Here is a 57671-nt window from a genome sequence, read left to right on the forward strand (position 1 = left end):
CGCGCCCCGCGCCCGCGCCGTACGCCCCCCCTCCGCCTGGCGCCCGCGCCCCGCGCCCCCCCCGTACGCCCCGCCTCCGCCTGGCGCCCGCGCCCCGCGCCCGCGCCGTACGCCCCGCCTCCGCCTGGCGCCCGCGCCGTGCCCCGCCCCCGTCTGGCGCCCGCGCCGTGCGCCCCGCGCCCGCCTGGCACCCGCGCCGTGCGCCCCGCGCCCTCGCGGGCACCCGCGCGCCCCGCCGATCTCCCGCTCACCCCCGCCTGCGGCGGCTTACGTGCCGAGTGTGCGGAGTGTGTCGCCGGAAACCGATTACCGACGCCCCGGTCCTCACACTCGCCGGGCAACTCCTCCCACTCGCACGATGGCTTCGGTCGCGGCGGTCCCACTCGCACGGTGGCTTCAGTCGCGCTTGCAAGGTGGCTTCGGTCGCGGCGGCACTGGGTAGCCCGGTTGTTCCTGAGGTCGTTTCAGCGGATATCCGCTCAAACTGACCCTTCTCCCCTCGAAATTTCAGGGGAGAAGGGTGCATTTGAACGGATCTCCGGTCAAATGCGTGGGGAGGGGGCGGGGAGGGGCGGGCGGACGTCAGGGGGCGGGTGGGGTGGTTAGGCGGGGCCGGTTTCGGCTGGGGTGGGGGTGGTGGGGGTTGCTGGGCGGCGTAGGCGGCGGCGGAGCCAGAGGGCTGGTATGGCGAGGAGTGCTAGGAGGATGGCGAAGGGGAGTACTGCGCCTACTGCGGTTGCCAGGGCGGAGAAGGTGGCGGTGAATGCGTGCCAGCCGCTCTTGAGGCCGCCGACGAAGCCGCGGTCGGGGTCGGTGGTGACCGGCGGGGTGTCTTTGGTGATCAGCGTCAGGTTGAGGGTGGCTAGCTCGGTTTGGAGGGCTAGGTTCTTTTGCTTGGCGAGCAGGGACTCTAGGTCCGCCTCGCGGCGGGTCAGTTCGGACTCGACGGAGACGATTTCGCCGATTGTGTTCGCCTTGGCTAGCAGGGCGCGCATGCGGTCGAGGCTGGCGCGCTGGGTGCGGATCCTGCTGTCCACATCGACGACCTGTTCGGTCACGTCGGTGGACTCTTGGTGGATCTGCAACCGCTTGCCGAGCTTCGAGAGGCCGTCGATGGCGGCGTCGTACGACGTACTCGGGACCTTCAGGACGAGATTCGCCCGGGAGATGTTGCCTTTGTCGTCGTCGCCGGTGTTCTCGGAGGCGACCTGGCCTTTGAGGCCGGTGATTACCGCGATCGCCTCTTGCCGACGCTTGTTGACGTCGTCGGCTTCGACCGTGAGCGAACCGGTCCTGATGATCGCCCGTGTGACGGGCGGTTGATCCGCGACCGGAGCCTTCGGCTGGGCCTGGCCGCCGATCGCCTTACCGCCGCCGTCGCTCGCCGCGCTCTCGGGCTGCTGCGCGGAATTACCCCTGCTGTCGCTGGCGGCCCCGGACGTGCTCTCACCGCCCGACGCGCCACAACCTGCCAGCAGTATCAGACCAACCGCGGCCAGCACAGCTGTCCCACCCTTGCGCCTCATCACCCAGCCCCTCTCGTGTGGATATGTCCTGGGGACGCTCCACGAGGGGCTGGGTGTTGCAGCGAGAAATTACAGCTTGGTCACTTCACCGACGAGCGGTCTTCTTGGCCACAGCCTTGGCCGGAGCCTTCTTAGCCACGGCCTTGGCCGGCGCCTTCTTGGCCACCGTCTTCTTGGCCGCAACCTTCTTGGCCGCAACCTTCTTGGCCGGAGCCGCCTTCTTCACCGGCGCTGCCTTCTTCGCGACGGCCTTGGCGGGTGCCTTCTTGGCAACGGCCTTAGCCGGCGCCTTCTTGGCGACTACCTTGGCGGGCGGCTTCTTCGCGACAGCTTTCTTCGCGGGCGCGACCTTCTTGGCGGCGGCCTTCTTGACCGGCACCGCCTTCTTGGCAACAGCCTTGGCAGGTGCCGCCTTCTTGGCCGTGACCGCCTTCTTCGCAGGCGCGACCTTCTTGGCCGGTGCAGCAGCCTTGCTGGCAGCCACCTTCTTGACCGGCACCGCCTTCTTGGCAACAGCCTTCGCAGGAGCAGCCTTCTTGGCGGGCGCGGCCTTCACGGGCGCAGCCTTCTTGGCAACGGCTTTCTTCGCCGGCGCTGCCTTCTTAGCAACCGCCTTGGCAGGAGCAGCCTTCTTGACCGGGGCAGCCTTCTTGGCGACCGCCTTGGTCGGCGTGGCCTTCTTGACGGGTGCGGCCTTCTTGGCAACGGCCTTCGCAGGTGCCGCCTTCTTCGCGACCGCCTTAGCCGGAGTCGCCTTCTTCGCGACTGCCTTGGCCGGAGTCGCCTTCTTCACCGGAGCCGCCTTCTTGGCGACTGCCTTGGCGGGCGCTGCCTTCTTCGCAACGGCCTTGGCGGGCGCCTTCTTCGCCGGTGCCGCGGTCTTGGTCGCAACCGCCTTCGCGGGCGCAGCCTTCTTGACCGGGGCAGCCTTCTTGGCGACCGCCTTGGTCGGCGTGGCCTTCTTAACGGGCGCGGTCTTCTTGGCCGGCGCCGGTGCAGCTGCAGTCTTCTTGGCTGCCGCCTTCTTGACCGGTGCCGGAGCGGCAGCAGCCTTCTTGGCAGGAGCCTCGGCCGCAACCGCCTTCGCCGGAGCCTTCCGAGCCACAGTCTTCTGAGCCGGTGCCTGCTGTGCAGGTGCCTTCTCGACCGGTGCCTTCTGAGTCGGTGCCTGCTGTGCAGGTGCCTTCTCGACCGGTGCCTTCTGAGTCGGTGCCTGCTGTGCAGGTGCCTTCTCAGCCGGCGCCTTCTGAGCGGGAGCCTGCTGGGCAGGCGCCTTCTCGACCGGTGCCTTCTCGACCGGTGCCTTCTCGGCGGGGGTCTGCTGGGTCGGGGCCTCGAAGAGGGGGGCCTTCTTGGCTGGGGCCTCGGCGACCGGGGCAGCCTGGGCTCCACCGGACGACCGGCGCGAACGCTGACGCCGCGACGGCCGCTCACTCGCACCATCCACCGCAGGCCGCTCGGCCGAACCGTCCACCGCAGGGCGGTCCGAAGCGACGACCGCCGGGGCGCTCGTCTCGACCGGAGCAGCAGCCGGAGCAGGCGTCGTACCAGCTTCGGTGGTTACTGCGCCCTCGACCGGACGATCCCCGCGGCGCTTGCGGTTGCGGTTGCGCTTCCGCTTGCGTTCACGCGGCGCCTCGACCGAGGTGGTCTCGACTGCAGCGGTCTCGACTGCAGCGGTCTCGGCCTCGACGGCAGGCGGGACGAGGGTCTTGGTGGTGACGTCGGCGTTCTCCTCGACCGGCTGGCCCTGGCGGGTGCGCTTGCGAGTGCGGTTCCGCTTGCGGTCGCGGCCGTGTCCATGCCCGTGGCCGGACTCGGCCCGGTCGTCGGTACGGCGGTGCTTGTCGCGACCCGGCCGACCCGAGCGCTCAGCACGCTCCGGGCGCTCCTCGCGGTCGGCGGCGGGCTTGATCCGGCCCTTCGCCTCGGTCGGGATGCCGAGGTCGTGGTACAGCTCGGGTGACGTGGAGTAGATCTCCTGCGGGTCCTCGTACGGCAGGTCGAGGGCCTTGTTGATCGTCTTCCAGCGGACCAGGTCCGCCCAGTCGACGAAGGTCACCGCGATCCCGCTCGCACCGGCGCGGCCGGTCCGGCCGATCCGGTGCACGTAGGCCTTCTCGTCCTCGGGGCAGGTGTTGTTGATGACGTGCGTGACGCCCTCGACATCGATACCCCGGGCGGCCACGTCGGTGCAGATCAGTACGTCGATCTTGTCGCCGCGGAACCGGGTCAGCGCCCGCTCGCGGGCCTGCTGGTTCAGGTCGCCGTGGATCGCGGCGGCCTTGAAGCCGCGGTCGATCAGGTCGTCGGTGAGCCGGGACGCCTCGCGCTTGGTCCGGCAGAAGATCATCACCCGGCCGCGGTCGTCGGCCTGCAGGATCCGGGCGACCACCTCGGGCTTGTCCAGATCGTGTGCCCGGTAGACGAACTGGGCCGTCGTCGGGACCATCTGGGAGTCCTCGTGGGACTCGGCCCGGATGTTCAGCGGGTGCCGCATGTGGGTGCGGGCCAGGCCGATCACGGCCGACGGCATCGTTGCCGAGAACAACATTGTCTGCCGCAGCTCAGGTGTCTTGCGCAGAATGCGTTCCACGTCGGGCAGGAAGCCGAGGTCGAGCATCTCGTCGGCCTCGTCCAGCACCAGAACCTTGATGTGGCTGAGGTCGAGGACGCCGCGGTTGGCCAGGTCCAGCAGCCGGCCGGGGGTGCCGACGACGACGTCGACGCCGGTCTTCAGCGCGTCCAGCTGCGGCTCGTACGCGACGCCGCCGTAGATGGTCAGGATCCGCACGGTGCGGACGGTGGACGCGGTGACGAGGTCCTTGGCGACCTGGATCGTCAGCTCGCGGGTCGGGGTGACGACCAGGGCCTGCGGCTTGCCCGGGGCGGCGAGTTCGGTGTAGTCGGCCTCGCCGGGGGAGATCGTGCGCTGCAGCAACGGAATACCGAAGCCGAGCGTCTTGCCGGTCCCGGTCCGGGCCTGGCCGATCAGGTCGGTGCCCAGCAGGGCGACGGGGAGCGTCATTTCCTGGATCGGGAAGGGCTCCACGATGTTGACGCGGTCGAGCGCGTCGCAGATCTCGGGCAGCACGCCGAGCTCTCGGAAGGTGGTCAGGCTGATCGCCTCTCACATGCTTGAACGGACAGTGGCCGGGCGCCAGAGGCGGGTGAAGCCTCGTCAGAAGAGGCGCGGGGACACTGTGCAAGCACCTCGCACCAGCGTGCCCATGTGGGCGCGTCACCGGCGAATCGCTCACCAGTGTAACCGCAACTTGCGTCAACGCCGTTCCGTGTGGTTCGTGCCACGACACGCATCGGCAACCATGGACTAGTTCTGGCAGCCCTCGAAGCCGGATAAGGTGCCGGGCATGGAACAGACGGCCTTCGACGATCCCGCCTACCGGGCCGCGGCGGTGGACCTGCTGGGAGTTCTCGCGTACGGCGAGCTGACCGCCTTCGAGCGGATGGCCGAGGACGCCAAGCTGGCCCCGACCCTGAACGACAAGGCGGAGCTCGCTGCCCTGGCGACCACCGAGTTCGGGCACTTCCAGCAACTCCGCGACCGGCTCGTCACGCTCGGGGTGGACCCGATGGAGGCGATGCAGCCGTTCGTCACCCCGCTGGACGCCTTCCACGACCACACCGCGCCGTCGGACTGGCTGGAAGGTCTGGTGAAGGCGTACGTCGGGGACGGCCTGGCCAACGACTTCTACCGCGAGATCGCGTCGTTCGTGGACGCGGGGACCCGGGCCCTGGTGCTCGAGGTGTTCGCCGACTCCGGGCAGGCCGAGTTCATCGTGGACCGGGTCCGGGCCGCGATCGAGGACGACCCGAAGCTCGGCGGCCGCCTGGCGCTGTGGGGACGCCGGCTGGTCGGTGAGGCGCTCAGCCAGGCGCAGCGGATCGCCGCCGACCGGGACTCGCTGACTGCGCTGCTGGCCGGCAGCGTCGACCGCCCCGGGCTGGATCTGGCCGCCATCGGCCGGATGTTCACCCGGCTGACCGAGGCCCACACCGCACGGATGACAGCGCTGGGTCTGCAGGCCTGAGGTCGTCAGTTGGCCGGATGTTCACCAGTACCTACGGCAAGCGTGACTGCGATTTGCCTGCGTTCCTGGTTGCATGACTCCGTTCGTTGTTGACGGGGGTCGACGCCGGAGAGCCTGCCTGCATGACACTGCCTTACCGCCCGGTCCGCCTGGGCATCTACTCCGACACCCTGGTGCCACGGGCCGATGGTGTGGCCGTCTCGCTGGAGGCTGCCGGGCGAGCGCTGTGTGAGCTCGGTGTCCAGCTCGAGGTGGTCGCGCCGTACCGCGCCAACAGCCACGAGAGCAGGCTGCCGATCCGGTCGGTGCCGGGCACCGAGACCTGGGGCCGCGACTACCGCCTCGGCACACTCCGCCCGACCAGGAACAAGCCGGAGTACGACGTGGTGCACGTCCACACGCTTGGTCCGATCGGGGTGTCCGGCCTGTACGCCGCGTGGCGCAAGCAGCTCCCGGTTGTCCTGACCTGGCACACGGATCTCGAGATCTACCGCCAGCACTACGCGGAGATCCGGCTGGCGATGTGGCTGGCGGGCAAGGCCTGGCGGGTCGGCCTCGGAGCGCCGCGTGGCTACCAGCGCGAGTGCACGGAGGTGCAGAACCTGTTGCGGGCCGTCGACCTGGTCGTCGCACCGACCGCCAAGGTGCAGCAGCAGTTGGACGACCTGGGCTGTGAGGCGCCGACTGTGGTCCTGCCGAGCCCGACGCTCCCGATGCCCGCTCCGTCGCTGTCGGCCGCGGAGATCCGGCAGCAGCTCGCTCTCGGGGCACAGGATCCGATCGTGCTGTCGGTCGGCCGGTTGAGCGGCGAGAAGAACGACGAGTTGCTGCTGCGCTCGTTCGCCGAGCTGCTGCGGATCCGGCCGGATGCCTGCCTGGTCATGGTCGGCGGGTACGGCGACCGGCGGCGCGTCACCGACCTGATCGACCGGCTCGGGATCAGCGCTCAGGTGCGGATGCCCGGCGTACTGCCGCGGGCCGAGCTGGCGGGGTACTACCTCGCTGCGGACGCTGTGGTGATCGCCTCGATCTCGGAGACCCAGTCGCTGGTTGCGCACGAGGCCGAGGCGGCCGGCTGCCCGCTGGTGGTTGTCGACCCGTGGCTGTACCGCGGTCACGAGCGCACCCGGACGTTCGCCCCGGCCGAACCGGCGCAGCTGGCGGCCGTCGTCGGCCAGGCCCTCCGTACGCCGGAAACCCAGCGACTGTGGGCGCCGCGGTACCGGCCGGCGCCGCGTGAGCACGCCGAGAAGCTGCTGGCGCTCTACGAAGGGCTGGCATCACAACGGCCGCCTGCCCCAGGTGGGGTGGCGGCCGTCGGGTGACGCTTGCTCAGGTCAGGTTGCCCGGGGCTTGCGGGCGGCGATGATCGCGATGACCACCGCGGCACAGACGATCTGGATCAGGTACTGGATCCAGTCCGGCCCGTCGGTGTCCTTGATGTCGAGGAAGTAGGCGATCAGACCACCGATGAAGGCGCCGATACCGCCGCCGAGGATGGTCCAGCCGAGGCTGATGTTCTGTTTGCCGGGGAGTACGAGCCGCGCGAGTGGCCCGAAGATGACGCCGGCCAGCAGGCTCACGATGATCATCCAGATCCAGTAACCCACGGTTCCTCCTTCAGAGGGGGTGACGGACCTGCGTCTGGGCGGCGCCCCGTAGCTACCAGACCACTACGACGCAGGTCTCACCGCACATGGTGCCCACCGAACCGGATTCCGGAACCCGGACACGCAGGACCGTGTCCGGAACGCGATCAGATCGCGCCGAACCCGACCTTCCGGATCGAGACCTCACCGATCTCGACGTACGCGAGCCGGTCGGCCGGTACCAGCACCCGGCGGCCCTTGTCGTCGGTCAGCTGCAGCAGATTGCTCTTCCCGCTGAGCGCATCCGAAACCTGCGCCTGTACCTCGTCCGGGCTCTGCTCGCTCTCGAGCACCAACTCGCGATTGACGTGTTGCACGCCGATCTTGACCTCCACGAAACCCTCCGGGCACGTTCCGACCGGCGGCTCTCGCCGGTGACGGTTCGAGCCTATCCGCTGCCGGCCCCGGTCTCTCACCCGTCCGCCCAAAGCAGAACCCGCACCGGTACGGCGTGGGGTCGCGCGTCGGCCGTCAGTGCGCGGACTGTGTCAGCCGTCGGTGCGCGGGAAGCCCCGAATACCGCGCCAGGCGAGTGACGCGACCAAGTCGGCAGCGTGCTCCTGCGGCAGCGAGCTCTGGTCGGACGCGGCCAGCCAGTAGCGGGCGCTCACCTGGGCTTGACCGACCAGGCTGACGGCCAGCACCATCGACTGCTCCCGGTTCAGGCCGGCGTCCGCGCTGATCACCTCGGAGACCGCCTCCGCGCACGCGATGGTGACGCGGTCGACGCGCTCCCGGACCGCCGGCTCGTTGGTCAGGTCGGACTCGAAGACCAGCCGGAAGGCGCCCTGTGCGTTCGCGACGTAGTCGTAGAACGCGTGCACGGTGGCCGCGACCCGCTGCTTGTTGTCGTCGGTCGACTTCAGTGCTTCGTGCACCGAGGCAACGATGGCTTCGCAGGAGGTGTCCAGCAGCGCCAGGTAGAGCTCCAGCTTGCCGGGGAAGTGCTGGTACAGGACCGGCTTGGACACCCCCGCGCGGTCGGCGATGTCGTCCATCGCGGCGGCGTGGTACCCGTTCGCGACGAAGACCTCCTGAGCCGCCTCGAGCAGTTGCGCGCGGCGGGCCAGCCGGGGCAGGCGGCTGCCGCGTTTCGGTGCGGTCTCCGGTGTCGTCGACACGTCGGCTCCTTCGGTGGTGCGGCACCGGCGGCAGGACGCGCCCCGGGTCGTAGGCAGAATCCTACCCACCGGTCCTCCCGGTCAGTAGCTTCCCCGCCGGATGGGCCCGTCAGGAAGGCAGTGGCCGCGGGTCGTCGTACAGCTCGGCCAGGACGTCGCCGTACTCCTCGATCCGGGCGAGCACCTCGTGCGGGAGGAACTTGAGCTCCTCCGGAGTGGTGGTCGCGGCCACCTCGTCCCAGTCGATCGGTGTGGACACCCGGGGCTCGTCGGAACCACGCAGCGAGTACGGCGCCAGTGTCGTCTTCGCACTGGCGTTCTGGCTCCAGTCGATGAAGACCTTGTTCGGCCGAAGGGCCTTGGTCATGTTCGCGGTGACGTCCTCGGGCAGGGCCTCAGCCAACTGCTCAGCGAGCTGTTTGGCGAACGCACTGGTCCGTTTGGACGACGCTGGCTCGATCGGCACGTACAGGTGCATGCCCTTGTTGCCGGACGTCTTCGGCCAACCCTCCAGCCCGTAGTGCCCGAGCAACTCACGCAGGGCCAGTGCGACATCGCAGCACTCCACGATGGTCGCGCCCGGACCCGGGTCGAGGTCGAAGACGATCAGGTCGGCTTGCGGGTCACTCCCGTGCTCCGACAGACCGATCCGCCATTGCGGCACATGCAGTTCGAGAGCTGCGAGATTCGCCAGCCACACCACAGTCTGCACGTCGTCCGCGACCACAAAGTCGGCTTCGTCGCGGCCGGTCGAGCTACCGGGGGTGGGCAGGGTTTCGGTCCGCACCCAGGCCGGCGTACCGCGGGGTGCGTTCTTCTCGAAGAAGTACGACGCATCGGTGCCGTCCGGCCACCGCTTCCGGGTGAGTGGCCGGTCGGACAGGTGTGGCAGCAACAAGGTGGCGACCTGGTGGTAGTAGTCGATCACCTCTGCCTTGGTGAAGCCGGTCTGCGGATACAGGACCTTGCCGAGGTTCGTGAGCTTCAGAGTCTGCCCGTCGACCTCGGTCGTCACCTGCTGCGACGCTGCCATGTGTCCCAGTCTCCACCTACGGCTGGTACATGCAGTGCACGCTGAGCCCGCTCATTGCGGAGTCCTTGCTCTCGACGAGCTTTCCGTCCATCCAGATCTCGCACCTGACCGAGCCGCGGTCCTCGAGCTGCTGGAGCGCGCTGACGGACAGCAGCTGCGTGCTGCCCTTGGTCTCGAGCTTCTGGCTCTCCCACGGCAGTGCGGCGTACTTCACGTCCACGGACTCCCGCTGGCCGTCGCGGACGTAGCTGACGTCCGGCTGCTCCGCCGTACCGCTGACCTTGTAGACGACCTCGTGCTTCTCCTGGCTCGCGACGAGCATCCGGACGCCGGTGTAGCCGAGCAGGAACAGCTGGAACGCCGGATAGGCGAGGAGCACGACGAGCAGCACGATCAGTAGCGGTTTGGGGACTCTGCGCTTCATGAGTCGCAAGTGTTCCGGTCGACGGGGTCCTACCATGGGATCCGTGGAGAGTTACGGGGCAGTAACCGGCGCTGATGCGCCGTTGGCGACACAGGAATGGCCGGCCCGCCAGGTGCCGGTCGCAGGCGTGGACCTACTGGTCAGAGACGTGCCGGACGCGGCGGCGGAGTTACCGCCCGCGCTCTACGTGCACGGCCTCGGCGGCTCGTCGTTGAACTGGACCGCGCTCGGACTGCTGCTCAACGACACCGTGCGGGGGATCGCCCCTGACCTGCCCGGCTTCGGACGTACGCCGTTGTCCGGTCCGACCGGCATCTCCGAGCAGGCCGACGTACTGGTGAAGCTGTTGGAGAGCGAGTACGACCAGCCGGCGCATGTCTTCGGCAACTCGATGGGCGGGGCCTCTGCGGTCGCTCTGGCGGCACAGCGGCCGGATCTGGTGGCGTCACTCACGTTGGTCTCTCCGGCGCTACCGCATCCGCGGGTGTCGGCCAGTGCGCTGTGGTTCGCGGCACTGGCGACGCCAAGGCTCGGACCGGTGGTGCTGGAGCGCGCACAGCGGTTGCCGTTCGATCGCCGGTTCCAGGCGTCGCTCGCGATGGTCTTCGGCGACCCGCGGGCGCTACCGCCCGAGGTGCGCGCCAACTACGAGGCCGAGCTGCACCGGCGGGACACCGACCCGTGGAACATGCAGGCGACCACCGACGCCGCCAAGAGCATCCTGCGCTCGTCACTGGCACCGCCACGCCGGTCGCTCTGGGCGGACGCTGCCAGCGTCAAGTGCCCGGTCCTACTCGTGTACGGCGGCCGCGACCGGCTGGTCGACGCGCGCATCCGGACCAAGGCGCAACGGACCTTTCCGGACGCGCGGCTGCTGTACCTGCCCAAGTCCGGTCACGTCGCTCAGATGGAACACCCGGAGCAGGTCGCGGCCGCGTTCCGGGACCTCATCGCGTAACTGAGCGGATTTTGGAATCTGAACGCGTGCGGTAAATAACCCAACCTTTCGGTCGCACGGGCTATCTCATGGAGAGCTGTCCGTCGACGAGAGGAAAACCGTGCGCGTTCTGGGCACAATCACGCTGGGCATGGCCGCAGCACTGGCGATCGGGCCGGTTGTGGCGTCCGCGGCGCCACCGCCGTCGCCCGTTGTGGAGGGCAACAGCTGGGTGGTGCAGCAGGTGCCGGCGGGGTACAGGGTCACACTGCGGCTGGACAAGCCCGTGGCGATGCGTGCGGCCCGGCCGCTGCTGGCCGTGAACGGGAAACCGGTCGGAGTGGCCCGCCAATCCGCTGACGGCCGGACGCTGACGCTGGTCACGACGGACAAGGTGGCCGCGCACGCGCACGACGTACAGCTCACCTGGCCCGGCGACCAGCGCATGAGCGTCCGTGCCCTTGCCGGTGGACCGACGGACGCGTACTGGCTGAACGCGCGGAAGGGGCCACTGCTCAAGGACGACCCGGGCAAGCCCGGCAAGTACAAGGTCGAGACGGCGGAGTACAACCTGGGTGACGAAGCAGTCCTGCTGCCCGGACTCGGCCAGAAGTCCGAGGTGGTCGGCAAGGTCTACGCACCGGTCGGAGCTGCGGGCAAGCGTCCGCTGGTCGTCTTCCTGCACGGCCGGCACGAGTCCTGCTACGGCGACGAGTCGGCTCCCAGCGACAAGCCCTGGCCCTGCCCGAAGGGCACCAAGTCGGTCCCCAGCTATCGCGGCTACGACGGCCCTGCGAAGGCACTCGCGAGCAGCGGCTATCAGGTCGTCTCGATCAGTGCGAATGCAGTCAACGCCTTCGACTTCGACGCGTACGACGGCGGTGCGCAGGCCCGGGCGGAGTTGGTACTCGACCACCTGAAGCGGTGGCGGCAGTGGTCGACTATCGGCGGCGGTCCGTTCGGCTCCAAGTACATCGGCAAGATCGACCTGCAGAACGTCGGTCTGATGGGTCACTCACGCGGTGGCGAGGGTGTCGCGCGAGCCGCGGTGGTGAACGCCGACCGCGGTGGCCAGTTCGGCATCCGCGCCGTACTGCCGCTCGCGCCGGTCGACTTCGCGCGGTCTACCGTGCCAGGTGTCGCCATGAGCGTCCTGCTTCCGTACTGCGACGGTGACGTGTCCGACCTGCAGGGACAGAAGTTCTACGACGACACCAGGAACTCCATCACCGGTGATGGGGCAGCTCGCTCCACAGTCACCGTGCTGGGCGCGAACCACAACTTCTTCAACACCGAGTGGACGCCCGGTCAGTCAGTAGCACCGTCCTTCGACGACTGGGGTGGCGAGGGCACCAAGGCGCCCTGCGACGCCAAGTACGCAGGGCGGTTGAAGGCGAAGGAACAGCAGGCGGTGGGTACGGCGTACGTGGCTGGGTTCTTCCGGCTGCAGCTCGGACACGAGAAGCAGTTCCTGCCGCTGTTCGACGGCTCTGACTCTCGCACTGCGTCCGCAGGCAAGGCTGTCGTGCGGGTGGTCGCGCAGGCGCCGTTGGCATCGCGGCGTGATGTGACTGCGTTCGACAAGGCACTGCCGAAGGGTGCGTTGAGTGGCAAGGCCACAGCGGTGGTCTGTGCTGGTGAGACGGGCAAGAGCGCGTGTCTGACCACCACTGGTGCAGGGGACGCGCCGCACTGGGACCCAGCCGCTTTTGCCTCGCACGCACCGACCCTTGCGGTCACCAAGCTGTCCTGGACCGACAAGACCGGAGTACTGCGACTCAATCTGCCGACTGTGCAGCGTGACGTCCGCAAGTACGCCGCACTGTCCTTCCGGGCCGCTCCGGACCCCACGAGTACGCCGAAGGCCGACCTGACCGTCCGTGTCGTCGACGGTCGTGGCCGGGCCGCGTCCGTACCGGTGTCCACAGTCAGCGACGCGCTGGTGCGGATGCCGGGCAACCAGACGGCGGGGTTGCCGAAGAACCTGCTGCGCACCGTGCGGATCCCCCTGTCGTCGCTCAAGGGAGTCGACCTGCGGGACGTCCGTGCGATCGAGCTGCGGACCGATCGGGTCGCGAAAGGTTCGGCGTACCTGAGTGATCTGTCGTTCTCGTCGCCCGGTATCGGAGTCTCGGCTCCGACCGTGAAGGCGCCGAAGGTGACGGTGTCGGACGTCACCACGAAGGAGGGCGACAAGGGAACGACGTACGCGGACTTCGTGGTGCGGCTGTCGAGGCCGACCACCCGCCCGGTCGTCGTGTACGCCGAGACCAGCCTTCCGTTCGCAGAGGTGATGCCAGTGGGTGATGTGGCGAAGGCAGTGGTCTTCAAACCCGGCCAGGTCCGGCAGACGGTGCGAGTGCCGATCAAGGCGAACACTCGCGACAGTTACGACGTGAAGTTCGACCTGGCGTTGGCTGCGCCACGTGAGGCGTTGCTGGCCAAGTCTTTCGGGCACGGTCTGGTTCTCGACGACGACCCGTCGCCGAAATTCACCGTCGGCAAGCTGGTCACCACCGAGGGCAAAGGCGAGGTCAGGTTCCCGGTGAAGCTGTCGGCGCCCAGCGACAAGCACATCGGTTTCGGCGGTCTGTGGAAGGACGGTGCGGCCGTCCTCGGCAAGGACTACCGCGGGCAGTACGACCCGCCGGAGCACACCCTCACCGGCGGCATCGAGGTCGCGAAGCTCGAGGGTGAGCTGACCGTCACGGTGACCGACGACAAGGTCAAGGAACCGACCGAGACGTTCACGGCGTTCCTCGACACCGTCGACGGGATCGACGGCCTCCAGCTGCCGATCGCCGCGACCGGGACGATCCTCGACAACGACTGAGTCGAATCTGTCGCAGGACTGAGACGAGATCGAGCGGCTGATCAGGTCAACTTTCCTCTCGCCCACGAAGTCGTTCTTTGTGGTCTGTTTCGTCGATTCGAGAGGACAACTGTGCGAGAGATCGGCAGATTGAGGCACCTGTCGCTGGGGATGGTCGCACTATTAGGGGTGGGGTTGACCACGGCGCCGTTCGCGGCCGCCGCGCCGCCACCGGCGCCAACCATTGCTCAAGGCAACAATTGGGACGTGAAGCCGGTCGCGGCCGGCTACCAGATCACGCTGCGGCTCGGAGCGCCGGCGCCGATGCGCGCGTCGCTCCCGCTGCTGGCGGTGGACGGCGAGCCGATCGGGGTGGCCAAGCAGTCCACCGACCAGCGGACGCTGACGCTGGTCAGCACCGATCCGGCGGTACTGAAGGCCAAGGACGTCAAGCTGGTGTGGGCGGGGGACCTCGGCAAGGACGACCGGAAGGCCGAGAGCCGCGGTGCGGCCGTTGGCGGTCCGAACGACGCCTACTGGCTGAAGCCCAAGCTGGGGGCACTGCTCAAGGACGACCCGGCCAAGCCGGGCAAGTTCAAGGTCGAGACGTCGGAGTACAACCTCGGTGACGAGGCGGTCTTCCTGCCCGGGCTGGGCCAGAAGTCCGAGGTCGTCGGCAAGGTCTACACACCGGTCGGTGCGACCGGCAAGCGGCCGTTCGTGCTGTTCCTGCACGGCCGGCACTCGTACTGCTACGGGGGCACGAACGAGCAGCCGGAGAAGCCGTGGCCGTGCACGGACGGCGCCAAGCCGGTGCCGAGCTACCGCGGGTACGACGGCGCTGCGAAGGCGCTGGCCAGTAGCGGCTACCAGGTGGTGTCGATCAGTTCCAACGCGGTCAACGCGTACGACGGCGGTGTGTACGACGCCGGTGCGCAGGCGCGGGCCGAGCTGATCCTCGACCACCTCAAGCTGTGGAAGCAGTGGTCGACCGCCGGCGGTGGACCGTTCGGCAACAAGTACGTCGGCAAGATCGACCTGCAGAACATCGGTCTGATGGGCCACTCGCGTGGCGGTGAGGGCGTCGCCCGCGCAGCCGTCGTGAACGCCGACCGTGGCGGCGAGTTCGGGATCCGCGCGGTCCTGCCGCTGGCTCCGGTGGACTTCGCCCGCTCGACGGTGCCGGGGGTCGCGATGAGCGTCATCCTCCCGTACTGCGACGGCGACGTCTCCGACCTGCAGGGCCAGAAGTTCTACGACGACACCCGCTACTCGGTCACCGGTGATGCGGCGACGCGTTCGACGGTGACGGTGCTCGGTGCCAACCACAACTTCTTCAACACCGAGTGGACTCCGGGCCAGTCCGAGGCGCCGTCCAACGACGACTGGGGTGGCGAGGGCAAGGCGGCTCCGTGTGACGCCAAGTACGCCGGGCGACTGAAGGCGAAGGAGCAGCAGGCCGTCGGGACGGCGTACCTGTCTGGCTTCTTCCGGCTGCACCTGGGCAACGAGAAGCAGTTCCTGCCGCTGTTCGACGGCTCTGACGCCCGTGCGGCGTCTGCTGGTCGTGCGGTGGTGCGAGTGGTCTCGCAGGCCCCGCTGGCGACCCGTCGGGACGTGAACCGTTTCGACTCGGCGCTGCCGAAGGGCGCACTCACCGGCAAGGCCTCTGCTGTGCTCTGTTCCGGTGCCACGCTGAAGGACGCACGCGCTGCCACTCCGACCTGTCTGACAACGGATGGCTCGGGTGACTCACCCCACTGGGATTCCGCGTGGTTCGCAGCCCGTACGCCGACCATGGCGGCGACCCGGCTGTCATGGCGCGACAAGACCGGCGTACTGCGGGTGAACCTGCCGGCTGCACAGCGCGACGTACGGAAGTTCGCTGCACTGTCGTTCCGGACCGCTCCGGACCCGGCTGGTGCTGCGAAGACCGATCTGTCGGTCCGCGTGGTCGACGGCAAGGGCCGGGCGGTCTCGGTGCCGGTGTCGAAGGTCAGTGACGCACTCACGCGACTGCCCGGCCCGAAGACGTTCGGTCTGCCGAAGAACCTGCTGCGGAGCGTCCGGATCCCGGTGTCCTCGCTGAAGGGCATCGACCTGAAGGACGTGCGTGCGATCGAGCTGCGGACCGACAAGGTCGCCAAGGGCACGGTGTACCTCAGCGACCTGGCCTTCTCGTCGGCCGGCGTCGGTGTCTCGGCCCCGGCGGTGAAGCTGCCGCGGGTGTCGGCGTCGGACGTCAAGGTCAAGGAAGGCGACAAGGGCACGCAGACCGTCGACTTCTACGTGCGGCTGAACCGCGCGAGCACCCGGCCGGTCAAGGTGTACGCCGAGACCAACGGTGACCTTGGGTCGACTGTGGGTGACGTGGTGCGCACGCTGGTCTTCAAGCCGGGACAGGTCAAGCAGAAGATCAGCCTGCCGGTGAAGTCGAACACCCGCGACAGCTACGACATCCAGTTCAGTCTGGTGCTGTCGGTGCCGCACGAGGCGCTGCTCGACAAGTCGTTCGGGCACGGCGAGGTCATCGACGACGACCCGACCCCGAAGCTCACCCTGGGCAACCTGACCACGGTCGAGAAGACCGGCGAGGTGGGGTTCCCGATGACGCTGTCGGCGCCGAGTGACAAGTACGTCGGCGTCAACGGACAGCTGAAGGACGGCACCGCGGTGCTCAAGCAGGACTACCTCGGCTACTACGACGAGGGCGATCCGGGCTCGCGGACCATCGACGGCTACGTCGAGTCCGGCCAGACCAAGGGCCTGATGCTGGTGAAGATCGTCGACGACAAGGTGAAGGAGCCGACCGAGACGTTCACGGCCGTGGTGGACCAGGCCGACGGAGCCGACATCAAGGTTCCGCAGACCCTGACCGCGACCATCACCGACAACGACTGACAGCAACCAACGACCGTGCCGGGCGTCCTGGGGGCGCCCGGCCCGGTGCTGTCCGGAGGGCGAGACGTCGGTCCCGGGATGCGGACCAGGGCTGGAGTGCCGGGAATTGTGCGGGAACATGGAGGACAGGCCGATGGTTGAAACCCTGACAGCCTGACTCGCACCCAATCGAGGAGCCGACACGTGTCACTGCCACCGCTGGTCGAACCGGCCGCCGAGCTGACCATCGACGAGGTCCGCCGGTATTCGCGGCACCTGATCATTCCCGAGGTCGGGATGGCCGGCCAGAAGCGGCTGAAGAACGCCAAGGTCTTGGTCATCGGGGCCGGCGGTCTGGGCAGCCCGGCGCTGCTCTACCTGGCCGCGGCCGGCGTCGGCACCCTCGGCATCGTCGAGTTCGACACCGTCGACGAGTCGAACCTGCAGCGCCAGATCATCCACGGCCAGTCCGACGTCGGGAAGTCCAAGGCCCAGTCGGCCCGTGACTCGATCCTGGAGACGAACCCGAACACGAACGTCGTCCTGCACGAGGTGCGCCTCGACAACGACAACGTGTTCGAGATCTTCGAGCAGTACGACCTGATCGTCGACGGCACCGACAACTTCGCCACCCGGTACCTGGTGAACGACGCCGCTGTGCTGCTCGGCAAGCCGTACGTCTGGGGCTCGATCTTCCGCTTCGACGGCCAGGTCAGCGTGTTCTGGGCCGAGCACGGCCCCTGCTACCGCTGCCTCTACCCGGAGCCGCCGCCTCCTGGCATGGTCCCGTCGTGCGCCGAGGGTGGCGTGCTGGGCGTGCTGTGCGCCTCCGTCGGCGCGGCCCAGGTCACCGAGGCGATCAAGTTGCTGACGGGGATCGGCGACCCGTCGCTCGGCCGGCTGAACATCTACGAGGCCCTCGACCTGAACTGGCGCGCCCTGAAGGTTCGCAAGGACCCGAACTGCGCGATCTGCGGTGAGAACCCGACCGTCACCGAGCTGATCGACTACGAGAGCTTCTGCGGCGCGATCACCGAGGAAGCGGCCGACGCGGCCGTCGGCTCGACGATCTCGGTCAAGCAGCTGAGCGAGTGGATCAAGCTCAAGGACAACGGCGAGAAGGACTTCCAGCTGATCGACGTCCGCGAGCCGAACGAGTACGAGATCAACCGGATCCCGGGCTCGGTGCTGATCCCGAAGGCCGACTTCCAGACCGGTGTCGCCCTCGAGAAGCTGCCGCAGGACAAGCAACTGGTCTTCCACTGCAAGTCCGGTGTCCGCTCGGCCGAGGTGCTGGCCATCGTCAAGGGCGCGGGCTTCGCCGACGCGGTCCACGTCGGTGGCGGCGTCGTCGCGTGGGTCGACCAGATCGACCCGAGCCAGCCGGCGTACTGACGCGGAGAGGGCCGGCCAACCCCGGCCCTCTCGCACACCTCCGCCCCCGCCCAGCTCCCGGCTGCAGCTCAGAACGGCATGCGGCAGGTGGCGACTGCTTCGACGGCTGCGGAGTCGCCGGAGACGAGAGGTTCGTCGTCTCTGCCCGACAGCGTCCGCATGTAGCCGACGGCGTCGACGGCGGCGTGACCGACCGGCTCGCCCCTCCCCAGTCGGTAGGTCCCACCTCCCTGGCCGGTGAGCTCCACGTCGACCGCGGGACGATCGCCCCAGAACGGTCCGTCGATCACGTCGCGCATCACCTGCGCGATCATTTCCTCGCCGTACCGGCCGGCGTCGAACGGGCGGCCGAGTGCCTGGCAGATGTCGTCGCGGTGCATCCACAGGTCCCGGGAGAGCAGGATGTCCTGCACGTAGCCGAGATCCAGTGAGAAGCCCGGGTACTCGTCCACCGAGAAGCTCATCCGGCGAACCAGTCCGGGGTTCCGCAGGATCTTCCGGGTCGCCTTGGCCCAGACCTGGTCGAACGTACTGCGCAGTTCGTCCGGTGGTGTTCCGCGGTGCTCGTCGGCCTGCACCATCATGTGCCGGTCGAACTTCGGCTTGGTCGGGTACGCCCGCTTGGCCTTACGCATTCGGCGCGGGAACGACCAGGGGATGTTCACGTCCTCGGCCTGGCCGATCATGTGGCCCGCGATGTCGGCCACGTCCCACTCGTCGCAGACGGTACGGCGTTGCCACTCGCTCCCGTTGATGGACGCCAGCAGGTCGTGCCACGCCTCGAGTTCTGCGGCCCGGTGTTCCGCGCACTGCGGCCGGTCGGCCCGGCTGATGTCTGTTGCGAGTACTGCGGTCATGTCTTCTTCCCCCTGGATGGTGCGTAGTACTGGTAGAACATGTCGAGCGCGGTCGGCAGCAGCCGGACGAAGCGGCCGTCCTCGAAGGACGCATGCGGCTCGTTCGCCAACTGCTGCGAGACCAGACCGGACGTGATCGAGGTGTAGAGGGCGAGGCCCTCCTCGGTCGCGGCTTCCGGCCGTAGGTGTCCCTGATCGACGCCGGCCTGCAGATGCTGCCGCAGGTCCTCCAGCGTTTCTTGTGCCGGTGCGAACGCCTCCGGGCTCGGCTCGAAGCCCGGAACGGTCCGCCAGAACAGCAACTGCGAGTAGACGGGGTTCTCCATGCACCAGCGGCTGAACGCCGTCACCGCAATGATGTCGAGCTCGCGGATGTCGTCCGTGTCCGCCGCTGCGTTCGCCTCCAGCCGGGCCTCGCGGAAGAACTCGGCCCCGCGCTGGAAGAGCGCGTCGTAGATCGCCATCTTCGACGGGAAATACTGGTAGAGCGATGGTGGTTGCATGCCCAGCTGCCGGGCCACCGCGGACAGACTGAGGGAGGCGACCCCTTCGGCCTCCATCAGCTCGATGGCCGCCGTCAGGATCTCCTCGATCGTTTCCTGACGACGCCGGGTCCTGCGGTCCAGTCCAGCGCTGCTCATACCCTGAGGATTCTCTAATACCATTAGGGAAGTCAATGCCCTGTAGGGCACAGGTTCTGTCCCTGCGGACACGTACTGTCGGAGCATGTGCCGAAACATCACTGTGCTCCGGGGACTGGAGCCCGCCGCGACCTCCGAGGAGATCTACGCGGCCGCGCTGCAATACGTACGCAAGGTGACCGGCGTCGGATCGCTCAGCGCGACCACGCGGGAGCCGATCGAGCGCGCCGCGGCCGAGGTCGCGCGCATCACCGAGCAGCTCCTGGCCGAGATGCCGGATCGTCGCGTCCCACCGCAGACCGTGCCGCCCTTGCGCCGGCCCGAGGTGCGGGCACGCCTCGGTCTGGACTAGTTGGCCAGCTGCGGCAGGAAGGCCGCTATCGCGCTGACCGCCAGCGGTGCGAGGACGCTGAAGATCGTCAGCGGGTTGCGCAGTACGCCGATGTCCAGGTGCAGCAGGTGCTCGATCCGCTTGCGTTCCTCGAGCCATTCCGCGGTCGGTCGTGCGTCGGGTGGCATCGGGCAGATCCGTTCGGCGAGTTGCTGCGCGCGATTGCGCCAGGCCACAGCCAGCGGTACGCCGATGACCGCGAGGCCGACGGCGAACGTGGCGCCGTACAGGAGCACGTTCGCGGGCGGGAACTCGTCGGCGCGGTCGGGATGCGCGGCGACGAACGCACCGCGTAGTGCGCCGGCTGATGCGACGGCCGCGACCACGCCGATGGTGAAGGCGCCGACGCAGACCAGCAGGAGCTGCCACAGTCGCTCGAGCCGACGGATCGCCGGTGGGAAGAGTGCCGGGTTGTCGCTGCGATCCTCGAGCGCGTCCGCATAGTCGTTGACGTGCTGGCCGCCGGGCGGGCGGTCCTCACGGATCGACAGCTCGCGGCACTCGGAATGCGCCAGCCAGACGATCGTCAGCCACGGCGCTGTGGCGATGAGGCTCGCGATGAAAGGCACCAGTGTCCGGAAGTCCAGCTCGCGCACCGGCAGGTCGGGGAGCGCGCCGGACAACTGGAGTCGGTAGACAGACGCGATGAGACAACCGGCGATCGCGCACACCAGATAGCCGAGGATGCGCCGCCGTGGCGGATAGAAACCCCATCGGTAGGGGTGCTGGAGGACCCGCACCGCCTGGACGGTGAGCACGACGAACAAGGCCATCGCCGCGCCGGTCACCGCCAGCCAGACGTTCCAGGGAACGCCCCGCACAAACGCTTTGCTGTCCGCGGTCCCGTCCGACCCGGCAGCTCCGAGCAGGCCCGTGAACAAGAAGGCCAGCCCCAACACGATCATGCTGAGCAACGGCGGTGGCAGCTTCTCCCAGAACCTGTCCTCCGCCAGTTCCCGCGGCAGTTCCCCCAGCACCCCGGCCTCTTTTCGTTGTTCCTGCTCCCAGTGTCGCGGGGCCTGTCAGCTGGCTGCGACACCCATCGGCGCGCCGTTGTACTGTCGCCGGGGAAGCGTTTGCTTGTTTGACTGGAGGCCGGAATGCGATTCGCTGTCAAGACCAGGCCGGAACACACCACGTGGCAGCAGATGCGTGATGTGTGGGTCGCCGCGGACCAGTTGGAGATCTTCGAGTCCGCGTGGCACTGGGACCACTTCTATCCGCTCAGCGGCGACATGGCCGGGCCGAACCTGGAGGCCTGGACGACGCTGGCCGCACTCGCGCAGGCGACGTCGCGGATCCGGGTCGGCTGCCAGGTCAACGGAATGATCTACCGGCACCCGGCGGTCACCGCGAACATGGCGGCGACGACCGACATCATCTCGGGCGGCCGGCTCGAGCTCGGCCTGGGCGCAGGCTGGAACGAGATGGAGACCGCCGCCTACGGCATCCCGCTCTACCCGCTGAAGGAGCGTTTCGACCGCTTCGACGAGGGTGTCCAGGCGATCATCGCGCTGCTCACCGAGAAGTCCGCGAACTTCGACGGCAAGCACATCAAGCTCACCGACGCGTACTGCGAGCCGAAGGCCGTGCAGACCCCGCACCCGCCGATCGCCATCGGTGGCAAGGGTCCGAAGCGGACTCTGCGCGCGGTGGCCAAGTGGGCGCAGCACTGGAACGTCATTGTGGCGAGTCCGGAGGAGTGGAAGCCGCTCAAGGACATCCTCGTGCAGCACTGTGCGGACGTCGGGCGGGATGTCTCCGAGATCACGTGCTCGGTGAACATCCGGATCGATCCGGACCAGCCGCTCGACGTCGCGGTCGCCGCAGCAGCGGCGTACGGCGAAGCTGGCGTCGACCTCGCGGTGATGAACCTGCCGCTCGACGCGCCGCCGTCGGTGCTCGAGCCGCTGGCCAAGGCGCTGGCCCCACTGGCTTAAGTTGGATCTGTGGACAGGGACGAATACGTCGAGGCGGTGCTGCGGGCGGTGGAGTCGATCCCGCCGGGCAGCGTCGCGACGTACGGAGACATCGCCGAGTACGTCGGTCAGGGCGGGCCGCGGCAGGTCGGCGCGATCATGCGCGAGTACGGCGGCGGTGTGCCGTGGTGGCGGGTGATTCGGGCGTCCGGCGTACCGGCTGATGAGGTCGGCGACGAGCAGTTGCACAACCTGCGGTCCGACGGGGTGCGGGTGACCAACGGTCGGGTGAACCTGCGCGAGGTGCGCTGGGACCCGACGGACTAGGTCAAGGAACACCGGCGACGGTCGGCTCCGCCCCGAGCCTTGCGCCGCCGGTGCCGGGCGGCCGAGCCAGTCGTTGGGGTAACCGGCCCGGCCGCGCACGTGGTCGCCGTCCGACGGCGATTCACCCTTGTCGACAAGGATGATGCGACCGTAACCCGAAAAGTTGGGGTGTCCGTTTTTCGGGGCACCAACGGGATTGCCGGGGTGCCCGAACGGGATTGTCGGTGGGGTCTGGTGGGATGGGGCGATGGTCAGCAGACAGGGTTCCCGGTATCGGCTCGTTCGGGCCGAGGGACGGCCTGCGCAGACGCCGGTTCTGGATGCGGACCAGCAGGCTGTCGTCGATCATCCGGGTGGGCCGCTGCTGGTGCTCGCCGGGCCGGGGACCGGGAAGACGACCACGTTGGTGGAGGCTGTCGTCGACCGGGTGCGGAATCGTGGCCTCAGTCCGGACGAGGTGCTCGTGCTGACCTTCGGGCGGAAGGCGGCCACCGAGCTCCGGGACCGGATCACCGGGCGGCTCGGGAAGACGACTCGCGTGATGCCGTCGATGACGTTCCATTCCTTCTGCTACGCGTTGCTGCGACGGTTCACGCCGGCCGACGCGTTCGACGTACCGCTGCGGTTGCCGTCGGGTCCGGAGCAGTCGCTTCGGTTGAGCGAGGCGCTGTCCGGCAGCCGTGAGGTCGGTGCGGTGCATTGGCCGCGCAGCCTGCATCCGGCGTTGAAGACCCGCGGGTTCACCGACGAGGTGCAGGCCGTGATCGGCAAGGCGCGGCAGCTCGGGCTCGACCCGGAGGACCTGACCGCGATCGGGCGGTCGGCCGAGCGGGCCGAGTGGGTCGCGGTCGGTGACTTCTTCGAGGAGTACCTGCAGATCCTCGACCACGAGCAGGTGCTGGACTACTCCGAGCTGATCCATCGCGCGGTGATTTTGGCGCAGCAGCCGGCGGTGCAGGACAAGCTGCGGGCGGAGTTCAAGGCCGTCTTCGTGGATGAGTATCAGGACACTGATCCTGGTCAGACGATGTTGCTGCAGGCGATCGCGGGGGATGGGCGCGACCTGGTCGTGGTCGGCGATCCGGATCAGTCGATCTACACGTTCCGTGGTGCTGATGTGCGCGGGCTGCTGCGGTTCACCGAGGAGTTTCCGACGGTGTCGGGTGCGCCGGCGGAGCAGATTGCTCTGGCGACCACCCGCCGATTCGGTACGACGTTGCAGCGGGTCTCGCGCAATGTCGTGAACCGGCTCGGGGTGCCGGGGACACTGGATCGCGACACGTTCGACCGCTTCCGGAACCCGGATGCTTCGTCGTGTGTTTACGGTGCCGGGAAGGTCGAGGCGAATCTGTACTCGACCAGTGGTGCGGAGCTGGAGCACATCGCCGATCTGCTGCGGCGAGCGCATGTGCAGGACGGTGTCGGGTGGCACGAGATGGCGGTGCTGGTCCGGTCCGGGAGTCGGTCGATCCCGCCGCTGCGAAGGGCGCTTGCTGCTGCCGGGATCCCGGTTGATGTCGCTGGTGACGAGCTTCCGCTGTCGCGCGAGCCCGCCGTACGGCCGATGTTGTTGGCGCTGCGGGCGGTGGCGGATCCGGTCACGCTGACGGTTGATGTCGTGCGGGCGCTGGCGTTGTCGCCGTTGGGGGCGATGGATGCGGGGCAGTTGCGGCGGTTGGCGCGGGTGCTGCGGAAGCGCGATCGGGAGGCGGCTGATGGGCAGCGGCTGCCTAAGTCGTCGGATGAGCTGCTGCGGGATGCGTTGCTGAACCCGTTGCTGCTGGATGAGCAGGCCTCCCCGGCCGAGGCGCGGTTCGCGGCGCTGGGGGAGAGGTTGCTCAAGGCAAGGAATATCGTGAACGCCGGCGCGGCGCCGGACGAGGTGATGTGGTCGCTGTGGTCGGAGTCGCCGTGGTTGCGGCGGCTGCGCGGCCAGGCGCACTCCGGCGGTGAGACAGCGCGGGCGGCGAACCGGGATCTGGATTCGCTGTGTGCGTTGTTCGATGCGGCCGGTCGGGCCGAGGAGCAGATCGGGTTCAAGGGTGTTTCGGCGTTCCTGAGTGAGCTCGAGTCGCTGGACATCGCGGGGGACAACCGGTTCGACGGGACGTATCGCGAGGCCGGTGTGCAGTTGATGACCGCGCACCGGTCGAAGGGTCTGCAGTGGCGGCTCGTCGTGGTGGCCGGTGTGCAGGAGGGGCAGTGGCCGGACCTGCGGCGGCGTGGGTCGCTGCTGGAGCCGGATCGGCTCGGGCGAGATGGATTGGTGGATCCGCTGTCGGCTGGTGCGTTGCTGGCCGAGGAGCGGCGGTTGTTCTATGTCGCGATCACGCGGGCGCGTGAGCGGTTGATTGTGACTGCGGTGCAAGCGCCGGAGGCGGATGGGGATCAGCCGTCGCGGTTCCTGGGTGAGTTGGACATTCCTTTGAAGCTGGTGGCCGGGCGGCCGCGGCGACCGTTGTCGCTGCCTGGGCTCGTTGCGGATCTGCGGTGCGTGCTGGCTGATCCCGCGTCCTCGCCTGCCTTGAAGCGGGTTGCCGCCGACCGGCTCGCGCAGTTGGCCGATGCGGTCGACGACCGCGAGCAGGCGCTAGTGCCGACCGCGGATCCGGGGCGCTGGTGGGGTGTGCGCGAGCGGACCAAGTCGGAGCGCCCGATCGCGGACCCGGACCTGCCGGTGCCGTTGTCGGGGAGTGCATTGACAACGATCGTGGACTGCCCGCTGCGCTGGTTCCTGACCCGCCGCGCGGGTGGTGAAACCCCGAGTACGTCGGCAATCGGCTTCGGGCAGGTGTTGCACACGCTCGCCGACGCCGTAGCCACCGGCACGCTGCCCCCATCGGCCGACGAACTGAACGGCTGGCTCGACAAGGTCTGGACCCAACTCGACTTCGAATCCGCATGGATCTCCGACCGCGAACGCGTAGAAGCCGAACAAGCCCTCCGCCGCTTCGTCGCCTGGCACCAGGGCCGCCCCGAACGCACGCTGGTCGGGACCGAGGTCGAGTTCGACGTACTGCTTCCTGATGCCGACCAACCCGCCGTACGGGTCAAAGGCCGGATGGACCGCGTCGAAACCGACGGCGAAGGCACCATCCGCGTCGTCGACCTCAAGACCGGCCGCAACCTCCCCACCAAACCCGCCCTGGCCCGCCACGTCCAACTAGCCATCTACCAACGAGCCATCGCCTCCCGCCAAGTAGCCGCCGCCGGCCCCGAAGCAGTAGCCGGCGGAGCCGAACTAGTCCAACTCCGCCACGACGACAGCGGCTTCCCCAAAGTCCAACACCAAGCTCCGTTGGAACCCGATGAAGACGGCAAGACCTGGCTCGACGAAGCCGTAGAAGACGCCGAACAAATGGTCCGCACCGAACACTTCACCGCCCAACGCAACGACGGCTGCAACCGCTGCGAAGCCAAACCCCTCTGCCCCATCCAGCCAGAGGGAAGAGAAGTCGTCTAATGCCCCCACCCAACAGCCGCCCCGCCAACCACCACATGCCCCCGGCAATCCACCCCACCCACCACATGTGTCTCGCCAACCGCCACGCCCGATCTGCCAACCACCACACTCACCGCGCGCCCCGCCACGTGCACTCCGCCAACCACCACACCCACCGCGCGCCCCGCCACGTGCATTCCGCCGACCACCTCACCCGCCCCGGCAGCACCCACGCCCGCCCCGCCCACCACCGCACCCGCGCCGCCGACCAACACGTGTTTGTCTCCTCCGCTGCGCTGCACCCCACCGGTTGCGGCTGCCTATGCGGAGCCCCCTCTCGAACCACACTCTCCGCTCACCTCCTCTCGATTTCTCGCACCGCCTTCCCATTCACCACCTCAGCCGACGACGGGAGTTGTTGTTGATGACCGCCGTGAAACTGCAGACGACTGCTGAGTTGTGCGATCTACTCGGGATTCCGTTTAGTGATCAGCAGTTGGCGGCGATCACCGCGCCACTCGCACCGGGGGTGATTGTGGCGGGGGCCGGGTCGGGGAAGACGACGGCTATGGCGGCTCGGGTGGTTTGGTTGATCTGCACCGGGCAGGTGAAGCCGGAAGAAGTGCTGGGGCTGACGTTCACGAAGAAGGCTGCGAACGAGCTGGATGTGCGGATCCGCGAGGACCTGACGAAGGCCGGCGTACTGGGCTCGACCCTGCCACCGGATCAGCATCCGATTCTGGCCGCCCACCTCCGGAGCAACGTGCCCAACTGGGAGCCTGAGGAACCAGGCGAGCCGGTCGTGTCGACGTACCACGCCTTCGCGGGCACGTTGATTGCTGAGCACGGGTTGCGGCTTGGGCTGGAGCCGGATGCTCGGGTGCTGGCTGACGCGACCAGGTTCCAGCTGGCGGGTCGGGTGGTACGGCGTTCCTCCGGACCAATCAGGTTTGCATCGCATCACGTGCCCACGCTGGTCAACAGCCTGCTGTCGCTCGACGGTGAGCTCGCGGACCACCTGCTGCGGGCGGACGCCGTACGCGATCATGACGAGGCGGTTCGGCAGGAGGTTGCCGCGGCGCGGAAGCAGACGGTTGAGGTCAAGAAGCTGGCCGAGACTGCGTTGAAGCGTGGCGAGATCCTGCAGTTGGTTGAGGAGTACCAGGCCTACAAGGGCGAGCGCGGTGTCGTCGACTTCGCCGACCAGATGGCGTTGGGTGCGCGACTGGCCGAGGAGTGTCCGGAGGTCGCGGTCGCCGAACGCGCGCGGTACAAGGTCGTGCTGCTCGACGAGTACCAGGACACGTCGGTCTCGCAGCGCCGGATGCTCACCGCACTCTTCGCCGGCCCCGACGGTCGCGGTCATCCCGTCACCGCGGTCGGTGACCCCTGTCAGGCGATCTACGGCTGGCGTGGCGCCTCGGTGGCCAACCTCGACGAGTTCCCCGAACACTTCCCGAACGGCGACGGCACCCCGGCCCACCGCTATGTGCTCAGCGTCAACCGCCGCTGCGGCAGCCGCATCCTCGCCGCCGCCAACCAGCACGCCGCCGAGCTGTACGAGCAGCACCCCGGCGTGATCCCGCTCGAAGCGCCCGCCGATGCGCCGGAGGGCGCGATCACCGTCGGCCTGTTCGAGACACGTTCGCAGGAGATCGAGTGGGTCGCCGACGCGATCGTCGCCGCGCACCGGACGCCGAACCGGCGCTGGAAGGACATCGGCATCCTGATGCGGACCAACGTCGACCTGAGCGCGGTCCACGAGGCCCTGATCGCGCGCAAGGTCCCGGTCGAGGTGGTCGGTCTCGGCGGGCTGCTCGCGCTGCCCGAGGTCGTCGACGTGGTCGCCACCCTGCAGGCCGTCAACGACCTCACCGCGAACGCCGCCATGCTCCGCATCCTCACCGGACCGCGGTACCGGATCGGCCACCGCGACCTTGCCTTGCTGGCGAATCGCTCCCGCTCCCTCGCCGACACCGGCGCCCGCCCGACCGCCGACGACCTCGTCGCCGCCCTCGATGCCGCCGTCGCTGGGATGGACTCGACCGAGGTCATCTCGCTGGCCGAAGCGGTCGACGATCCGGGCTCAGAAGCCTGGGGCTACTCGGCCGAGGCGCTGATCCGGTTCAAGGAACTGTCCACTGAGCTCCGCGAGTTGCGGGCCCACGCCGGTGAGCCGCTCCTCGACTTGGTACGACGAGTGATCGCCACCATCGGCCTCGATGTCGAGCTGACCGCCACTCCGGATCATCTCGACTCCGGCCGCCGAGACCACCTGGCCGCGTTCCTCGATGCCGTCGGCAACTTTGTCTCCACCGAGTCGGACGGTTCACTCGACGGCCTGCTCGCCTACCTCGCGGCCGAGGAGGAATACGCCGCCGGCCTGGACCTCGCCGTACCGAGCGAGGCGGACTCGGTGAAGCTGCTCACCACGCACCGGTCCAAAGGTCTGGAGTGGCCGATCGTCTTCGTACCGACCCTGGTGCAGAAGGTGTTCCCGTCTGATCGCGGCCGCGACAAGTGGACGACCAACGCGAAGGTCCTGCCGTGGCCGCTGCGCGGTGACGCCGCCACGCTGCCCGACTTCCACGACCTGTCGAACGCGGGCCTGAAGGCGTTCGCCGACGAGTGCAAGGAGGTCAACTCCCTCGAGGAGCGCCGCCTCGGGTACGTCGCCTTCACCCGCGCGAAGGAGATCCTGGTAGCCACCGGCCACTGGTGGGGTCCCACGCAGAAGCGCCCGCGCGGCCCGTCGTCGTACCTGGAGACACTGAAGAAGCACGCCGGCGAGCGAGTGATCGCCTGGGCTTCGCAGCCCGACCTCGATCAGGAGAACCCGGAGCTCGCCGAGGCAACCACGGCCCCCTGGCCGGCGCCGTACGACGCCGATGCCTACCGACTGCGGTTGGAGGCGGCCGGCCTGGTGCAGCAGTCGCGCTCCGAGGGTCCTTCGACCGACGCCGAGGAGTCGCTGCTGCTCGACGAGCAAGCGCTGGTCGCCCGCTGGGACTCCGAGATCGAGAGATTGTTGTCAGAGGCAAGGGAGAGCCGAAGCCGCAAGGCGTACGACGTGACGCTCCCGACCGCCCTGTCCGCCACCCAGGTGATGCGCCTGGCCAAGGACCCCGACGGTCTCGCCTCCGAACTCGCCCGCCCGATGCCCCGCAAACCCAACCGCGCCGCCCGTTTCGGTACCCGCTTCCACGCCTGGGTCGAGTCCTACTTCGGCCAGCAACTCCTGATCGACCCCGACGACCTCCCCGGCGCAGCCGACGAAGACATCGTCGACGACACCGACCTCACCGACCTGATGGAAGCCTTCCGCACCGGCCCCTACGGCGAAACCTCCCCCTACGAAATCGAAGCCCCCTTCGCCCTGGCCCTCGGCGGCCGCACCATCCGAGGCCGCATCGACGCCGTCTACCAAGTAGTCCGCCCCGACGGCTCCCGCGGCTACGACGTAGTCGACTGGAAAACCAGCCGCTCCGAATCCGCCGACCCCCTCCAGCTAGCCATCTACCGAGTCGCCTGGTCCGAACTGATGAACATCCCCCTCCCCTCAGTAGGAGCAGCCTTCTACTACGTCCGAACCGCCGACATCATCCGCCCGGAGAGCCTCCCCAACAAACAACAACTCACCGAACTACTGAACGGCTAGTACTCGAGCAGCTCAGCCGGCACGATCCGTACGGGGTAAGGAAGCTCGGCTTCGAACACCTCGTCGTCCTTGAACACCCGGTCCACGAACTGCCCGTTCTTCAGCTCAAGCACCACCAGGACAGCGTCTTCCGGCTCGAAGATCCAGTAGGACTGGACGCCGTGCGCCTCGTACAGGAGACGCTTCCGCATCACATCCTGGTGTCGCGTCGACGGCGAGGCTACCTCGACTGCCAGGAGCAACGGGCGTTGAACGCCCTGCGGTCCGACATCCTGGCGATGGCAGACCAGCACGTCCGGTTGAAGCGAGGTAGGGCCGCCGGGGCGGTAGTCGAAGGGTGCGAAGTAGACCAGCAGCTCTGGTGTGCGAGCTGCGCGGAGCAACGTGTAGAGGTTGCCCGCCGCCGTCTGATGGATGGGACGTGGAGCGGGATTCACCAGGACCCGCCCGTCCAGCAGTTCGCGCCACTCCCCGTCGTCGGGCAGTGCGTCGAACTCGGCCAGTGTGAGCCTCGGCTCGATGGTCTCCACGGACACAATGGTGCCTCCTTCTCGGTCACAGAACCAGCATGTTGGGTTCAGACGAGTGCACGCCCCGCTCCAGCTGGTTCAGCTCGGCTGGGACGATCTGGACCGGGAACGGCCGCGTTGCGTCGAACACCTCGTCGTCCCTGAACGTCCGCTCCGTGTACAGCCCGTTCTGTAGCTCCAGCACCGTCAGCACGCGGTCCTCCGGCTCGAAGATCCAGTACGACGGCAGGCCGGCCTCCTGGTAGACCTGCCGCTTCAGATGCCGGTCGATCAGCCCGGTGTGCGGCGAGATGATCTCGACCACCAGCAGGGGATCTTGCGTGTATGCCTGGTTCGTGTCGTCGGGTGAGAGCACGAACAGGTCAGGTTGGAGCGATCGCACCGCGGTTGGGCTGTAGTCGTACGGTCCTGGAAGGACCTCCGGCCCCGGCGGGCAAGCCTTTGTGAGGGTGAGCATCAGATTTCTCAGTGCACGTTGATGATTGACGCTTGGTGCCGGGGTAACGAACAGCACTCCGTCGATGATTTCGTGTCGTTTGCCGTTGTCCGGGGTGGTGTCCAGGTACGCAAGCGTGTACGGGTCTGAGCCGTACGGCGCTGTCGGTGTTTCAGGCATACGACCAGCATGCCGGTGGGCGCGGGGTGCTTTGGGCCGTTTCGGCTATCTGCCCCTGGAAACCCCTGGAAACCCCGTGATCTGCCCCGGATGACCCGCGGGATGTCGTGAGGGATTCCCTCGAATGCCCCGGTTGGTGGTTAGGCGAAGGCGGGGAACGGGGGTGGGGTGGGGGAGTTGGCGATGTAGGTGGGGGAGGTGGTGAGGAGGGTGAAGGCGTCCCAGAGGGCTAGGCCCTCTTCGGGGGTTACGGGGGCGGCGAGGATGGCGCCTTGGAGGAGGATTTGGTCGCCTTGCAGGAGGACGGGGACTGAGGCGCCGGGGGTGGTGGGGCGGAGGGCGTCGAGTTGGTCCATCTGGTGGGTGATGGGGGTGTCCCACGAGGGGGAGTCGGCGTGGGGGAGCCAGGAGGCGTCCAGGCCGGCGGCTGTTAGGGACTCGGCCAGTACGGCGGGGGTCGGGGCCTGCGGCGGTCCCGGGGTGAAGACGCGGGACGCCCATTCGACGTACAGGCGCGAGATGTCGGCGTACCGGTCCTCGGCGGCGAGGGCCATGAAGACGCGCATCACGCGGAGGGACTGCTGGCTGGTCTCGTTGGCGATGGCGGCGATGAAGTCGGGGAGGCCGGCGGACTGGGTTTCGCCGTTGCGGAGCCAGAGGCTGTAGGGCTGGAGGCGGAGGGTGAGGCCGCGCTCGGGGGCGACGGCGGTGAGCCAGCGGACGGTGAGCCAGCTCCAAGGGCAGGCCGGGTCGGCGGCGAGTACCAAGTTGTTCATCAGATGACCTCTCTATTCGTCATAGTAGGACTATGATCAACAGAGTGCTAGATTCCTTCCGTGGCTGTCAAGGAGGAATCGCATCGGGCCCGGCAGGCGCAGGAGACGAAGGCGCAGGTGGCGCGGGCCGCGCGGGAGCTGTTCGCCGAGCAGGGGTACGTCGTGACGACGGTCGCGGCGATCTCGGAGGCGGCCCGGATTCCGGCGCAGACGATCTACTCGGCGTTCGGGAACAAGCCGGCGATCCTGGGTGAGATCGCGAAGATGTGGATCGCCGAGGCGGACACCCGCCGACTGGCGACGGAGTCGCTGGCGATCGACGACCCGGCTGAGCGGTTGCGCAGCGCGGCGCATTGGCAGACACGGCAGTTCGAGACCGGTATCGACGTGATCCGGATCTACCAGGAGGCCGCGCGGGCCGACGCCCGGATGGCCACGGAGATGCAGCGCGTCTGGGCGTCTCGGGAGCACGAGCTCGAGCTGTTCCTGCAGTCCTTCGGCGACCAGCTCGTCGACCGCGCGCTGGACCTCTTCCTGGCCTGTACGGCGACCGAGATCTACCAACTGCTCGTCCTCGACCGCCACTGGCCGGTCGCGGACTACGAGAACTGGCTGGGCGAGACCCTGATCGCGCAGCTGCTCACCTGACAGGCGGATCTGGCGGGTAGCCCGCGCGGCGGATGTGCGGCAACCGACGGGTTACTTACGTTAAGGGCATGCTGATTGCCGAGGACCTGCTGCTTCTGCTGTACGACGACGAGACCGGGAAGCCGATCGTCGGGTCGCCGAAACTGGAATACGCCCTCGGTGGTGCGCTGCTGATCGAGCTGACCACGCTCGGGAAGATGGACATCACCGCCAAGGGTGATGGGGAGCGCCCGGGACGGTTGAAGGTGCTGGACACCTCGTCGACCGGTGACGCGATCCTGGACGACCGGCTCGCCTACGCGGTCAGCAAGGCTGGGAAGAAGCCGAAGGACATCCTGAGTGGCCTCTCGAAGAAGGTGCGCGACCAGTTGCTGGCTCGGCTGGCCGAGCGCGGCATTCTGGAGGCTGACGAGGGCAAGGTGCTCGGACTGTTTCCGGTCACCCGCTGGCCGGCTAAGGACGCGCAGCACGAGGGTGAGGTGCGGGCCGCGCTGGGGAGCGTGCTGAAGGTCGGCACGATGCCTGACGAGCGGACCGGCGCTCTGATCGCGCTGCTGAGCGCACTGGACGTCGTACCGAAGGTGATCACGGACTCGGTCGACAAGCGGCAGCTTCGCGCTCGTGCCAAGGTGATCGCCGACTCCGACTGGGCTGCGGCTGCGGTCAAGAAGGCGGTTGCTGAGATGCAGAGTGCGATCACGGCAGCCATCGTGGTGTCGGCGACCGCCGGTAGTGCTGGGAGCAGCTAGCGGAGCCGGGCTTTGATCTCCGGCTTGAGGACCTTGCCGACCTTGGAGCGCGGCAGGTCCGCCCAGACCAGCACCTCCTTGGGCGCCTTGACGCTGCCGATCCGTGCCTTCGCGAACGCGATCAGCTCGGCCGGATCGGCGGCGGCGCCCGCGTGAAGCTGGACGACGGCCACGACGCGTTCGCCCCACTTCTCGTCCGGGCGGCCGATGACTGCACAATCCTGTACTGCGTCATGACTCATCAATACTTGCTCAACTTCAGTCGAGTACACATTGAATCCACCAGTGATGATCATGTCCTTGGCTCGATCAACAATGTACAAGTAGTTGTCCGCGTCGAGATACCCGATGTCCCCGGTGTGGTGCCACCCGTACGCCGATGCTGTCGCCGTCGCTTCGGCATCGCGGTAGTACCCGCGCATCACGAGTGAGCCCCGAACCACGATCTCGCCGCGCTCACCGGTTGGGAGCAACTGTCCGTCCGGCGACATGATCGCCGTGGTGACCAATGCTGACGGCCGCCCCGCCGACGCCAGCCGCTCGCGCGCAATGTTGCCTGCGGCATCGAAGTGGTCGGCCGGCGGCAGGATCGAGATCATCATCGGCGCCTCGGTCTGACCGAACAGCTGGGCCATCACCGGACCGATCCGCCGCAACGCCTCCTCCAGTCGGGCCACCGACATCGGTGCGGCGCCGTACCAGAAGCAGCGCAGTGACGAGAGGTCTGTGCTGTCCAGCTCCTCCGCTGCGAGCACCATGTAAATCAACGTGGGCGGGAGGAAGGTGTGCGTCACTCCGCGCTCGGGGATGAGCTTGAGAAACGCATGGACGTCCGGTGTGCGCATGATGACGATCTCGCCGCCAGATGCGAGCACCGGGAAGCAGAGCACGCCGGCTGCGTGGGTGAGCGGCGCAAGCGCCAGGTAGACCGGCCGGACGCCAAAGGGATAGCCCATCAGTGTCAGAGCTGTCATGGTCTCGAGATTGGTGGTTGTGAGCATGACGCCCTTGGGCTGTCCAGTGGTGCCACCAGTGCCGACGATCAGTGCCAGTTGCTCTGGCTCGTGCAGGTCCGGCTGGGACACGCCCCCGCAGAACGCGTCCCAGCCGGAGTTCGGATCGGCATCCAGGCACACGAAGGTGTGGACCTTCGGTAGCGCATCCCGGATCCGATCCACCAGTGGCGCGAACGCCGACTGGTAGATCAGCACTTCACAGTCGAACCGGTCGAGCAGTTCCCGGTTCTCGGCGGCCTCGTTGCGTGGATTGATCGGGCACCAGACGGCGCCGGCCCGGCTGATCCCGAACACGCAACTGAACGCGATCGGGTCGTTGGCGGACAGGATCGCCACCTTGCCGCCGGGCCGGACACCGCGTGCCGCCAGTCCACTTGCGATCCGGTACGACAGGTCCTGGACATCGGCATACGTGAGCGTCTCGCCGTCGGTGGTCAGGCAGGGCCTGTCCGCTCCGAGTGAGGCGCCCTTGTCCAGGTAGTCGACCAGTCGCATGGCGGTCTCTTAACTCACCACGGTCAGCTGCGGCTCCGCGACCAGCCCGAAGCTGCGCAGTACGCCGAGCAGTTCGCGGTGACCGAAGGCCTGACAGCCACTGGCGAAGCCGACGCGTTTCGGCGGCGTCTGCAGCAGTGAGTACGCCGCATAGGCCTGTAGCAAGCCGGTCTGCTGGTAGTTGCTGTTGCCGTGGATCACACAGTGCGCCCGCCCGAGCGGACCGGAGGCGTGCACCGAGTCGAGGGACTTGTTGACGCGCGGGTTCTCCCTTGGCGGCATCTGGTCCATCACTTGGCGTGCGGTCGCGGTCAGTGCGACATCGCGGTCTTCCGGAGTCATGTCCTTCGTGGCTTCCAGTGCGGCTGCCACGATCTGCGGTACGCCGTTCATCAGCGCAGCGTTGAAGACACCACCCTGGGCTTTCACGTTGGCGACCCGGGGGTCCCGCTTGAACCAGACCGGGTGCGACGTGCCACCCCACGGCAGTGACAGCGCCAACTCATGCTGACCCGGTACGACGAGTGGAACGAGCCCCTGCTCGGGGAATTCGACGTACGCGTTCTGCTCGAGGAAGTGTGCCTTCGACGTCGCAGCGTTCACCAGAATCGTGCGTGTCGAGGCGATGGTCGGGCTGCCGCCCCAGAACACCGCGATGTCCAGGGTGTCGAGTCCCGGCTGCTCAAGACAGAGCTGTGCGGCGATTTCACCGGTCGTGTACATCTGAGCGATACCAGGGGCCAGCAACAGACCTGCCTCGGCGAAGCGTGCGCCGTACACGTCGTCGCAGGTGATCAGCCAGTCCTGCTCACCTGTTGTGTCGGTGTAGTGCGCACCTGCCGCGAGTGCTGCCTCGACGGCTGCAGGGCCGAGCTCACTGAACGGTCCGACCGTATTGAGTACTACCGACGCGCCTTTGAACAGATCGGTGAGTGCTGACACCTCATGGTCGACAGTGGCGATCTCGTAGTCGGCTGTCTCGATGCCGGCCACATTCGACGCCATCGACGATGTGAGCTTCTCCTCGCTGCGGCCGGCGGCCACGAACGGGACGTGGTACTGGCGGAGGTACTCGCACACCAGGCGGCCGGTGTAACCGGAAGCGCCGTACACAACGACAGGTCGCATGGGTCACATCCCCATTCCGCCGTCGACCGGCAGACCGATGCCGGTGATGAACCGGGCCTCGTTCGACGCCAGGAAGACGACTGCGTCAGCCATGTCGGACACCTCACCGAGCCGGCCGGCCGGGGTCAGTCCGATGACCGCACCGACCGCCTCCTCCGGGGAGCCGAACAGTCCGAGTTCGGCGACGTCGTTCGCCAGACCGGCACCCATCGCGGTCGGGACGAGTCCGGGGTAGATGCAGTTCACGCGGACGCCGTACCCGAGCTTGCCGGACTCCATCGCCGCGACGCGGGTGAGGCGGTCGACCGCGGACTTGGTGGCCGAGTAGACCGCGATGCCGGGGAAGGCGATGGTGGCGGCGACCGAAGCGATGTTGATGATCGCACCGCCCTGGCCGGCCAGGCCGTCCGGACGCATCGTGCGCAGACCGCACTTGATCCCCAGCGTGGTCCCGAGAATGTTCACGTCGAGCATCCGGCGGATCTGGTCCGCGGTGACCTCGGTGAGCAGGCTGGTGATCTCGATCCCGGCGTTGTTCACCAGGATGTCCAGACCGCCGAGTACGTCGTTGGCTGCGACGACCGCGTTCTCCCAGCTGCCCTCGTCGGTCACGTCGTGCGCGACGAACCCGTTGCCGGCGCCGTACTCGCTGTCGAGGGCGTCGGCGACCGCCGCGCCCGCGTCCTTCTGCAGGTCGGCGACGACAACCTTGGCGCCGGCCGCGGCCAGTGCCTTGGCCATACCTTCGCCCAGTCCCTGGGCCCCGCCGGTGACGAGGGCCTTCCGGCCGGAGAGATCGAGTCCGCCCATCGGTGACTCCTTTGCTCGAGTGGCTGCGGAGGGTGATTGGTGCCCAACTCTGGACCGTCCTTTGACAGTCGTCAAGACTTTGCTTGACACTTGTCAAGAAACCGAGCCGGGTAGGCTGACGCAACCATCCGCGACGACAGGAGGGGCGATGAGCTCAGCAGCAGACGTCACCCCAACGGGCCGGCCTGTCCGGATACCCGGGATCGACAAGATCGAGCGCCGCCGGATCGCACTGGCCGAGTCCGCGCTGAAGACCCTGGGCGAGCTCGGCTACGCCCGCACCAGCCTGCGCGAGATCGCCAACAACTCCGAGTTCACGCATGGCGTCGTGCACTACTACTTCCGCGACAAGATCGACCTGATCAGCTACTGCGTGCGCTACTACAAGACCAAGTGCGCCCGGCGGTACGACGAGGTCGTGGAGACTGCCACCACCGCCGACGAGCTCGGTGCGGGGTTCCTGGCCAAGCTGACGCAGACTCTGGTCGAAGAGACACCCATGCATCGTCTCTGGTACGACCTGCGCGCCCAGAGCATGTTCGAGGATCAGCTGCGCGCAGATGTGGTCGCGATCGACCAGCTGCTGGAAGAGATGATCTGGCGGATCCTGAGCCGGTACGCCGAACTGGTCGGAGGCGAACCGTCGGTCGACGCAGCAACGGCGTACGCGCTGATGGACGGTCTGTTCGAGCAGGCGGTGGTCGGCTACGCGGATGACCCGGCCGGTGCGCCGGAGCGCTTGGTCCACCGCGTCAGCCAGATTCTGCCGAAGCTCATCACGACCTGAGGACGCTCTAGGCTGCGTGCCGTGATTGTGAAGCGGGTGCGGTCGGAGCCGGGCGGTCTGGTCGATCTGGAGTTCACCGCGGAGGGGTGGACGGCTACGCCGATTTTCGGCCGCCGGATGGACCCCTCGCTGTGGTGCGTGGTCGTGATGGCCGGTGCGCTCGTGCTGGCGTGGCTGGTCGGTAAGGCCGGTCTCAGCGGGCTGCGTACGGCGTTCCTGGTCGTGGCGGCGTTAGGGCTGATCGCTGCGGTGATCCTGGTGGCAGCGGATCGGGTGGGTGACCTGCTCGGCGTCGCCTCGATGACGACGCGGGCGCTGGCCCGGCGGCGGCTTCGCCGAGAGGCCAAGGGGATCACCGACGACCTGATGGAGATCGTCCCGTGGCCTGAGTTCGTTCCGGCGGCTCGGGTGCAGCAGGCGCGAGTGATTCGGGAGGTGCGCGGAACCGCCGTCGAGTTGATGCTCGACGACGGTTCCATCAGACGCTACCTACGCAGGCGAGCCGGGCTGGTCGAGCCCTTCCAGCAGCTGCTGGGGGAGCGGATGAGTCATTCCGCCTGACAGGCGGTCTTGCACAGCTTGTCGGTCACCGTCAGGTGCACACCGGGCTCCTCGGTGTCCGCTTCGGCCGCGTAGTTCACCAGCCAGTCGCCTGCGGTCATCTCCGCGGTCGACTTGCCCTTCTGCGCGCCGAACCAGGAGGTGATGTCCTGCGGCTGGCTGATGTGAGCTACCTCGAGCACCTTCGGCAGGACCTTGGCGATCTCAGCAGCTGCCGTGTCGGCCGGCCCACTGGCGTTCACGGACACCACGGGTGGCCGCGGGTGGTCGCCGTTCAGGATTGAGACCGATGCGGCGCCCGACGTACAGAGGGCGTACGCCTCGTCGGTGCCGCACTTGAAGCCGGCGCTGGTCAGCCCAGCGACCACTGCGGTCGCTTTGACCGGCGTCAGTGCCTCAGGGGCCTGCGTAGGCGTGGACGACGAGGGTGCGGACGACGGAGTCCCGGGGTTCGCGGCGGGCTCGTTCGAGGAGCAGGCGGTGAGCAGCAGGAGGGCGGCGATGGCGGTGGCCGCGCTCCTGGTCCGGCTCAGACCGGCACCTCGATCGCAGCATCGAGGGCGATCGTGATCATCTCGGAGAACGTCGTCTGCCGCTCCTCGGCCGACGTGACCTCCTTGGTGATCAGGTGGTCCGACACCGTCATGATGCCGAGCGCGCGGCGGCCGAACTTGGCGGCCAGCGTGTAGAGCGCCGCGGCTTCCATCTCGATCCCCAGTACGCCGTACTCCGCGGTCCGCGAGACCAGGTCCGGGCGGTCGTTGTAGAACAGGTCACCGGAGAACACCTGGCCGACGTGCACGTTCAGCCCGGCCGCCTCGGCGGCGTCCACCGCGGCGCGCAGCAGCTGGTAGTCGGCGGTCGGCGCGTAGTCGATGCCGTGGAAGCGCAGCCGGTTCATCTGCGAGTCGGTGCTCGCGGACATCGCCACGATCACGTCCCGGACCCGCACGTCCTCGGTCAGCGCACCGCACGTGCCGACCCGGATCAGGGTCTGTACGTCGTACTCCGCGAACAGCTCGTTCGCGTAGATGGAGGCGGACGCCTGGCCCATTCCGGAGCCCTGCACGGAGATCTGCTCACCCTTGTAGGTGCCGGTGAATCCGAACATGTTCCGGACCTCGGTGTAGCAGATCACGTCGGACAGGTAGGTCTCCGCGATCCACTTGGCCCGGAGCGGATCACCGGGGAACAGGACCCGCGGTGCGATCTGCCCGGGTTCGGCGGCGATGTGAATACTCATGCCGGGATGCTCTCATGCGACCGGGATATGTTGAGTTACGTGGCCTACTCGATTGCTCCTGGTTCGCTGACCCTGTCCCGGTCCGTTCTGGACCGCGCTGCCGACCGGCGGCGCGACGACGACTGGCTGGAGAAGGCGTGGGCCGCCCCGGACACGCAGGTGGTGCTGGTGGCCGGTGACAAGCTCCAGGTGACCGCGGACCGGTCCGCACTGGAGCTGATCGCGCCGGCCGAGGCTCCCGAGGGAGTCCGGCTCTTCCTGGGCATCGACCGCGAGTCAGGTGCCGGTCAGACCGCCGACGGGCGCGCAGTGTTCGCCGTACTGGTCCCAGATGAGGCAGACGAGTCGTATGCCGGTCTGCGGGAGATGGGTGCGGTGCTGGGCGACCGGGAGGCCGGTATCGCGGTCCACGTGGTCGGACTGGTCAACTGGCACGCCGTGAACACTCACTGCGCGAACTGTGGTGAGCACACCGTGGTGACGGAGGCCGGGCACGTCCGGGACTGCCCCAACTGCGGCACGCGCCACTTCCCGCGGAGCGACCCGGCGATCATCGTGCTGGTCACCGACGACCAGGACCGGGCCCTGCTCGGGCGCAATGCGGCCTGGCCGGAGGGGCGGTACTCGACACTGGCCGGGTTCGTCGAGCCGGGGGAGTCGCTGGAGAACGCCGTACGGCGTGAGGTGCTCGAGGAGTCCGGGGTGATCGTCGGGCCGGAGGTCGACTACGCCGGGAGTCAGCCGTGGCCGCTGCCGTCGAGTCTGATGCTCGGGTTCTACGCGAAGGCGACCGGTACCGACATCGAGGTGGACGGTGACGAGATCTCCGACGCCCGGTGGTTCACCCGGGAGGACCTCCGTGCGCTGGTCGAAGCCGGCACGATGGCCCTCCCGGGCAACATCTCGATCAGCCGCCGTCTGATCGAGGGATGGTACGGCGAGGAGCTCACCGGAAGCTGGTGAGCCCCGCCCCTAGCGCCGTCCCACGTTCGAGATGGCTGCGGCGAACCGGATCAGGATTCCTTCCCAATACTCCACCTGGCCCGCGGCCTCGAGCTGGCGGAGCTTCCGGTCCACTGCGACCACGTAGGCGCCGTGGCTGGGCCACTGCGCCTCGGCGTCCGGCAGCACGTCGGTGAGTGTGCAGCCGTACTCCAGATGGCGGTTCAGCACGTGACTGTTGATGTTGCCGGTCCAGACGTTGGTCCGGAGGTCCGACTTGGGACACGGGTCGACCGGTGGTTTGTACGACGCCAGGTTGGTCGGAATGGTCCAGCCGTCCAGGCGCAGCAGCGAGTAGTACGTGCCGTCCGGTCCTTCCGTGAGCCGGTTGAGGCCGTGGTCGCGGAGGATGGTCGACGTCCCGCTCAGACCGTCCAGGACGAACAGCCGGCCACCGGAGACGCCGTACAGGTAGCCGTCGCGCCAGGACAGCGCACCGTCGTGACCGGTGAGGCGTCCGGAGAAGACCGTGTACGTGCGCAGGATCGCACCGGTGGTCTTGTTGGCGACGAACACGTTGCCGTCCGCGAGACCCCAGATGTTGCCGTCCGGTCCGATGGTCAGCTCGTTGATGCTGGCCGCACCCGGCACCGGTACGACGTCTGCCGTCACCGCGCCAGTTGTCGGGTCCACCTTGACCAGGTGCGCCTCAGTGGCCCGGGGCTCGGTGCCTTGACCACCTTCGATGGCGGATCCGGCCCACACGTCGGTGCCGACCGGGAGCAGGCTGGCGATCGACTGGTCGGTCACCAGGTTCCGATAGACCTTGAACGTGTTGCTGGGTACGTCGTACACGGTGATCGCGCCGCCGTATTCGCCGTACCCGGGAGTCGTGCCGACGTACACGCTGTTGCCGGACGGTACGACGGCGAACGGGCGGTTCTGGTGGTCACTGTCGACCAGGCTGAACACGACCTTCGGATTGGTCGTGCTCTCCGGCAGAGCGGTGTCCCAGAGCTGCAGTCGGCCGTACGGGTAGATGCCGACCCACATCTTGCTGCCAGGGCCCCAGTTCCAACCCTCGACCTGTCCCTGGCGTGCAGTGACAGTGGCCTTGCCGGTAGCGGGGTCGTAGTACGACGTGGAGCCGTTCAAGTAGGCGTTGACGTACACCCGGCCCGTAGCTGGGTCAGCGATCGTGTGCTGGAGTGCCACGGGTACGTACTGGAACGGTGAGCTCCACTGCGCGAGTGTGCGGGCCACGGGGTCGTAGCGGAACGTTCCGCCGGAGTAGTTGCCGGTCAGGCCGTAGAGGATCTGCTGGCCGTTCTCGGTCACCCAGCCGTAGCCGATGGCTGCTCCACGCGTCATCCGGATCGGTGGATTCGTCACTGTGCCGACGGTGTTGGTGTCGAGGTCGTAGCGCATCAGATTGAGCGTGGTCGCGGTGGTGAAGTACACGCCGCCCGGACCGCCGCCAGAGACGCCACGTGCTGCCAGTGGATAGGTCAGGACCAGACCGCCGGTCGCGGCGTCGGTGAACTTGACCTGCTCGAAGGTGACCGCGTCGACGACCGTCAGCTTGCCGCTGACGTTCGCGAACACCCGTCCGCTCGCATAGTCGAGGTCGACGATCTCTCCACCGACCAGGCTCGCCGGAGTCACATTCTGGACCGTTCCGGTGGCCAGGTCGATGCGGAGCAGCTTGGCGACCGGTGTGGAGATGCCGACGAACAGTGCGTTGTGGTCGGGGTCGTAGACAGTCGACCGCGCGTACTGCTCCACCGGGTCGAGTGAGCCGTAGTCGGTGACCTGTGCGGTGGTGGCGTCGTACTTGAAGGCGTGTGCGTTCGGATACGTGCCGCCGAAGACGTTGCCGTTCCCATCGGCGGTGAGGCCGTAGATGAACGACTCACCGATGATCGGGCGGCCCAGGTCGGTGACCACGGCCGTCACCGGGTCGAAGCGATAGAGGTGGGCATTCGGATAGGTGCCGACGTACAGCCTGCCGTCGCTGGCGACGACGATCCCCCAGGCGCCGGCTGCACCCGGCAGCGGCACGGTGTGCAGGAGCTGACGGCTGTGGACGTCGACGACGTTCAGATTGGCGTTCTCACCGGCCGGTACGGCGTACACGACGTCGCGGCCGTCCGGAGTGCGACCGACGGTCCCCTCCATCACGGTGAGCGAACTGATCGGCGCACCGAGGTTGGTGATCGGATCGGGGGCGAGCGTGCGCCCGATGGCATCGGGGCGTTCCGGCCCGACCTCGGACGGCCACGGGTCAGGTCGCCCGGTGGGTGGAGCGGCGCCGGTGGCCGTGGTGAACAAACCACTGAATACGGCCAGGACCGCTAAGAACAGGACAGGTCGGAAGAGACGACGCGGAATCATGGCGGATCTCCCTGCGGCGTAGTTCCTTCGAAGGTAAAACGGCCATGACCGTAAGTCCATGGCTCAGGAACCTTCTGGTCCGCAGGGGCCGAAAATACGACGCGGCGCCTACCCCAAAGGGCAGGCGCCGCGGTTGCGGGCTAGGGCAGATCAGGCGATGAGCTTCTCCGCGACCTGGGCGACCGACGGATTGGTCAGCGCGCTGCCGTCGGCGAAGACCACCGTCGGGACGGTCTGGTTCCCGCGGTTGATCTTCTCGACCAGCTTCGCGGCCTCGGGGACCTGCTCGATGTCGACCTCGGTGAACTCGATCCCGGCCCGCTTCAGCTGGCCCTTGAGGCGGTGGCAGTAGCCACACCACGGGGTCGAGTACATCGTCACTGCCGCCATCGGGCGTCTCCTTCTGATTCTGTCCGGCGAGCCGTCTAGGGTGGCTCTCGACGTATTCGAACCATGCCGTAGGCGGTGCTGTTCCCGTATGACCCAGTCCGTGAGTGACTTCACACGATCCGGCTCGCCAGACGATCTGTTGGCGGCGCTTGATCCGGAGCAGCGGGCGGTCGCGACCGCCCTGCACGGGTCGGTCGTGGTGATGGCCGGGGCCGGGACCGGGAAGACGCGCGCCATCACCCACCGGATCGCGTACGGGGTGCGGACCGGGACATTCGACCCGGTCCGGGTGCTCGCGGTGACCTTCACCCAGCGGGCGGCCGGGGAGATGCGTGGCCGGCTCGCGCAGCTCGGGGTCGAGGGTGTGCAGGCGCGCACGTTCCACTCCGCGGCGCTGCGGCAGGCGCGCTGGTTCTGGCCGAAGGTGTACGGCGGCGAACTGCCGCCGATCGCGGACCGGAAGTTCCCGCTGCTCACCGAGGCCGCCTCGCGCTGCCGGATTCGCGTCGACACCCCGGCCCTGCGCGACCTGGCCGGTGAGGTCGAGTGGGCCAAGGTCAGCAACGTGCGGCCCGACGACTATGCGCGGCTGGCGCCGAAGTCCGGGCGGGCGCTGGCCGCCTTCGACCCGGCCACGATCGGGAAGATCTTCGCGTCGTACGAGGACGTGAAGCTCGAGCGCGGGCGGATCGACCTGGAGGACGTACTGCTCTGCGCGGTCGCACTGCTCGCCGAGGACGAGCGGGTCGCGGCCGAGATCCGCCGGCAGTACCGGACCTTCGTCGTCGACGAGTACCAGGACGTCAGCCCGCTGCAGCAGAGCCTGCTCGACCTGTGGCTCGGCGGCCGGGAGGACGTCTGCGTGGTCGGCGACCCGGCCCAGACCATCTACTCCTGGGCCGGTGCCGAGCCGGAGAACCTGGTCCGCTTCGCCTCCCGGCATCCGAACGCGACCACGATCAAACTGGTCCGGGACTACCGCTCCACCCCGCAGATCGTCGACGTGGCGAACAAGATCCTCGATGCGGCCGGTCCGGCCGGGCTGCCCGGGCGGGTGACGCTGCGGTCGCAGCGCGACCCCGGTCCAGCGCCGGTCTACCGCGAGTACTCCGACGAGGTCGCCGAGGCAGATGCGGTCGCGCGTGCGGTGGCACGACTGAAGGACGAGGGCGTGCAGCTGCGGGACATCGCCGTACTGTTCCGGACCAACGCTCAGTCGGAGAACTTCGAGCAGGCGCTGGCCGAGCGGAAGATCCCGACCGTGCTGAAGGGCGCCGAGCGGTTCTTCGAGCGCCCCGAGATCCGCAAGGCCGCGGTGCTGCTCCGCGGCCAGGCCAAGGCCGGCGACCTGTCCGATGACCTGGTCGAGACGGTGACCGGCGTACTGGGTGGAGCCGGCTGGACGCCGGAAGCGCCGAGTGGAGTCGGCGCAGTCCGGGACCGCTGGGAGTCGTTGAGCGCACTGGTCACCATGACGTCCGACTTCGCTGCGGCGAATCCGGAGGCCGGGCTGACCGACCTGATGGTCGAGCTGGACCGGCGGGCGTCGATCCAGCACGCTCCGGTCGCCGAGGGCGTCACCCTGGCGACGCTGCACGCGGCCAAGGGCCTGGAGTGGGAGTGCGTCTTCATCGTCGGCGCGCATGAGGGGACACTGCCGATCAGCTACGCCCAGACGCCGGGGCAGGTGGAGGAGGAGCGCCGCCTGTTCTACGTCGGGGTGACGCGCGCCAAGCAGCAGCTGTTCGTCAGCTGGTCGACCTCGCGGTCGCCCGGCGGCCGCGGTACTCGGGGTCCGACGCGCTTCCTGGATCCGATCGGCGTCCGGACGACCCGGCAGCAGCCGGTGTGGGAGCCGACGACCGACCGGGCCGAGCGGGCGGCGCGGTCCGGCCGTCCGATCCCGAAGTGCCGGGTCTGTGGCCGCGGTCTGCTCGACCCGGGCGCCCGCAAGCTCGGCCGCTGCGAGGACTGCCCGTCGAACATTGACCAGACGCTGTACGACGCGCTGCTCGCCTGGCGGACCGAGCAGGCTGACGCCGAGAAGATGCCGGCGTTCGTCATCCTGACCGACGCGACGCTGACCGCGATCGCCGAGACGCGGCCCTCCGACGAGTTGGAGCTGCGCAAGATCCCGGGTATCGGCCACACCAAACTGACCAAGTACGGCGAGCAGATCCTGGTCATCTGCACCCGCTAGGCCACGACGTCCTGACTGGGAGGTACGCCGTACTGTCGCCGGTACTCGCGGCTGAACTGGGACGCGCTGTCGTAGCCGACCCGGTGCGCGACGGTCGCGATGTCGCGTGGATGTGCGGCGAGTAGCAGTCGCGCTTCCTGCAGGCGGACCTGCTTCTGGAACTGGATCGGGCTCAGCGCGGTGACGGTCTGGAAGTGCCGGTAGAACCCGGACGGGCTCATCCCGCTGCGCTTCGCCAGGTCCTCGACCCGGAACTGCTCGGCGTAGTTGTCGCGGATCCACCGGGCGGCCCGGGTGATGTGGTTCATGCTGCTGTCGGCCAGCCCCAGCTGCCGGACGGCCGCGCCCTGCTCCCCGGTGATGAGGTGCCAGTGGATCTCCCGCTTGAGCATCGGTGCCAGGACGGCCTGGTCCCGCGGACGCTCGAGGAGGCGGACGAGCCGGGTCAGGCTGTCCAGCAGTTCGTCGGTGAGCTTGCCGACGGCGATCCCCGGTACCGGACCGGCCGGGCGGGGGAGATCGCCTGGCCCGGCGTGCTGCAGCAGGTCCGCGATCAGGGCCGGCTCGAGGACGAGCGCCATACCGAGAGCCGGTTCCGCGACGGTCGCATCGACGAAATGGCCGCTCACCGGGAGGTCGACCGAGGCGACCAGGTAGTCGCCCGGCCGGTACAGGTGGACGCGCTCGCCGACCGTGAGCCGCTTGGCGCCTTCGACCAGGACCGCCAGGACCACACCCGACATCGACGGGGACGGCGGGCCCGAGCGCTCGATCTTCGCGATGTGCAGACCGTCGATGGCCGTGGTCTGGTCCGGCCGGACGTGCCGGCGCAACAGGGACCGCAGTTCTTCCACCGCTCGATTCCATCCCAGCGTGGAGGATCGTGCAAGGAAGCGGCTGCCTGTTCGTGCAATCTGCGGAAATAGTGTTGCCACGCTCGGCGGCCGAGGCGCATGGTGGAGTTCGTGCGTCCCGTTCTGCTGCTGGCAGACGAGGCATATAGGTGACAGAGGCAACGATCTCGGAGCGTGCTTTCAGCGTCCCGGAGCGTGGAGGAACCCTGTCGCGGGAGCCGGATCCGGTCACCGTGGCGGCAACTTCCGGCCAACTTCCCGAACATGCCATTAAATAGTTTGCGGGCTCTGCGGACGACAGCGTACTGTTCTTTCTGCGGTCGAAGCCTGGCCGAAAACTTCAAACCAACACAGCGATCGAGCCACCGCTTGCTTCGCCACAACGAGAGGAGGTGCCTGGGAAATGTCGAACATCACCAAGAAGCCGTTCAGCAACGCTGCCGCGCTGCCGTGCGCCCTGATCCCGGGTGCCTCGCCGCGCCTTCACGGCACGTCCGTTGTGCTGATGGCTGCCAGCCCGGCCCAGATCAAGGGCGGAGCTGTCGGCGATGTGAAGTACGGCGGTTCGGGTTCTCGAGCATGGAGTCCACCGGTCTGACAGACGAGTCAGACCCGGCACCTCCAGGCCGCGGAACCCACCAAAGGGTCCCGCGGCCCTTTTGTTTGTCCAGGAGCGTCATTGAGAAACCAAGTTTGGCGGTCAGCAACCGCGGACCGTCTCCGACGACAAAAGATCAGCAGCACCGAAAGTCACTGGGAGGTGACCGGAATGAGCGTGAGCTTCCTCGACATCTTCAACGAGGTCGCATCGTCGCAGGACCTGCCCTGTCGGTCCTACGCACCGGAACTCTTCTTCGCCGAATCGCCGGCGGACGTCGAGTACGCAAAGTCTCTGTGTTCCACCTGCCCCCTCCAGGCCGAGTGCCTGGCCGGCGCGCTCGAGCGCTCGGAGCCGTGGGGTGTGTGGGGCGGACAGCTGTTCGTCCAGGGCGTGGTGGTTGCCCGCAAGCGTCCCCGTGGACGCCCCCGCAAGAGCGACACCACGACCGCCGCCTGACGACCCAGATCCGAATCGAGACACCAGACCATGAAGCACCAGATTTCACACAGGAGCCTTGAAATGCATTTACTTCACGAAGATCTCGCCCGTGCTCATCAACGCTCGGCACTGCACGACGCGGAGCAGAACCGGCGCTTCCGCCTCGCTCACCGAATCGAGCGGGCACAGAAGCAGGCCGAGCGGGCCAGCAGGCGAGCGGAGAGGGCCAGCGCACGCGCGCGCCTCGCACTCGCTCGCCTCGTCTGAAACACACAACTGAAGCCGGCCCGGCCGGTCCGTAAGGAGGACCCGGCCCGGCAGGCAGCACGACAGCCTGACCAGCTGAATGATCGAAGGGCGGCACCTCAGGGGGGTGCCGCCCTTCGGCATGTTCAGCGCTGCAGCAGAGCCTGCTGAAGACCCACCAGGGTGATGCCGCTGACGATCTCGCCGTTCGCGATCATCGCCGGTACGTCGGTCAGTGGGATCCACTCGATCCGGTCGGACTCGTTGCGCTCGGTCGGCTCGCCGATCCGCGTGGCCGAGCTCGCGCGGAAGACGTGGTGGACGGCGTCCATGATCCCGGCGCCCGGCTGGGACCGGATCAAGTCGGTCAGCGGACCGGGCCGCCAGCCGGTCTCCTCCTCGACCTCGCGGGTTGCCGCGTCGATCGGTGCCTCACCGGCCTCAACGATGCCCATCGGCAGTTCCCAGGCCCAGGTGTCGGTGAGGAAGCGATGCCGCCACATCAGCAGCACCCGGCCCTCAGTGTCGGTGACCACGGCCGCTGCGACGTCTGCGAGCCGGACCGCGTGGTAGTCGACCCGGTGGCCGTCGGGCTGCTCCACGTCGAGCCGCCGGACGCTCAGCCAAGGATTTCCCCAGACTTCTTGTTCTTCGTGGATCCGCCAGCGCACGAGGTGCACACTACTGCCATGGCAAGTGCTATCTGTGCGTTGTGTGGCAGGCAGGCGGAGTCCGAGGACCTCCCGCTGACCTGGGCCACCTCGGTCGAGAACGGCCGCAAACTCAACTACTGCGACGTCTGCGCCCGCGAGAACGTCCGCGGCATCGAGGGGAAGCTCGACCCCATCTACTGGTGACTTCTCAGTCGGTGAAGCCGGGCAGTAGTTCCTCGAGCACCGACCGGAACGGCGCCTCCGCCTCCAGCTGGGACAGCACCGCCATGCCGCCGATCCAGACCCGATGGATCAGCAGGTACGACGGCGGCAGGTTGAGCTTGAAGGCCAGTGTGGCATTGGGGGAGCGGAAGTCGCTGGTCCGGTTCGCCTGCGCGCGCATCCAGGCCCGGTTGAACTGGAAGGTCTTGTCCCGGGCCGGCTCCGCGAACGGCGCCAGGTAGTCCATCAGCTGCTCGGGGTCGATCTCCATCCGCGGCTTGATGAACCCTTCGGCCAGCAGTCCGTCGTGGATCGCCTGACCGTCGCCGGTGAGCGAGATCCGCAGCAGCCGCCCGATCGCCGGGGGCAGGCCGTCAGGAAGTCGCGCGCACAGGCCGAAGTCGACCACGCCGAGGCGCCCGTCGGGCAGCACCCGGTAGTTGCCGGGATGTGGGTCCGAGTGCAGCAGACCGGCGTACTTGGGTCCGCTGAAGAGGAACCGTGCGTACTTCAGGCCGACCTCGTCGCGCTGCTTCTTGGTGCCGTCGGCGATGAACGACGAGAGCGGCTTGCCCTCGATCCACTCCGACACGATGACGGTCGGGGAGTGCTTGATGACCCGCGGTACGACGAACTCGTCGTGATCCTTGAAGGCATCGGCGTACTGCTGCTGGGCCTGGGACTCGCGGTCGTAGTCGAGCTCCTCGCCGATCCGCGCCTGCATCTCGGCCACCAGCGGCTTCATGTCCATGCCGGGCACCAGCGTGCCGAAGGTGCGGGCGAAGCGGCCGAGCTGGCGCAGGTCCGCGCGCAGCGCCTCGGCGGCGCCCGGGTACTGCATCTTGACTGCGACCTCGCGGCCGTCCTTCAGCGTGCCGCGGTGCACCTGCCCGATCGACGCGGCCGCCGCGGGCTGCTCGTTGAACTCGGAGAACCGGTCGCGCCAGCGCTTGCCCAGCTCGCGGGACAGGATCTCGTCCACGGTCGCGGCCGGCATCGGTGGTGCGGAGTCCTGCAGCTTGGTCAGCGTGGCCCGGTACGGCGCCGCGAGCTCCTCGGGCATGGCCGCTTCCATCAGGCTCAGCATCTGCCCGAACTTCATCGCGCCGCCCTTGAGCTCACCCAGGACGGAGAACAGTTGCTCGGCGGTCCGGCGCTGGAACTCGGCGAGCACGGCCTCGGCCGGCGCACCGCCGATCCGCTTGCCCAGGCCGACCGTGGCCCGGCCCGCGGCACCCAGCGGCAGGCTGGCGAGTTTCGCGGTCCGGCTCAGCGCTTTGCGGGGGAGGTCCGACACGTACCCATTCTGTCGGGTCGCCCAAGCCGGGGAGCGCCCGGGTGCCGTTCGGAGGGTTGCAGGTCGTCATCGAACGGCGTCGGGGCGGTGACGGACCGTGTTCGGCCAGTCACCGCCCCGCAGCGTGGTGCGTCAGGCCTTGCCGAGGATCCGGTTCAGGTTCGTACCGCACTCGGGGCACTTGGCCTTCGCCATGCGCGTGCCCTTGTCGTTGACCTTGACCTCGCCGTCGGCGGTGCGCTTGGCCTTGCACTTGACGCAGTAGAACTCGCCGCTCCAGGTCTCTGCCATGAGGGCCCTCTCCTTGCTCTGAAATCAGCCCGGGGTTGTCACCGAGCCAGTCGTGGATGCTAACGGCAGACCTTCCTGCCGTAGGCCGTTCGGCCCAATCGGGATTCACCCTACGGCCTTCTGACGCCTGCTCAAGCCCACTCCGCCGCCGGAGTGCCGCTCAGGGCCGCCTGGGAAAACCCTTTCCGCAGAAACCGGCCGCACGGAACAGGCCCCCGGGAGTCCTCCTCCGAAACCGCTCGGCTTCCCCTCCGGGCGGCTCCGGAGGAGGTCCGGGAGCCTGTTGAGGACGACGCTAGGAGGTGCCCGCCACAACCACAAGCCCACGTTGTCCACCCCTGTGGATAACTCTGTGAGCAAGCTGTGGGACGCGCCGGTCGGCACTGTGGACGGGTGGGGGAACAAGGTGTGAACAACCGGAATCGTCAGGCCCCAGAACTGGTGTCTGACCTGCGAAAACGTCCGTGCACAGGATGTGGACCGAAGAAAGTTGTCGGATTCTGCGGGTAGTTTTTCCCTCATGGCCGATTCCCCGCCGCGCCCGATCCCGCCGTACGTGGACATCCGCCGCAGCAAGCGGCGCAAGCGGACCGTCAGCGCCTACCGCGACGGCGAGCGGGTGGTCGTGCTGATGCCGGACCGGCTCTCGGCCGCCGAGGAGGCGCGCTGGGTGGAGACCATGCTCGCGCGGCTCGACAAGCAGCGCAGCCGGTCCCGCGTGTCGGACGAAAAATTGTTGGCCAGAGCACACGAACTCGCGTGTCGCCACCTCCCCGAAGTGCCCGAACCTGCATCTGTGAGGTGGGTTTCGAACCAAAACAGACGGTGGGGATCCTGTACTCCGGCGGACCGGTCGATCCGGTTGTCGACCCGTTTGCAGTCGATGCCGGCCTGGGTTCTGGACTATGTCCTGGTCCACGAGCTGGCCCATCTGATCGAGCCGGCGCACAACGCGGCCTTCTGGGCGCTGGTCCACCGCTACCCCAAGGCCGAGCGGGCCGAGGGCTATCTCGAGGGCGTCTCTGCGGCCTCTTCGCTGGACCTCGAGGACTTCTGAACGCCTTGATCGACCTCCGGTCTGCTGTAGTCGATTGACTACGCTCCGTAGTATTTTCCGCCTCTTAGGGTTACCCCCAGGGGTCGGGGTGGGGTTACCCCCAGGGTCGGTTCGGTGGCTTCCTGCATATCGCCGACCGCTGTCCGGCAGCGAGGCTTGAGCCCGTAGCCAGCGCCGTGCCAGGTGCGCTGGGTGGGGCGCCTGAGGGGGCGCAGAGGGCGAGGGACGGTATGGCCAGGGGACAGATCACGGTGCGGGCGGCACGCTGGAGTGCCACCCATCCGTGGCGGGCGATCGCGATGTGGGTGGCCGTGGTGATCGCCTGTTTCGCGGTCGGTCAGGTGACCGGCACGAACAAGGCCGACGGGGACGGCGACATCGGTGAGACGACGCGGGCGGACAACATCGTCAAGGACGGCAACTTCGCGGACCCGGACGTCGAGAGCGTGCTGATCACCGCGCCCTCGGGGACACTCGACCAGGCGGAGGCCACCAAGGTGGCCGGTGTCGTGATCCAGCGGATGCGCGCCCTCGGTGGGGTCGCGGACGTCTCGCAGCCGATGCCCTCGCCGAACAAGGACGCCTTGATCGTCCGGGTGACGCTGAAGGACGGTGACGAGGACGCGCGGGTCCAGCCGCTGCTCGACACCACGGCACAGATCCAGCAGCAGTACCCGCAGCTCCGGATCGAGGAGGTCGGTGGGCTGTCCATCGGGCAGGCCCTGGAGAAGACCCTCGGCGAGGACTTCAAACGCGCCGAGCTCTTCAGCCTGCCGGTGACACTGGCGATCCTCTTAGTCGCGTTCGGCGCGCTGATCGCCGCTTCGGTGCCGCTGTTGCTCGCGCTGTCGGCGGTGGCCGCAGCGATCGGGCTCTCCGCGGCCGCATCACAGCTAGTGCCCGCGGTCGACGCGGCTAACAGCGTCATCCTGCTGATCGGTATGGCGGTTGGCGTCGACTACTCATTGTTCTACCTCCGCCGCGAACGCGAGGAGCGCGCGAAGGGCCGCGGTCACGTCGACGCGGTCGAGATCGCAGCGGCGACCTCCGGCCACGCGGTCGTGGTCTCCGGTACGGCGGTGATCATCTCGATGGCCGGGTTGTTCCTGGCGCGGGATGCGGTGTTCTCGTCGTTCGCCGTCGGCTCGATCCTCGTGGTGGCGATGGCCGTCGTCGGTTCGCTGACCGTGCTCCCCGCCGTACTGGCGAAGCTCGGCCGGTGGGTGGACAAGCCGCGGATCCCGCTCGTCTGGCGGCTGACCGCGAGCAAGGCGCAGCCGCGCTTCTGGCCGATGGTGCTGAAGCCGGCCCTGAAGTACCCGATGGCCACGCTGCTGGTCGCGGTGATCGCGCTGCTCGCCGCCGCGGCGCCGGCGTTGGGGATGACCCTGAAGTTCCCCGGGACCGAGGACCTGCCGCGGACGACTCCGGTCATGCAGGCGTACGACCGACTGACCGCGGCTTTCCCGAGCACTGGGACCAGTCACGAGGTGGCGATCAAGGCTCCGGCCAACGAGTCCGCTGCTGTGCAGGCCGCACTGACCGAGCTGGTGGAGCAGACGAAGAGCGACAAGCTGTACGCGCAGGACGGCCTGGAGAAGCCGCGGGTCTCCAAGGACGGCACGGTGACGGTTCTCGAGGTCGCCACGCCGTTCGAGGGTGGCAGCGACCAGGCGCGTGACTCGCTGATCAAGCTACGCAAGGAGCTGATGCCGCAGACCGTCGGCAAGGTCCCAGGCGCTGAGTACGCCGTCGGTGGCTTCGTGGCCGCGGATATCGACTACGCCGCGCACACCAAGGCGAAGCTGCCGCTGGTGATCGGGTTCGTGCTGCTGCTGACGATGATCGTGATGATGGTGACGTTCCGGTCGGTGGTGGTCGCGGTGACCGCCATCCTGCTCAACCTGCTGAGCGCAGGTGCGGCATATGGGGTGGTCACAGCGGTCTTCCAGAACACCTGGGCCGAAGGGATTCTCGACTTCCGGTCGAACGGCGCAGTCGTCTCCTGGTTGCCACTGTTCCTCTTCGTGGTGCTGTTCGGTCTGTCGATGGACTACCACGTCTTCGTGGTCAGCCGAATCCGCGAAGCCGTGCTGCGCGGCGTGCCCACCAAGCAGGCAGTCGCCGAAGGCATCACCGGCTCGGCCGGCGTCGTCACCAGCGCCGCCGCCGTCATGATCGGAGTCTTCGCGGTCTTCGCAACCCTCAGCACGCTGGACATGAAGCAACTCGGTGTCGGCCTCGCGGTCGCAATCCTGATCGACGCGACGATCATCCGCGCCGTCGTCCTCCCGAGCATCATGATCCTGCTCGGCGACGCCAACTGGTGGGCCCCCAAGTGGCTCCGCCCCAAGCAGGCCAAGCACTCCGCACCCCCGGCCCCCGAGCCCGACCGCGAGCTCACCCCGGTCGGCTGACCAACCGATGGGCGTCACACTCAACGTGTGACGCCCATCAACCTTTTCTCCGAACTGGCCGACCATGTGCTCACCGTCGATCGGCCGCATCCGGTACGAGTCGCGATCGACGGTCCGTCCGCAGCCGGCAAAACCACGCTGGCAGACGAACTGGCCGACGTACTGCGGGAGCGAACCGATCGGGAGGTGATCCGGGTCGGACTCGACTACTTCAAGAAGGATCCCGCGTTGCGGACGGCGTACCCGATCGAGTCACCGGAGAGCTACTACCTCGACTCGTGGGATCTCGAGGCAATGCGCTCGCAGTTGTTGGTTCCACTGGGTCCGGACGGCAACCGGCGCTACGCGACCGCGGTCCGCTCGGTCAATGCGCAGTCCGCCCTCGCTGTCATTGAGGAGGAGGCCGCGCCGGACGCCGTACTTGTGGCGGACGGCGTGTTCCTGCAGCGGCCGGAGCTCATTCAGGACTGGGATTTCCGGATCTACGTGCATGTTGACTTCGACGTCGTACTGCGGCGGGGGACTGCGCGGGATCAGGCGTGGATGGATTCTGCGGCCGCTGCGGAAGAGCGGTATCGGACGCGGTACATCCCCGGTGAGCGCCTGTACGTCGACCAGGTGCATCCCGCGTCGTTGGCGGATCTCGTGGTGGACAACACGGACTTTGCGGAGCCGGTGGTTCGTCAGGGGAGGTCGTAGTGCATGTCGTAGTTGGGGATGATTACGCCGCTGCGGGTCTGGTTCGTGGGGTTCTCGCGGTCGACGACGAAACCGAAGGACTCGAAGGCCGGGCGGGCTGTGCGGCTCGCATGGGTGACCAGGCGGATTAGTCCGCGTTTGCCGGCCTCTTCCTGGACCTTCTCGACTAGCAGTCGGGCGACTCCGCGGCCTGAGTGGTCCGGGTGGACGAAGAGCATGTCCAGTAGCCCGTCGTCGGTGAAGTCGCTGAAACCAACGACGAGATCATCCACGCAGGCGACATAGGTATGTGCCGCGGCTCGTCGATCCGCCCAGGCTTGGGCGTCCACCTTCGCCTCGTCCGGGGCCCAGGCCTGCACCTGCTCTTCGGTGTAGTCGCGAATCGCCGTCCGCCGGATCGCGGCGTAGTAGACCTGCCAGGTCGGGACAGCGTCTGCTGGAACGTAGGTGCGCAGCGTGGTTCCCATGGCCCCAACCCTAGGTGGCTTGGCGGGCTCGATGGGCGGCGGCTTTGACGCGGCTCTGGCATTGGGGTGAGCAGAAGCGGCGCTGCCCGTTCTTCGAGGTGTCGACGAAGACGCGGTCGCATTGCGGTGCGGCGCAGACGCCGAGTCGACCGGCCAGGTCGCTGCCGACCGCGAGCGCGAGACCGGCCGCGCAGCCGGCTGCCCAGCCATTGACGAGAGTGTCGTCAGGCCCGTGGAAGTGCAGGCTCCAGCCCTTGTCCCTGCGGTCGAGCTTCGGCCGCGCGTTGGTGTCGACGAGCAGTGCGTTGATCTCGTCCGCGGCTCGGTCGAGGTCGCCGGTGTGCGCCGCCTCGAACACGATCCGCATCCGCGCAGCCAACTCCGTCAGCCGTCGCGCATCCTCCGGCCGGACGTGCGGCTGCGGATAGCCGATCGCCACCAGCGACTCCGCCACCGCCTGCGCGTGGTCGACAGGACCGGCGTACGGCGAACCTCCGGAGAAGCCGGGGGTCAGTCGGTTCACGTACTCGACCGACGCCGCCAGCACACTCCGGGCGTGACTATCAAAAGACACTTGACCAGTCACGACTCTCCTTCGTAGTCTCGAACCTGCGTGACCGATCATATCCATTTAGACAGTCATGAGGTGGGCCATGAGCGCAACAGCGACCCTGATAGCGCCGTGGCGCGGTCTGCCGAGGACGGTCTGGGTGCTCGTGGCCGCCCGCGCCGTGAACCGGATCGGCGCGTTCTCGCTGTCGTTCCTGGCGATCGTGCTGACCGTGGAGTTCGGCGCTTCGCTGAGCCGGACCGGCCTCGTCGTGGCTCTCTTCGGCCTGGCGACGATCCCGTCCCGGCTGCTCGGCGGTTTCCTGGCCGACCGGATCGGCCGACGACGCACGATCGTCCTCGGTCTGACCGGTTGCGCGGTCGCGCAGTTGTGGATCGCGGCGAGTACGACGCTCTGGTCCGCGATGTTCGCCGCCATCGTTCTCGGCCTGGCCTTCGAGATCTACGAACCGCCCAGCCAGGCGACCATTGCCGATGTCACCGAGCCCGCCGACCGCCCAGCGGCGTACGGGCTGCTCGGCTCGGCGATGGCGGTGGCCGGCGTCTTGGCCGGTCTGCTGGCCGCAGCCGTTAGTCATTGGGATCTGCGCTGGCTGTTCGTCGCCGACGCGATCACCTGCCTGGCCTGCGCCGTACTGGTCGCTCTCGCGCTGCCGACCGACGTACGACGGGAGCGGGTGCCAACTGGCGGAGTCGCCGTGTGGCGCGATCATCGGCTGCTGTGGTTGCTCGCCAGCGGCACCGTGTTCGCGACGATCTACATGCAGCTGATCGTCGGCGTACCGCTCACACTCCTCGAGCACGGCCTGCCGGCATCCGGAACCGGCATCATCCTCGCGGTCTCCGCGGTCACGATGATCCTCGCGCAACGGCTGCTGCGGGTGCAGCTCGACGACTTCCAGGCGATGCGCGTTGGCTACCTATTGCTGGCTGCCGGTCTGATCGTCTGTGCGTTCGCGACCAGTCTGCCGATCTTCTTGCTCGCCACTGCGCTCTGGAGTGTCGGCGAGACGTTCCTGCTGACCCGCTACCTGACGCAGGCCGCGGGTCTCGCGCCCGACGACGGACGGGCGCAGTACCTCGCCGTCTTCGGCCTCTGTTGGGGCGTGGCCACCACCGTCGCACCGCTGATCGTGACGCGTCTGCTGGAGACTGTTGGCCCCGAAGGGCTGTGGCTCGTCAACGCAGCGGCGGCCATCGCGCTGGCCGCCGCGCAACCGCTGCTCAGGACGCGACTGGCTCGAGCCTGACCGTCAGGCCCTTCGCGACCGGGGTGTTGCTGCCCTTGGCCAGGTCGTCGGCCGACATCAGCACATTCGTCTCGGGGTAGTACGCCGCGACGCAGCCGCGCGCGGTCGGGTACGAGACCAGGCGGAAGCCGGACGCGCGCCGTTCGACCCCTTGGAACTCGCTGACGATGTCGACGAACGCGCCGTCGGTCAGCCCGAGCTCGGCCAGGTCGTCCGGATTCACGAAGACCACCTCGCGACCGCCGTGGATCCCGCGGTACCGATCCTCGAGACCGTAGATCGTGGTGTTGAACTGGTCGTGGCTGCGCAGTGTCTGCAGCAGCAGCTTGCCCGGTGCCGTCGGCAACCAACTCAGATCGTTCGCAGTGAACTGAGCCTTCGCATCCGAGGTCTTGAACTCACGCTTGTCCCGCGCCGCGTGCGCGAGCAGGAAGCCGCCCTCGTTCGCCCGGAGCCGGTCCTCGAAATCCTCGTACCCGTCGGCCACGCGACCGATCCGCTGCCGGATCAGGCTGTAGTCATCGGCGAAGTCCGCCCACGGAATGTCCCCGACATCCGGTACGACGGCCTGCGCGATGCCGGCGACGATGCCGATCTCGGACTTGAGCTCCGGCGCAGGCGGTGTCAGGTTCCCGGTGGAGAGGTGGACGGCGCCCTGCGAATCCTCGACCGTCACCGACTGCGGACCCTTGGCGGTGCGGTCGTGGTCGGTCCGGCCAAGCGTCGGCAGGATCAGCGCCTCGCGGCCGGTGACCGTGTGCGAACGGTTCAGCTTGGTGGAGACGTGCACGGTCAGGTCGCACTCGCGCAGCCCGCGATGCACCACCTCGGTGTCGGGGGTCGCGGAGGCGAAGTTGCCGCCCATCGCGAAGAAGACCCGCACGGATCCGTCCCGCAGCCGCTTGACCGTGTCGGCCGCGTCGATCCCGTGCTCACGCGGCGACGTGAACGCGAACTCGGCATCCAGCTTGTCCAGGAACTTGTCCGGCATCTTCTCCCAGATGCCCATGCTGCGGTCGCCCTGGACGTTCGAGTGCCCGCGGACCGGGCACGGCCCGGCGCCCGGCTTGCCGATATTTCCCTGCAGGAGCAGCACGTTGACGATCTCGCTGATCGTCGCGACCGCCTCGCGGTGCTGGGTCAGGCCCATTGCCCAGCAGATGACGGTCGCCTTGGACTTCAGGAACCGCTGGGTCAGCTCCTCGATCTCGGCGCGACGCAGACCGGTGGCCAGCTCGACCGCATCCCAGTCCAGCTCCGCGTTGTGCTTCGCGTAGAGCTCGAAGCCGCTCGTGTAGGTCTCGACGAACGACTTGTCCAGCACAGTGCCCGGGTTGTCCGCCTCGGCCTCGAGCAAAAGGTGGCCGATGGCAAGGAACAGCGCCTGGTCGCCACCGATCCGGATCTGCAGATGCTGGTCGGCGAGCTCGGTGCCCTTGCCGACCCAGCCGCGCGCCTTCTGCGGGTTCTTGAAGTTCATCAGGCCGGGCTCGGGCAGCGGGTTGACCGAGACGATCTCGCCGCCGTTGCGCTTGGCGATCTCGAGGTGGCTGAGCATCCGGGGCGCGTTGGTGCCCGGGTTCTGGCCGACGACCACGATCAGCTCGGACTCCTCGAGCATCTCCAAGGTGACCGCGCCCTTACCGCTGCCGATCACCCGGGACAGCGCCGTACCGGATGATTCGTGGCACATGTTCGAGCAGTCGGGCAGATTGTTGGTGCCGTAGGCGCGGACGAACAGCTGGTAGAGGAACGCGGCCTCGTTGCTGGTCCGGCCGGAGGTGTAGAAGACAGCGTCGTTGGGGTCGGGCAGCGCCTTGAGGTGCCGGGCCACGACCTGGAACGCCTCCTCCCAGCCGACCGGTTCGTAGTGCGTGGCGCCGGCCCGGAGCAGCATCGGCTCGGTGATCCGGCCGAGTTTGCCGAGATCGAACTCCGAGATCGCGTGGATCTGCTCGACCGAGTTCTCCGCGAAGAAGGCCCGCGGCACCCGTTTGCGGGTCGCCTCCCAGGCCACCGCCTTGGCGCCGTTCTCGCAGAACTCGGCCGCGTGTTTGCGTTTGTGGTCGGGATCGGGCCAGGCGCAGGACGGGCAGTCGAAGCCGCCGTCCTGGTTCATCTTCAGGAACACCTTGCCGGTCCGGGCCGGGCCCATCTCACGGAAGCCGAACTTGAAGGACGACAGCACGGCGGGAACGCCCGCGGCCTTCTTCTTCGGCTGTTCGATATCGACCATGTCTCCACGATAGGTGCAGCTATC

General features: G+C 67.8%; 51 protein-coding genes. 24 read left to right on the top strand and 27 right to left on the bottom strand.

From position 1 onward, the window contains the following. Positions 1-602 precede the first annotated feature (602 nt). Together ACFTSF_RS41195 and ACFTSF_RS41200 are read right to left on the bottom strand one after the other, a co-directional pair. A complete protein-coding gene (locus ACFTSF_RS41195) occupies positions 603-1526 on the bottom strand; it encodes a DUF4349 domain-containing protein (protein ID WP_380160997.1) in 924 nt (307 codons plus the stop codon). Between the two features lie 85 nt (positions 1527-1611). Then, entirely contained in the window at positions 1612-4620 is a 3009-nt protein-coding gene (locus ACFTSF_RS41200; protein ID WP_380160999.1) for a DEAD/DEAH box helicase, read from the bottom strand. Between the two features lie 277 nt (positions 4621-4897). Between ACFTSF_RS41200 and ACFTSF_RS41205 the strand changes: the two genes are divergently transcribed. Then, positions 4898-5578 carry a ferritin-like fold-containing protein gene (locus ACFTSF_RS41205; protein ID WP_344143647.1) on the top strand — a complete coding sequence of 227 codons (681 nt, stop codon included), beginning with the start codon at positions 4898-4900 and terminating at the stop codon, positions 5576-5578. Between the two features lie 122 nt (positions 5579-5700). Further along, positions 5701-6903 (top strand): glycosyltransferase, encoded by a 1203-nt coding sequence (locus tag ACFTSF_RS41210; protein WP_380161001.1) that lies wholly within the window; start codon positions 5701-5703, stop codon positions 6901-6903. 12 nt (positions 6904-6915) lie between these two features. Here the strand turns inward: ACFTSF_RS41210 and ACFTSF_RS41215 are convergent, their stop codons facing one another. From ACFTSF_RS41215 to ACFTSF_RS41235, 5 genes are all read right to left on the bottom strand, one after another. Next, positions 6916-7188: a GlsB/YeaQ/YmgE family stress response membrane protein gene (locus ACFTSF_RS41215; protein ID WP_344143651.1), complete on the bottom strand. Its 273-nt coding sequence runs from the start codon at positions 7186-7188 to the stop codon at positions 6916-6918. Positions 7189-7334: 146 nt separating this feature from the next. Further along, positions 7335-7562 (bottom strand): DUF3107 domain-containing protein, encoded by a 228-nt coding sequence (locus tag ACFTSF_RS41220; RefSeq protein WP_344143653.1) that lies wholly within the window; start codon positions 7560-7562, stop codon positions 7335-7337. A 153-nt stretch (positions 7563-7715) separates the two neighbouring features. After that, the gene (locus ACFTSF_RS41225; protein WP_344143655.1) at positions 7716-8348 is read right to left on the bottom strand and encodes a TetR/AcrR family transcriptional regulator; all 633 of its coding nucleotides are present in this window, start codon (positions 8346-8348) and stop codon (positions 7716-7718) included. A gap of 109 nt (positions 8349-8457) precedes the next feature. Continuing rightward, complete coding sequence (gene ligD / locus ACFTSF_RS41230) at positions 8458-9381, bottom strand: non-homologous end-joining DNA ligase (protein ID WP_344143657.1); 924 nt, start codon at positions 9379-9381, stop codon at positions 8458-8460. Positions 9382-9397: 16 nt separating this feature from the next. Then, positions 9398-9805: a hypothetical protein gene (locus ACFTSF_RS41235; protein WP_380161004.1), complete on the bottom strand. Its 408-nt coding sequence runs from the start codon at positions 9803-9805 to the stop codon at positions 9398-9400. Between the two features lie 43 nt (positions 9806-9848). Between ACFTSF_RS41235 and ACFTSF_RS41240 the strand changes: the two genes are divergently transcribed. The 4 genes from ACFTSF_RS41240 to moeZ all read left to right on the top strand — a co-directional run bounded on the left by ACFTSF_RS41240 (position 9849) and on the right by moeZ (position 17829). Next, positions 9849-10763 carry an alpha/beta fold hydrolase gene (locus ACFTSF_RS41240; protein ID WP_380161021.1) on the top strand — a complete coding sequence of 305 codons (915 nt, stop codon included), beginning with the start codon at positions 9849-9851 and terminating at the stop codon, positions 10761-10763. A 100-nt stretch (positions 10764-10863) separates the two neighbouring features. Then, the gene (locus ACFTSF_RS41245; RefSeq protein ID WP_380161023.1) at positions 10864-13575 is read left to right on the top strand and encodes a Calx-beta domain-containing protein; all 2712 of its coding nucleotides are present in this window, start codon (positions 10864-10866) and stop codon (positions 13573-13575) included. A gap of 168 nt (positions 13576-13743) precedes the next feature. Further along, entirely contained in the window at positions 13744-16455 is a 2712-nt protein-coding gene (locus ACFTSF_RS41250) for a Calx-beta domain-containing protein (RefSeq protein WP_380161025.1), read from the top strand. Between the two features lie 183 nt (positions 16456-16638). Then, positions 16639-17829: an adenylyltransferase/sulfurtransferase MoeZ gene (gene moeZ / locus ACFTSF_RS41255; protein ID WP_380161027.1), complete on the top strand. Its 1191-nt coding sequence runs from the start codon at positions 16639-16641 to the stop codon at positions 17827-17829. 68 nt (positions 17830-17897) lie between these two features. Here the strand turns inward: moeZ and ACFTSF_RS41260 are convergent, their stop codons facing one another. Together ACFTSF_RS41260 and ACFTSF_RS41265 are read right to left on the bottom strand one after the other, a co-directional pair. Next, positions 17898-18686: a maleylpyruvate isomerase family mycothiol-dependent enzyme gene (locus tag ACFTSF_RS41260; RefSeq protein ID WP_380161029.1), complete on the bottom strand. Its 789-nt coding sequence runs from the start codon at positions 18684-18686 to the stop codon at positions 17898-17900. After that, a complete protein-coding gene (locus tag ACFTSF_RS41265) occupies positions 18683-19327 on the bottom strand; it encodes a TetR/AcrR family transcriptional regulator (protein WP_380161030.1) in 645 nt (214 codons plus the stop codon). The genes ACFTSF_RS41260 and ACFTSF_RS41265 overlap by 4 nt, the downstream gene beginning before the upstream one ends. Before the next feature lie 85 nt (positions 19328-19412). On the opposite strand from ACFTSF_RS41265, the gene ACFTSF_RS41270 reads away from it, so the two are divergent. Continuing rightward, entirely contained in the window at positions 19413-19679 is a 267-nt protein-coding gene (locus ACFTSF_RS41270; protein WP_344143675.1) for a DUF2277 domain-containing protein, read from the top strand. Here ACFTSF_RS41270 and ACFTSF_RS41275 read toward each other — a convergent pair. Continuing rightward, entirely contained in the window at positions 19676-20695 is a 1020-nt protein-coding gene (locus ACFTSF_RS41275; protein ID WP_380161032.1) for a hypothetical protein, read from the bottom strand. The genes ACFTSF_RS41270 and ACFTSF_RS41275 overlap by 4 nt on opposite strands. Positions 20696-20818: 123 nt before the next feature. Here ACFTSF_RS41275 and ACFTSF_RS41280 point away from each other — a divergent pair, with 123 nt between their 5' ends. From ACFTSF_RS41280 to ACFTSF_RS41295, 4 genes are all read left to right on the top strand, one after another. Beyond that, complete coding sequence (locus ACFTSF_RS41280) at positions 20819-21658, top strand: TIGR03560 family F420-dependent LLM class oxidoreductase (protein WP_380161034.1); 840 nt, start codon at positions 20819-20821, stop codon at positions 21656-21658. Positions 21659-21667: 9 nt separating this feature from the next. Beyond that, positions 21668-21964 carry an MGMT family protein gene (locus tag ACFTSF_RS41285; RefSeq protein WP_344143681.1) on the top strand — a complete coding sequence of 99 codons (297 nt, stop codon included), beginning with the start codon at positions 21668-21670 and terminating at the stop codon, positions 21962-21964. Between the two features lie 247 nt (positions 21965-22211). Then, complete coding sequence (locus tag ACFTSF_RS41290) at positions 22212-25427, top strand: ATP-dependent helicase (RefSeq protein WP_380161036.1); 3216 nt, start codon at positions 22212-22214, stop codon at positions 25425-25427. Between the two features lie 403 nt (positions 25428-25830). Continuing rightward, positions 25831-29064, top strand: a complete 3234-nt coding sequence (locus ACFTSF_RS41295; protein ID WP_380161038.1) for a UvrD-helicase domain-containing protein — start codon at positions 25831-25833, stop codon at positions 29062-29064. Here the strand turns inward: ACFTSF_RS41295 and ACFTSF_RS41300 are convergent. The 3 genes from ACFTSF_RS41300 to ACFTSF_RS41310 all read right to left on the bottom strand — a co-directional run bounded on the left by ACFTSF_RS41300 (position 29061) and on the right by ACFTSF_RS41310 (position 30986). Then, entirely contained in the window at positions 29061-29594 is a 534-nt protein-coding gene (locus ACFTSF_RS41300) for a Uma2 family endonuclease (protein ID WP_380161040.1), read from the bottom strand. The two genes, ACFTSF_RS41295 and ACFTSF_RS41300, sit on opposite strands and share 4 nt — an antisense overlap. 25 nt (positions 29595-29619) lie before the next feature. Next, on the bottom strand, positions 29620-30210 hold the full coding sequence (locus ACFTSF_RS41305; protein ID WP_380161042.1) for a Uma2 family endonuclease: 591 nt from the start codon (positions 30208-30210) through the stop codon (positions 29620-29622). A 140-nt stretch (positions 30211-30350) separates the two neighbouring features. Next, the gene (locus ACFTSF_RS41310) at positions 30351-30986 is read right to left on the bottom strand and encodes a hypothetical protein (RefSeq protein ID WP_380161044.1); all 636 of its coding nucleotides are present in this window, start codon (positions 30984-30986) and stop codon (positions 30351-30353) included. Positions 30987-31046: 60 nt separating this feature from the next. Here ACFTSF_RS41310 and ACFTSF_RS41315 point away from each other — a divergent pair, with 60 nt between their 5' ends. Together ACFTSF_RS41315 and ACFTSF_RS41320 are read left to right on the top strand one after the other, a co-directional pair. Then, the gene (locus tag ACFTSF_RS41315) at positions 31047-31634 is read left to right on the top strand and encodes a TetR/AcrR family transcriptional regulator (protein WP_380161046.1); all 588 of its coding nucleotides are present in this window, start codon (positions 31047-31049) and stop codon (positions 31632-31634) included. 68 nt (positions 31635-31702) lie between these two features. Further along, a complete protein-coding gene (locus tag ACFTSF_RS41320; RefSeq protein WP_380161048.1) occupies positions 31703-32383 on the top strand; it encodes a GPP34 family phosphoprotein in 681 nt (226 codons plus the stop codon). Here ACFTSF_RS41320 and ACFTSF_RS41325 read toward each other — a convergent pair. The 3 genes from ACFTSF_RS41325 to ACFTSF_RS41335 are packed head-to-tail and all read right to left on the bottom strand — an operon-like array spanning position 32380 to position 35832. Continuing rightward, positions 32380-33894: an AMP-binding protein gene (locus ACFTSF_RS41325; protein WP_380161050.1), complete on the bottom strand. Its 1515-nt coding sequence runs from the start codon at positions 33892-33894 to the stop codon at positions 32380-32382. The genes ACFTSF_RS41320 and ACFTSF_RS41325 overlap by 4 nt on opposite strands. A 9-nt stretch (positions 33895-33903) precedes the next feature. Beyond that, entirely contained in the window at positions 33904-35022 is a 1119-nt protein-coding gene (locus ACFTSF_RS41330) for a DUF5938 domain-containing protein (RefSeq protein WP_380161053.1), read from the bottom strand. Between the two features lie 3 nt (positions 35023-35025). After that, positions 35026-35832: an SDR family NAD(P)-dependent oxidoreductase gene (locus ACFTSF_RS41335; protein WP_380161055.1), complete on the bottom strand. Its 807-nt coding sequence runs from the start codon at positions 35830-35832 to the stop codon at positions 35026-35028. A 148-nt stretch (positions 35833-35980) separates the two neighbouring features. Between ACFTSF_RS41335 and ACFTSF_RS41340 the strand changes: the two genes are divergently transcribed. Continuing rightward, the gene (locus ACFTSF_RS41340; protein ID WP_344143706.1) at positions 35981-36619 is read left to right on the top strand and encodes a TetR/AcrR family transcriptional regulator; all 639 of its coding nucleotides are present in this window, start codon (positions 35981-35983) and stop codon (positions 36617-36619) included. A gap of 21 nt (positions 36620-36640) precedes the next feature. Then, a complete protein-coding gene (locus ACFTSF_RS41345; RefSeq protein ID WP_380161057.1) occupies positions 36641-37180 on the top strand; it encodes a hypothetical protein in 540 nt (179 codons plus the stop codon). On the opposite strand, the gene ACFTSF_RS41350 is transcribed toward ACFTSF_RS41345, so the two are convergent. Beyond that, positions 37168-37548, bottom strand: a complete 381-nt coding sequence (locus ACFTSF_RS41350) for a hypothetical protein (protein ID WP_344143712.1) — start codon at positions 37546-37548, stop codon at positions 37168-37170. The genes ACFTSF_RS41345 and ACFTSF_RS41350 overlap by 13 nt on opposite strands. A gap of 161 nt (positions 37549-37709) precedes the next feature. Beyond that, positions 37710-38423: a purine-nucleoside phosphorylase gene (deoD, locus tag ACFTSF_RS41355; protein WP_344143714.1), complete on the bottom strand. Its 714-nt coding sequence runs from the start codon at positions 38421-38423 to the stop codon at positions 37710-37712. A gap of 39 nt (positions 38424-38462) precedes the next feature. Here deoD and nudC point away from each other — a divergent pair, with 39 nt between their 5' ends. Continuing rightward, a complete protein-coding gene (gene nudC, locus ACFTSF_RS41360; protein WP_380161060.1) occupies positions 38463-39386 on the top strand; it encodes an NAD(+) diphosphatase in 924 nt (307 codons plus the stop codon). A 9-nt stretch (positions 39387-39395) separates the two neighbouring features. On the opposite strand, the gene ACFTSF_RS41365 is transcribed toward nudC, so the two are convergent. After that, positions 39396-41759 carry a hypothetical protein gene (locus tag ACFTSF_RS41365; RefSeq protein WP_380161062.1) on the bottom strand — a complete coding sequence of 788 codons (2364 nt, stop codon included), beginning with the start codon at positions 41757-41759 and terminating at the stop codon, positions 39396-39398. A gap of 150 nt (positions 41760-41909) precedes the next feature. Further along, the gene (locus tag ACFTSF_RS41370) at positions 41910-42149 is read right to left on the bottom strand and encodes a mycoredoxin (RefSeq protein WP_344143720.1); all 240 of its coding nucleotides are present in this window, start codon (positions 42147-42149) and stop codon (positions 41910-41912) included. An 88-nt stretch (positions 42150-42237) separates the two neighbouring features. Between ACFTSF_RS41370 and ACFTSF_RS41375 the strand changes: the two genes are divergently transcribed. Further along, entirely contained in the window at positions 42238-44349 is a 2112-nt protein-coding gene (locus ACFTSF_RS41375) for an ATP-dependent DNA helicase UvrD2 (RefSeq protein ID WP_380161064.1), read from the top strand. On the opposite strand, the gene ACFTSF_RS41380 is transcribed toward ACFTSF_RS41375, so the two are convergent. Beyond that, entirely contained in the window at positions 44346-45203 is an 858-nt protein-coding gene (locus ACFTSF_RS41380; protein ID WP_380161066.1) for an AraC family transcriptional regulator N-terminal domain-containing protein, read from the bottom strand. The genes ACFTSF_RS41375 and ACFTSF_RS41380 overlap by 4 nt on opposite strands. 403 nt (positions 45204-45606) lie before the next feature. Here ACFTSF_RS41380 and ACFTSF_RS41385 point away from each other — a divergent pair, with 403 nt between their 5' ends. Continuing rightward, complete coding sequence (locus ACFTSF_RS41385) at positions 45607-45801, top strand: hypothetical protein (protein WP_380161068.1); 195 nt, start codon at positions 45607-45609, stop codon at positions 45799-45801. Positions 45802-45972: 171 nt separating this feature from the next. Further along, positions 45973-46260, top strand: coding sequence for a WhiB family transcriptional regulator (locus ACFTSF_RS41390; RefSeq protein WP_132407629.1), 288 nt, complete (start codon positions 45973-45975; stop codon positions 46258-46260). 374 nt (positions 46261-46634) lie between these two features. Here the strand turns inward: ACFTSF_RS41390 and ACFTSF_RS41395 are convergent, their stop codons facing one another. Continuing rightward, positions 46635-47159 carry an NUDIX hydrolase gene (locus tag ACFTSF_RS41395; protein ID WP_380161072.1) on the bottom strand — a complete coding sequence of 175 codons (525 nt, stop codon included), beginning with the start codon at positions 47157-47159 and terminating at the stop codon, positions 46635-46637. Between the two features lie 18 nt (positions 47160-47177). Here ACFTSF_RS41395 and ACFTSF_RS41400 point away from each other — a divergent pair, with 18 nt between their 5' ends. Continuing rightward, positions 47178-47345 (top strand): hypothetical protein, encoded by a 168-nt coding sequence (locus ACFTSF_RS41400; protein ID WP_380161074.1) that lies wholly within the window; start codon positions 47178-47180, stop codon positions 47343-47345. A 4-nt stretch (positions 47346-47349) separates the two neighbouring features. Here ACFTSF_RS41400 and ACFTSF_RS41405 read toward each other — a convergent pair whose 3' ends face one another. Together ACFTSF_RS41405 and ACFTSF_RS41410 are read right to left on the bottom strand one after the other, a co-directional pair. Further along, the gene (locus ACFTSF_RS41405) at positions 47350-48660 is read right to left on the bottom strand and encodes an ABC1 kinase family protein (RefSeq protein ID WP_380161076.1); all 1311 of its coding nucleotides are present in this window, start codon (positions 48658-48660) and stop codon (positions 47350-47352) included. Positions 48661-48792: 132 nt separating this feature from the next. Beyond that, positions 48793-48951, bottom strand: a complete 159-nt coding sequence (locus tag ACFTSF_RS41410) for a DUF5679 domain-containing protein (protein ID WP_012922897.1) — start codon at positions 48949-48951, stop codon at positions 48793-48795. 520 nt (positions 48952-49471) lie between these two features. Between ACFTSF_RS41410 and ACFTSF_RS41415 the strand changes: the two genes are divergently transcribed. From ACFTSF_RS41415 to ACFTSF_RS41425, 3 genes are all read left to right on the top strand, one after another. Then, complete coding sequence (locus ACFTSF_RS41415) at positions 49472-50008, top strand: YgjP-like metallopeptidase domain-containing protein (RefSeq protein WP_344143738.1); 537 nt, start codon at positions 49472-49474, stop codon at positions 50006-50008. 230 nt (positions 50009-50238) lie between these two features. Then, positions 50239-52425, top strand: coding sequence for an MMPL family transporter (locus ACFTSF_RS41420; RefSeq protein ID WP_380161078.1), 2187 nt, complete (start codon positions 50239-50241; stop codon positions 52423-52425). 27 nt (positions 52426-52452) lie between these two features. After that, positions 52453-53124 carry a uridine kinase gene (locus ACFTSF_RS41425; protein ID WP_380161080.1) on the top strand — a complete coding sequence of 224 codons (672 nt, stop codon included), beginning with the start codon at positions 52453-52455 and terminating at the stop codon, positions 53122-53124. On the opposite strand, the gene ACFTSF_RS41430 is transcribed toward ACFTSF_RS41425, so the two are convergent. Next, positions 53109-53591, bottom strand: coding sequence for a GNAT family N-acetyltransferase (locus tag ACFTSF_RS41430; protein ID WP_380161082.1), 483 nt, complete (start codon positions 53589-53591; stop codon positions 53109-53111). The genes ACFTSF_RS41425 and ACFTSF_RS41430 overlap by 16 nt on opposite strands. A 10-nt stretch (positions 53592-53601) precedes the next feature. Continuing rightward, positions 53602-54177, bottom strand: coding sequence for a CGNR zinc finger domain-containing protein (locus tag ACFTSF_RS41435; protein WP_380161084.1), 576 nt, complete (start codon positions 54175-54177; stop codon positions 53602-53604). A gap of 67 nt (positions 54178-54244) precedes the next feature. On the opposite strand from ACFTSF_RS41435, the gene ACFTSF_RS41440 reads away from it, so the two are divergent. After that, complete coding sequence (locus ACFTSF_RS41440) at positions 54245-55411, top strand: MFS transporter (protein ID WP_380161086.1); 1167 nt, start codon at positions 54245-54247, stop codon at positions 55409-55411. Here the strand turns inward: ACFTSF_RS41440 and ACFTSF_RS41445 are convergent. Then, positions 55386-57647 (bottom strand): FdhF/YdeP family oxidoreductase, encoded by a 2262-nt coding sequence (locus ACFTSF_RS41445; RefSeq protein WP_380161088.1) that lies wholly within the window; start codon positions 57645-57647, stop codon positions 55386-55388. The genes ACFTSF_RS41440 and ACFTSF_RS41445 overlap by 26 nt on opposite strands. Positions 57648-57671 lie beyond the last annotated feature (24 nt).

It is taken from the genome of Kribbella sp. NPDC056951 (assembly GCF_042674205.1).
Lineage (GTDB): Bacteria > Actinomycetota > Actinomycetes > Propionibacteriales > Kribbellaceae > Kribbella > Kribbella yunnanensis.

Excerpts from the sequence above, each read along its gene's own strand:
- ACFTSF_RS41195 (WP_380160997.1), bottom strand. The coding sequence starts at position 1,526 with ATGAGGCGCAAGGGTGGGACAGCTGTGCTGGCCGCGGTTGGTCTGATA.
- ACFTSF_RS41205 (WP_344143647.1), top strand. The coding sequence starts at position 4,898 with ATGGAACAGACGGCCTTCGACGATCCCGCCTACCGGGCCGCGGCGGTG.
- ACFTSF_RS41210 (WP_380161001.1), top strand. The coding sequence starts at position 5,701 with ATGACACTGCCTTACCGCCCGGTCCGCCTGGGCATCTACTCCGACACC.
- ligD (WP_344143657.1), bottom strand. The coding sequence starts at position 9,381 with ATGGCAGCGTCGCAGCAGGTGACGACCGAGGTCGACGGGCAGACTCTG.
- ACFTSF_RS41235 (WP_380161004.1), bottom strand. The coding sequence starts at position 9,805 with ATGAAGCGCAGAGTCCCCAAACCGCTACTGATCGTGCTGCTCGTCGTG.
- ACFTSF_RS41260 (WP_380161029.1), bottom strand. The coding sequence starts at position 18,686 with ATGACCGCAGTACTCGCAACAGACATCAGCCGGGCCGACCGGCCGCAG.
- ACFTSF_RS41265 (WP_380161030.1), bottom strand. The coding sequence starts at position 19,327 with ATGAGCAGCGCTGGACTGGACCGCAGGACCCGGCGTCGTCAGGAAACG.
- ACFTSF_RS41270 (WP_344143675.1), top strand. The coding sequence starts at position 19,413 with ATGTGCCGAAACATCACTGTGCTCCGGGGACTGGAGCCCGCCGCGACC.
- ACFTSF_RS41280 (WP_380161034.1), top strand. The coding sequence starts at position 20,819 with ATGCGATTCGCTGTCAAGACCAGGCCGGAACACACCACGTGGCAGCAG.
- ACFTSF_RS41290 (WP_380161036.1), top strand. The coding sequence starts at position 22,212 with ATGGTCAGCAGACAGGGTTCCCGGTATCGGCTCGTTCGGGCCGAGGGA.
- ACFTSF_RS41295 (WP_380161038.1), top strand. The coding sequence starts at position 25,831 with ATGACCGCCGTGAAACTGCAGACGACTGCTGAGTTGTGCGATCTACTC.
- ACFTSF_RS41305 (WP_380161042.1), bottom strand. The coding sequence starts at position 30,210 with ATGCCTGAAACACCGACAGCGCCGTACGGCTCAGACCCGTACACGCTT.
- ACFTSF_RS41310 (WP_380161044.1), bottom strand. The coding sequence starts at position 30,986 with ATGAACAACTTGGTACTCGCCGCCGACCCGGCCTGCCCTTGGAGCTGG.
- ACFTSF_RS41320 (WP_380161048.1), top strand. The coding sequence starts at position 31,703 with ATGCTGATTGCCGAGGACCTGCTGCTTCTGCTGTACGACGACGAGACC.
- ACFTSF_RS41325 (WP_380161050.1), bottom strand. The coding sequence starts at position 33,894 with ATGCGACTGGTCGACTACCTGGACAAGGGCGCCTCACTCGGAGCGGAC.
- ACFTSF_RS41330 (WP_380161053.1), bottom strand. The coding sequence starts at position 35,022 with ATGCGACCTGTCGTTGTGTACGGCGCTTCCGGTTACACCGGCCGCCTG.
- ACFTSF_RS41335 (WP_380161055.1), bottom strand. The coding sequence starts at position 35,832 with ATGGGCGGACTCGATCTCTCCGGCCGGAAGGCCCTCGTCACCGGCGGG.
- ACFTSF_RS41340 (WP_344143706.1), top strand. The coding sequence starts at position 35,981 with ATGAGCTCAGCAGCAGACGTCACCCCAACGGGCCGGCCTGTCCGGATA.
- deoD (WP_344143714.1), bottom strand. The coding sequence starts at position 38,423 with ATGAGTATTCACATCGCCGCCGAACCCGGGCAGATCGCACCGCGGGTC.
- ACFTSF_RS41365 (WP_380161062.1), bottom strand. The coding sequence starts at position 41,759 with ATGATTCCGCGTCGTCTCTTCCGACCTGTCCTGTTCTTAGCGGTCCTG.
- ACFTSF_RS41370 (WP_344143720.1), bottom strand. The coding sequence starts at position 42,149 with ATGGCGGCAGTGACGATGTACTCGACCCCGTGGTGTGGCTACTGCCAC.
- ACFTSF_RS41375 (WP_380161064.1), top strand. The coding sequence starts at position 42,238 with ATGACCCAGTCCGTGAGTGACTTCACACGATCCGGCTCGCCAGACGAT.
- ACFTSF_RS41385 (WP_380161068.1), top strand. The coding sequence starts at position 45,607 with ATGTCGAACATCACCAAGAAGCCGTTCAGCAACGCTGCCGCGCTGCCG.
- ACFTSF_RS41390 (WP_132407629.1), top strand. The coding sequence starts at position 45,973 with ATGAGCGTGAGCTTCCTCGACATCTTCAACGAGGTCGCATCGTCGCAG.
- ACFTSF_RS41400 (WP_380161074.1), top strand. The coding sequence starts at position 47,178 with ATGGCAAGTGCTATCTGTGCGTTGTGTGGCAGGCAGGCGGAGTCCGAG.
- ACFTSF_RS41410 (WP_012922897.1), bottom strand. The coding sequence starts at position 48,951 with ATGGCAGAGACCTGGAGCGGCGAGTTCTACTGCGTCAAGTGCAAGGCC.
- ACFTSF_RS41415 (WP_344143738.1), top strand. The coding sequence starts at position 49,472 with ATGGCCGATTCCCCGCCGCGCCCGATCCCGCCGTACGTGGACATCCGC.
- ACFTSF_RS41420 (WP_380161078.1), top strand. The coding sequence starts at position 50,239 with ATGGCCAGGGGACAGATCACGGTGCGGGCGGCACGCTGGAGTGCCACC.
- ACFTSF_RS41430 (WP_380161082.1), bottom strand. The coding sequence starts at position 53,591 with ATGGGAACCACGCTGCGCACCTACGTTCCAGCAGACGCTGTCCCGACC.
- ACFTSF_RS41440 (WP_380161086.1), top strand. The coding sequence starts at position 54,245 with ATGAGCGCAACAGCGACCCTGATAGCGCCGTGGCGCGGTCTGCCGAGG.
- ACFTSF_RS41445 (WP_380161088.1), bottom strand. The coding sequence starts at position 57,647 with ATGGTCGATATCGAACAGCCGAAGAAGAAGGCCGCGGGCGTTCCCGCC.